We start from the raw sequence: 56,955 nt of genomic DNA on the forward strand, positions 1-56,955 counted from the left end.
CCGCGGCCGGATCCCCCGGCACGGCATGGATCATGAAGAACAGAAGCATGACGGCGACCACGATAATCGAAGCCGCCAGCACGATGCGCCTGAGGAGATAAAGCCACATGCTTCGGGGACAGCCCTATGGATCAGGCGGATGTCGGCTTGAAATCGAGGTAGAGCGGGCGCCCGTCGGGACGAACTGCCGCGCCGAGCTTCGTGGTTCGGTACATTACCGGCGAGCCTTCGTGGGTAAGAAAGCGGTAGCCGCCTGACTCCTCCAGCAGATCCTGCATCTCGGTATAAAGCTTGGTGCGCTCGGCGGGATCGTCGATGGTGACCGCCTTGGCATTGAGTTCGTCGAAGCGCTCGCTGCGGAAGCGCTCCCAGTTCCAGACTCCGACCTGGTCGCGCACGAAGAAGCACGTCGCATAATAGGGGTCCGGCACCATCGAGAAGCGCTGGACGATGAGCTGCATGTCCTTCCAGCGATTGCCCTCCGATTCCATGCCGATCGTCCAGAACGAACCGGAGTCCTGCACATTGACCTGCACAGTGATGCCGATCTGCGCCAGTTGCGCCTGGACGACTTCCGCGATGGTCGAGAAGGTATTTTCGTTGAGGCAATCGATCGTCAATGTGAGGTCGCTGACACCGGCCTTCGCGAGGAACTCCTGGGCTTTTTGGAGATCGCCTTCGGGCGGTATGAGCGCCTTTTCGCGGTGCCCGACCAGGCCCGGCGCGACCATGCCGGTGGCCACCTCAGCCTGTCCGGAATAGGCAGCATCCAGGATCTGCGGCACATTGATCGCCCACTGGATGGCCTTGCGGACATTGATGTCCTTCAAGTTGGGATGATCCATGTTCATGCCGACATAAACGTAGTAGAGCGAGGGCTTCTCCTCGATCTTCGTGTCTGCGGGCGGGCTCTTCTTGAAAGTCGAGAGCGAGTCCAGGCTGAAGTCCGTGAAATCGATATCGCCCGATTGATAGGCCCGCTCGGCCGTCTTGATGTCGCCGATCGGCAGGATGCGGATCTCGTCGAAACCGGGCTGCGGTCCAGACCATTCGGGATTGCGGGTCAGATGAATATGCTGGTTCGGTTTCCACTCGGCCAGCACATAGGGGCCGGAGAAGGCGGGCGGCTTCATTCCGAAATCGCCGCCGTCCTTGGTGGCTTTCATGACGGCGTCCTCGGAAACGATATGGCCGCAACCATAAGGCAGGGTGATGTTCCAGAGCGGCACGAAAGGCGTCTTCAGCACGATCACGCCCGTGTAGTCGTCCTCGAGTTCCACATGATCGAGCGGACCCCAGTCACCTTTAACGGGGGAATTATGCTTGATGACGCGCTCGAAGGAGAATTTGACGTCCTTCGCGGTCAACTCGCCGTGGCCGCCGGTGAACTTGATGCCCTTCTTGACGCGGAAACGGATATGCGTCGGGTCGACCCGTTCGATCGTCTCGGCCGCCTCGAGTTCCCAGCCCCATTCCGAGCCCGGCTTGTAACGGGTGAGCTTCGAATAGATGCAGTTCATGACGTCGACATTGTAGGCATTCTGGTAGAAGCCCGGATCGAGCTTGTCGATGTCGGAATAGGAGCGCGCCTTGAGCACCTTGCCCTCCGCGGCCCAGATGGCCTGCGAAAGCGGCATGCCTGCGGCAACGATGCCTCCGCCCAATGCGGCGCCGGCCTTCAGGAAGCTGCGGCGGCTCAGATTGCCTGCGATGTCGTTCATTCTATCTATTCCCCTGGAGTGAGCGAATTCCCAGTCGCTTTTGATGTTGGTTGCCTGGTCCGAAGTCGGACGATGCGGGATAACGCCCGCATTCTTTGACAGGCAAAACAGCGGGTCAATTTTCGCTTTCGACGCCCATGGAAGCCACCCGAGCGTCACATAGCGAAGTCAGACGAGCTGACGCGGGATTGCCTCGGTCCACTTCTGCTCATGGACGAGCACGTCGCCTTCCCAGGCCCTGAGGCGCGCTTCAATGAGGAAATGCGACGGCGTGGCTGTAAGGGCGGTTTCGCTGACGCTCCCCACTCGCCACGCCCCGCGAGACATCTCAAGGGTCCACTTTGTCTCACCCTTGACGCTGCCGAGATCGTCCCCGCTGAAGGAATAGCATTCCTTGCCGATCGAGGTGATCGTGAGGTCGTTCTCCACCATCCGGTAGATGCCTGCGCCTTCTCCAACCTCCACGGCCACGCTGCCGTCCGCCAGGTTTTCGATGATCTTCCAGTCCTTTTCCGGTTCCTGGATCATTTCGATCTCGAGCGGTGAGGCGCCCACCGGCTCTTCGAATGGAGCAGGCTGGGGCTCGTCTGCGCTCTGGATGCGCACTGGCAGCTGCAGGCGGCACTCGTCGCGGTAGATGGTAAGCGTAACAGCTTCAGGCGCTGGCCAGGCAACCGGGAAATAGCCGGTCGAAATGGCCAGGCGAATGCGATGCCCCGCGGCGAAGCGCTGCGCAACGTGTTTGAAGGGGATCGAGACATGGTAGCGGCGGCCGGGTTCGAGCGGCTCCGGCTGCTCATGGCTGTTGCGGTGGGTCAGATTCAGAAGTCCGTAGCTGACGCGCGTCGCAGCGCCGTTGGGCGCCACATCGGAGAGCCGAACGGCCACCTGGGCAACCGCCTTGTCGCTCTCGAAGGAAAGGTCGAGCATGGCTTCGCCGGCAATCTCGAGATCGCTTTCCAGGACTTCGGTCTCGTGAATCAGGCTGCCGGCATCGTCTGCGCGCTGGTCGGCCGGCTGGTCGCCTGGCACGGCGTAAGAGCACCACTTTCCGCCGCGAAGCCCGACGGAGAGAGGGGAGCGGATCGTCTGAGGGTCGATCCGGTTGCCTGCCTGGGTCGCCACGAGAAGGCCATTCTCACCGAGGAACAAGGACTGCATTTCCACAGTAGGGGAGGGCCAGGAGGGTTCGGTCACCCAGCGGCCCGAACGGCTTTCGTAGCTGGTCCGGGGTTCTGCCCCGTCCTGCATGAACAGTCGCAACATGGGCTCGTCCATGATGCCGGTGTCGCGGCCCTTCAGCCAATGATCCCACCAGCGCAGGCATTCCTGCAGGAACCCGATTGCCGGTCCCGGTTTGCCTATGTTGGGATAGGTGTGCGCCCAGGGCCCTACCAGGCCCTTGCGAGGAACTGTGAGCTTCTCCATCAGGCGGAAAACCGAGCGGCAGTAACCGTCCGCCCAGCCGCTCACCGCGTAGACCGGACAGGTGATCGCCCCGAAATCCTCACAGACCGAACCACGCTTCCAGAATTCGTCGCGATGCGGATGTTCGAGCCAGGTTTTCAGCCAAAGCCCGCTTTCCTTCAGCCGGCGATGCCAGAGCTCGCGCCAGTCATCTGGCCTGTTTCGCGGGTCGGGCGGGAGTGTGTTGCGCCCGAACATGATGGAAGCCCATGAAAGATTGTCGATGAGCAGCGTGCCGCCCATGTAGTGGACGTCGTCTGCGTAGCGGTCGTCAGTCGAGGCACAGGTAATGATTGCCTTCAACGCCGGCGGCCGCAGAGCTGCAATCTGAAGCCCGTTGAAGCCACCCCAGGAAATGCCGACCATGCCGACATTGCCGTCGCACCAGGATTGCTTGGCAAGCCATTCGATCACCGAACACCCGTCATCGAGTTCCTGCTGCAGATATTCGTCGAGCATCAACCCATCGGAATCGCCGGTTCCCCGCAAATCGACTCGAACCACGGCATAGCCATGCCCCGCCACGTAAGGGTGCATGACCGCGTCACGCTGGGCCGTCAGGTCGTTCTTGCGGTAGGGAATGTATTCGAGGATGGCCGGGACGGGCGTCTCTTCCGCATCGACCGGGAGCCACATGCGCGCGGCGAGCCGGCAGCCGTCAGGCATTGGGATCTCGAAATGGTCGACCCTGCGGATGGGGTGCGGACAGCTCGTTTCGATGCGCATCACATGGCCCTCTTCTATAGGCGCAGCTTGCAGCAAGTCCGGATCGCGAGACAATTTCGCGCTGTTTCGCGACTTGACACTAGCTGAGCTTCAGGATGCATAGGGGCATGCATTCGGAGCCGCTTTCTCAGAACCTGGCCTTTCTCTGCAGCTACTATCCCTCCATTGCCGCCGTTTGCCGGCGGCTGCAGATCAACCGTCAGCAGTTCAACAAATATCTGAGTGGGCAGACCTGGCCCTCGCGTCGCAATATGCGGAAGATCTGCGACTTCTTCGGCGTGAGCGAGGCGGAACTCCTCATGGATCAGCAGCGCTTCGCCGCAATTGTCGGGCTGAGGCGGCGCCCCCTGACCAACCACGCACCGTCCGACGTCCTGGCGCATATCGAGCAGCTCTATCGGAGCTCGGGCGATCTGAGCCGCTATGTCGGCTACTACTTTCGCTATTTCTATTCCTTCGGCTATTCCGGCAAGATCATCAAATGCCTTGTCATGATTTACGAAAAGGATGGCCGCTATTTCTGGCGCTGCATCGAGCGGCTATCGCTGCCCGGAAGATACGGCGTGCGCACATCGAAATATACGGGTTCACTTCTGCTGCTCGGCGACCGCATCATCGCGCTGGAATACGAAACCCTTCTCAAGACCGGTATCACCCAGGCGATCCTCTACCCAAGCTATCAGACCAGCGTCTCCTATCTGATCGGCATACAAACGGGGATGCCACTGATCCGGGGGCGGCGGCCGGGCGCATCGATCGTGCTCATGGAGCACCTCGGCAAATCGGTGGACCCGAGGCAGGTGCTGCGGGCCTGCGGCATCTTCGACCAGAACGACCCCGCAATCGACCCGGGCATCCGGTCGCTCATTACCAACCGGATTCCCGAGGGGAGTTTCGTGCTCGAGACAGAGGACGTCTAGCTATCCCTCGATCCCGCACCAGTTCGCCGCAAAGAGCGCGATTGTTTGCGTGACGCGCTTCAGGGACGAGAGGCTGACTCGCTCGTCGATGCCGTGGATGTTCTCCGAAATCGGTCCGTAGACCAATGCCGGCATGCCGGCATGGAGCGCGAAGAGGGCAGCGTCCAGGTAGCAGGTCATGACATAGGAGGAGTTCGCCTCGCGGCCATGTACGAGCCGGTGCGCCTCTTGGAGTACCGCGCCGGCCGGGCAGTCCGGCTGCATGCGGTAGCCACCCTGCATCACGCCGATCCAGTCAATCATCGGTCTTGCCAGGGCAAGCTGGCCATCGTCCTTTACGGCTGCCGCCACAAACGCCTCCAATTCGGCGGCACGCCGGTGCGGGTCGTCGCCCGGGTAGAAGCCTATCCGCCCCTCGAAGTGGCACTCGAAAGGAACGGACGCCAGCCATTCGCCGCCCGAGATCGTGCCGATGTTCAGCGATGCCGGATTGGCGATTGTCTCGAAGCCGGGATGGCGCTCGCGTTCCTCGTTCCATTTCGCAGCCAGCCGCTTCAGAACGCCGATCAGCTTCAGCGCCGCATCGATAGCGCTCAACCCAGATTCTGCCTCCCGCGGATGTGCCGGCACGCCATGGACGGTGACGCGGAACTTGATCACGCCCGAATTGGCCGAGACCAGCTGCTCGTCGGTGGGTTCGGGAATGATCACCGCGTCGGCCCGATGGCCACGCGCGATTGCGGCCGCGGCGCCATTGCCGGTCACTTCCTCGTCTAGCACCGACTGAAGCTGCACCGGGGCCGTCAGACTCAGGCCCGCGGCTTCGATCGCGTCAAGCGCGAAGATGTTGGCCGCAAGTCCCGCCTTCATGTCGCCGGCCCCGCGGCCGTAGAGCCAATCGCCGTCGCGGCTTGCGGAAAAGGGCGCATGACGCCAACGCGAAGGGTCGGCTGTTGGCACGACGTCGATATGGGCATTCAGGATGAGGGAACGGCCGCCGCCCAATTTCGGGACCTTCGTGCCGAGCACATTGACCGCATCGGCGTAGTCAATGGTGGCCGGCGAAAAGGCGGGATGCCCCTGCATAGCCTCGACGTCGATACCGAGGCGCTCCACCGCGTAATTGCGTTCGACGAGCGCGTCGGCAACGATCTGCTGCGCGGCCTTTTCTTCGCCGCGCAGCGAAGGTGCGCGCACAAGTTGCTGCAAGAATTCGACCTGCCGTTCGAAACTGTCTTCGACGGCGCGCAGGATGCGCTCGGCATTCGATGGCGAGACGGAGGAGGTCATGAACGGTTTCCTGAGTTTCACGCGGGACGCGCAACTGGACGAAATCGCCGCCCGGGCTCGTCACCGGCTTACTGTAATTTTGCTGCTGGACGTCTGGTCGAATCAGGTCGTCCCCGGAGGCGACCGTAGTGCATGAATGACGAGCGGAGAGTCTCCGCAACTTCGGCAAATGACGCAGGTCGCCTGATGCAAAATTCTGCGCCTGTAGCCGCTCGTCAAGCTCGCTTGGCGGCCAGCCGTTCGAGCGTCTTTCCATCGGACAGTTCCTTTACCGCATCCTTGCCGATCCAACGGGCGGTCTTGTCGGAAGACTCCGCCAGCTTCTCGGCCAGTGCCAATGCCGGCTCGTGAAGTGCAGTCGAGCGTTTGCCGATCTGCCGCAGCGCCCAGTTGACGGCTTTTCTGACGAAGTTGCGTGGGTCGACGGCATGCGCTTCGATCAGCGGCAGATATCCGATGAAAGTCGCGTCGGGCTCCTTCTTCAGATGCACTGCGCCCCAGGCGAGCATGGCAAAGGCAGTGCGGCGCACGAATTCGCGCTCGTCGGCCGCGAACTCCCGGACAAGCTCATGCCAGAATGGCGTGTCGACAAAGAGATCGGAGACGCTGTCGACGATCTCCCAGGAGTCGAACTCGACCGCCCAGCTTCGGCATTGATCGAGCGTTATCTTATTGGGTTCGCCTGTGAAGGCTGCGAGCAGCCGCGCCTCACGAATGCCGCTCGCCCAGAGCTGCAATGCGCGGTCGTGGTTACGCCTCACCCTGCGTGCCAGCGGCCGCAACGCCGAGTTGCTGACGCCGAGTGCGTTTTGCGTGTTGATGCCGAAGCGCGCCATGCCGGCGCGACTCTCTTCTGTTCCGAGCAATTTCAGATGCGCGATGATTTCGGCCGCCGTCCAGGACGGAGAGGGGAGCGACGACACGGGATGCCCTTGCTGCAGCATGGCCTCAATTGCGCATGAAGCTCCAGGGATTCGAGATCGGCTGCGGCTCGGCACCGATCACCTTGTCGGCCGGCTCTATCTGCGCGCCGGCAATGCGATAGCCGGATTCGATCACCGACACGCCGTCCAGGATGAAAAGCTGCGTCTTCTCCAATTCAGGCATGAGCGTGCCCGTTACCGACACGGTCTCGTAGGCTTCGCTCAGCTTGTATGGTGTCTTCAGGTTGATCAGCACCGCCTGGTTGGGCGGAGGCGGTGGCATATGGCTGCACAGGCCTGCCCATGGCAGCAACAGGAATTGGTAGACGAGATCGCCCTCGCGATCCGACGGCAATGCATAGCCGGCTATCTGAATCGTCTTTCCCTTGAGATCTGATGACAGTTTTTCGCCGTCCGCCCAGGTGGATTTCGTGCCGTCCGTCTGTCCGGAAGCGTTGGCCACATCACCTGCCGGCCGCAGGTCATTCCAGCCGATCTGCAGCGGCGCAGCAGGAGCGGTGATGACGCCGCCCGTTGGTAGAATTGCGAGCACAGCAGCGATGGTCGGCAGCCCCCGCCGCATACTAACGCTCCAGCCGCGCGAGCAGCGAGGAGGTATCCCAGCGCTTGCCGCCCATTGCCTGGACCTCTTTATAGAACTGGTCGACGAGAGCGGTGATGGGCAGCTTCGCGCCGTTGCGGTCGGCCTCTTCCAGGCAGATGCCGAGATCCTTGCGCATCCAGTCCACCGCGAAGCCGAAATCGTATTTGCCGGCGATCATGGTCTTATGACGGTTCTCCATCTGCCAGGAGCCGGCCGCGCCCTTGGAAATCACCTCGACCACCTTCTCGACGTCGAGCCCTGCGTTCTTGGCGAAGTGGATGCCTTCGGCAAGACCCTGCACCAGGCCGGCGATGCAGATCTGGTTGACCATCTTGGTGAGCTGGCCTGCGCCGGCGGGGCCCATGAGCCCGACCATGCGCGCATAGGATTCGATGACCGGCTTTGCCCTGGCGAAATCTTCGTCCGCGCCGCCAACCATGACCGTCAGCACGCCGTTCTCCGCGCCTGCCTGCCCGCCGGAGACGGGCGCGTCGAGGAAGCCGAAGCCGCCTGCTGCCGCCGCGTCTGCGAGCTCGCGGGCGACGCTCGCCGAAGCCGTGGTATTGTCGATGAAGATTGAGCCCTTCGTCATCCCCTTGAAGGCGCCGCTCTCGCCGGTCGTCACTTCGCGCAGGTCGTCGTCATTGCCGACGCAGGAGAAAACGAAATCCTTGCCGGCCGCTGCGTCTCGCGGGGTTTCGGCGAGGGCGCCGCCGTACTCGGCCACCCATTTCTCGCCACGCGCCTTCGTGCGGTTGTAGACGGTCACCTCATGGCCGCCCTTCTTCTTGAGGTGCCCGGCCATTGGATAGCCCATCACCCCAAGCCCGATGAATGCGACGCTCGCCATGCTTTGATCCTTCAACGTGAAATTCGATCTGTGACCGGACGGCCCATCAGTCGGGAGAATCTAGCGAATGAGATGCCGCGTCAACCGGCGCTCGATCAGTCCGATGAGGTAGTCCAGCGTCTGCACGATCGCGAGGTAGATCAGCGCTGCCCAGAGATAAGACTGGAAATCGAAGGTGCGGGAGTAGACGAACCGCGTCACGCCCATCAGGTCGTAGACCGTGATGATTGCGACGATCGCCGAGCCCTTGACCATCAGGATCACCTCGTTGCCGTAGGGGCGCAACGCCACGATGAGCGCCTGAGGCAGGATGATTTTCCAAAGCGTCGCCAGTCTGTGGAGACCGAGCGAGGAGGCGGCTTCCCACTGACCGCGCGGCACGCTTTGAATCGCGCCCCGCAGAATTTCGGCCTGATAGGCCGCCGTGTTCAGTGAGAAGGCGAGGATGGCGCAGTACCAGGCTTCGCGGAAGAATCCCCACAGACCGACGGCCTCGAGTTCGGGCCGGAATGAGCCGACGCCGTAATAGATCAGGAAGGTCTGCGCCAGAAGCGGCGTGCCGCGGAAGAAATATACATAAGCATAGGCGAGGCTGGAGAGGATCGCGCTCTTGGACGTGCGCGCATAGGCGATCGGGATCGACAGGAGGGCGCCGATAACGGTGGAGATCGCGACCAGCAGCAGCGTTACCCCGAGACCGTCGAGGTAACGCGGCCCGTATTTCTGGACGAGATCGGGCCTCCAGGAGATTGCGAGATAGGCCACGAGCCCTGCGCCGGCCAGGGCCCAAAGGCCGACCAGCGCATAGCCGATGATGCGCGCACGAGGCCAGCCGCGCACGGTCTTTGGCGGCGTCTCCAGGATCGATGCGTCTGCGGCCGCGCTCACCGCTGAGCCTCCTGTTTGCCCACCGCGCGCTCGATGGCATTGATGCCGATCGAGGAGATGATGGCGAGCACGAGGTAGACCAGCCCGGCGACGCCGTAAAACAGGAAAGCGTGCTTGGTCACGCGTGCCGCAATACCGGCTTGTCGCAATGTTTCGGCAAGGCCGATCACTGAGACAAGGGATGTGTCCTTGAGCAGGATCAGCCAGAGATTGGAGAGACCGGCGAGCGCGATACGGATCAACTGCGGCAGGATGACGAGCCGCATCGTCTGCCCTTTGGTGAGGCCAATGGCGTAGCCGCCCTCATACTGCCCCCTGGGGATGGCACGGAAGGCCGAGAGGAAGACCTCGCTGGCATAGGAGGAGAAGACCAGGCCGAGCGCTACCATGCCCGAGACGAAACTGTTGACCTCGACCTGCGCTTGGGGATCGAAGAGATGCAAGACGTTCTGGATCGTGATCTGCGCGCCGTAATAGATGAGCAACAGCGTCAACAGCTCCGGCAGGCCCCGGAAGATTGTCGTGTAGATCGTGCCCGCTAGTCTCAGCGAAGGCTCAGGCGACTGTTTGGCGACGGCGACGAAAAACCCGATCAGCAGGCCAAAGGGCAGAATTGCCAACGCGAGCGAGAGGGTTACGAACACGCCATAGGCGATATCGTCGAGCCAGCCCTCAGGCCCCCAGCTGAGAAGCGTCCAGACGCTTTGCATCGGCTTGCCGCGTGAACCTCAGCCTATCCGACTGAGATGCAGGTGGCGGCTTTCCGCCACCTGCATGGTTGCCTGATCAAGATTCGGCGCCGTAGACGTCGAACTTGAAGTACTTGTCATTGATCTGCTTGTATTTGCCGTTGGCGCGAATGGCCTGGATCGCCGCGTTGAGCTTGTCGGTCAGCTCCTTGTCGCCTTTGCGCACCGCGATTCCTGCGCCAGGGCCGAAAATCTCAACCGGTTGCGGCTTCGGCACGCCGAGAATCTTGCAGCAAGCGCCATCAGGCGTATCCAGCCATTGCTGCAGAACGACGATATCGTCCTGGATGGCATCGAGGCGGCCATTGGCGAGATCGAGCTGCTCTTCAGGGCTGCTCGGATAGCCTTTGACTGTCGAGTCCGTATAAGTCTTCTCGGCATAGTTGAAATGGGTGGTCGAAGTGGCGGCGCCGATCGTCTTGCCGGCCAGATCTTCCTTCGTCACGCCCTTGAGGTCGGTGTCCTTGGATGCGGCCAGAGCCGACGGCGTGTTATAGTATTTGTTGGTGAAATCGACCTTCTGCTTGCGCTCGTCGGTGATCGACATCGATGCAATGATTGCGTCGAACTTGCCGGCTTGCAGCGCCGGGATGATCCCATCCCAGTCCTGCGTAACCCACTCGCACTTGATCTTCATCTCTTCGCAGAGCGCGTTTCCGATGTCGATATCGAAGCCTACGAGCTTTCCGTCGGCGGTCAGATTGTTGAAGGGCGGGTAGGCGCCTTCGGTGCCGAGCTTCAGCACCTTCTCCTGAGCGTTTGCGGCGCCAAATGACATTGCGAACGCAGCGACCGAAGCCGCCAAAGCGATACGCGTTAGAATGCGCATGATGTTCCTCTCTGTTCAGGTTTCCGCGGAAACCAGCTTTTGTCGTTCCGCGGTGCTCGGCTGGCATATTGGGCCAGTCGCGATTTTCGATACTCCCACTCTTTTTTTGGAAAAATCAACCGCAAAACAGGTGCCGCAAGGATACAGCCTTACTTGTCGGGGAGGGGCAAACCTGTCTCCGCCACGATGAAATCGGCTATCGAAGCAATGTCGTCGAGCGCGAAGACCGGCACTCTCTCCCCCTCGACGGCATGATCGGCGGCGACCGCACGGATGCTCGGATCGGCTGCGGTGAGCGGTGCCGTATCCTTGGCGCCGAGACGGCGCGTCTCGATCTTGGGGTGGCCCTCGCGCTTGTAACCCTCCACGAGGATGAGGTCGCAAGGGGAGAGCCGCGCCAGGATCGCGTCCAATTTGGGCTCGTCCTCGCTGCGCAACTCGTGCATCAGCGCCCATCGCCGGTCGGACACGATTGCCACCTCAGCAGCCCCGGCTGCGCGGTGGCGGTAGCTGTCGGCGCCTTCCCGGTCGATATCGAAATCGTGATGTGCGTGCTTGACGGTCGAGATGCGATAGCCACGTCGCGTGAGCTCGGCGACCAACCTTTCCGTCAGCGTTGTCTTGCCGGAATTCTTCCAGCCTGTGATGCCGAAGACGCGAAGCGTCATCGCTGCGTTTCCTCCAGTACCTTCTCGGCCAATGACAGGTCTTCTGGCGTATTGACGTTGAAGAAAGGGTCGACGTTGTCGCCGGTCAGGGCGATCACAGGAAAATCGACGAGCACCGCGCCGCATTCCTGGGCAAAGGCGGACACCTTGTAGGTCGCGCCTGACTCGAGGAAATCGCGGAGCCGGCCGGCGAGCGCCACAGGCCATAGCCCCACAACCGGATGGTGCTTGCCGCCCGATGCTGCGAGGGCAGGGCGGTCCGGAGAGGCGGAGGACATCAGGCGAGCCGTGAGGTCTGCGGGAATAAAGGGCGAATCTGTCGGCACGCTTGCGATCTGAGCGGCGCCAGTCGCTTGTGCCCAATCCATGCCGGCGAGCAGGCCCGCGAGCGGCCCGAGATAGCCCTCCATCGTGTCTGGGAGGACCGGCAAGCCGAATTGGGCAAAGCGCGACGGGTCGCCATTGGCGCTGATCGCGATCTTGTCCGCCTGAGGGATCAACCGGTCGAGCACATGCGACAGAAGCGGCCGGCCACCGAGCGTCAGCAGGCTTTTGTCGCCGCCTCCCATTCGCGCAGAACGTCCGCCTGCGAGCACGATTGCCGCCGGCGCCGTGGAATGTTCGGCTTCTCTGATCTTAGCCACGGTCCGAAAGTCCGATCTATAACCCGTCTGGCGCCATGGCCGGGCTGGCGCTTGCGGCAGCCGGGCGGCCTCGACCTGCAATGCGCTCGCGGTAGAGCGTATAGAGGCCGGAGCCGACGATGATGGCCGCGCCGAGCATCATCGGTCCGTCGGGTACATCGCGGAAGACAAGGAAGCCGAGCACGATCGCCCACAGCAGCGCCGTATAACGGAAGGGCGCGACATAGGAGATTTCTGCCGTGCGCATCGACTGGATGATGAACTGATACCCCACGAGAAGCAGCACTGCCGCCATAGCCAGCAGCCCGAGCGAACTGCCCGATACCGGGCTCCAGCCGCCCATCGGGCCGACGAGAAAGGCTCCGCATATCATGACCATGGCCGCAGTGACTGTCGAGACCAACAATGTAGGAATGGACTGGGGCAGTCGTTTCGTTGCGAGGTCGCGCACGGCGCAGAAGCCGACAGAGGCTAGCGCCCAGAGGGTATAGGCTTCGAAAGCGTCCGTGCCGGGCCTGACGACGATCAGGACGCCGGCGAAGCCGAGCGCGATTGCCAGCCAGCGGCGCCAGCGCACCTCCTCGCCGAAAACGAGCGCGGCGCCCACGGTGACCGCGAGCGGAAGTGCCTGCAGCACCGCGGAAGTGGTTGCCAGCGGGATATGGGAGAGCGCCACCAGGAAGGCGACAGTCCCGAGCAGCTCGCTCGCGGAGCGCAGCAGGACGAACGGATGAAGCGCCTGCCGCGGATTGCGTAGCGCTCCTTGTGACGAGGCAAGCAGCGCGATCAGCATCGTCGCGAAGAGCCCGCGGATCAGCATGACCTGCCCCATATTCATCGATTCGGACACGAATTTGGTCAGCGTGTCGTTGGCCGTGAAGCCTGCCATCGCGATCGACATGTAGATCGCGCCACGAAGATTGTTCGAAAGTGGCAAGGAGCGTTTCCCCGGCAGGTATCACTCGCGGATGTAACACCCTGCCGTCAAACCGCAACGGAAATGGACTGTGCCACAACCGCAGTGCGGCCACAGCGTGATTCCGACCGGAAGGTCAGCGCAGCAAAAAGCTGCGGAGTTTTCGGACAAGAATCATGCTGCAAAAAAGAGCCAGGAACGGATTGATTCGGTTGGATTTCGCTTTACTGGGTCGGGGTCAGCTTCTCGGTGCCGTTGCCTTCCTTGCCGGAGATCGTCCACACGCCATCCATGCTGCCGTCGTCATTGATCTTGTAGGCGACGAGGCCGATCGCATCGCCGATCGCATAGGCCGCGGCGAAAGCCCTGTCATTGCGTGAGCAGATCCCTTCGGTGGGCGTGGTGCCTGTCTGCCAGCGAATCGTGCAGGTCGTCGGACCCGTCAACACGATCTCGGCGGTACCGCTATAGTGAGAGCCGTCGAGGTTCGTCCCCTCGACCTTGTATTTGCCCCCGATCGCTTGCGCCGACGCGGGTCCGGCCACCAGAAGGCCCAAAACCGCAGCTGCGAGAAGCTTCTTCATCTACAATCCCCCTTCGATTGATGGGGGACCGTAATTCAATGGAAACTCATAGTAAATTGCACGGCGTTCAGAGAGTGGATACGTATCCGGCACTGTGGCGCGATTGCGACTAGAACCTTCCGTTCGGGAGCCGCCGCGCTCAGCCCCCCGTAACACTCATATGGCGCCCAACCGCTGGCCGCTTGGTGCGCCGGTCAATGACGAAGTCGTGCCCCTTCGGCTTGCGTCCGATTGCCTCATCTATCGCGCTCGAGACCAGCTCATTGCCCTCCGACGCCCGCAGCGGCGTGCGTAGGTCGGCTGCGTCGTCCTGCCCGAGGCACATGTAGAGTGTGCCGGTACAGGTGAGGCGCACACGATTGCAGCTTTCGCAGAAATTGTGGGTGAGCGGCGTGATGAAACCGAGCCGACCGCCTGTCTCCTTGACTTCGACGTAACGCGCTGGTCCGCCGGTCCGGTAAGGAATGTCGGTCAACGTGAATTGGCGTTCGAGCTGCGCTCGTAGTAGCGACAGTGGCAGGTACTGGTCCGTGCGGTCGGCGTCGATCTCGCCCATCGGCATGGTCTCGATGACAGTGAAATCCATGCCGCGGCCATGCGCCCAGACGAGCATCTCAGGCAACTCGGCCTCGTTGAAGCCCTTCAGCGCGACCGCGTTGAGCTTGACCTTCAGCCCCGCGGCCTGGCCGGCATCGATGCCGGCCATCACCTTGCTGAGGTCGCCCCAGCGCGTGACGTGGCGGAACTTGTCCTTGTCGAGCGTGTCGAGCGAGACGTTGATGCGCTCTACGCCGCAATCGGCGAGTTCCGCCGCGTAGCGGGAGAGCTGAGATCCATTGGTGGTCAGCGTCAGCTCGTCGAGGGCGCCCGTCGCAAGATGGCGCGACACTTGCCGCACCAGATGCATGATGTTTTTGCGCACCAGGGGCTCGCCACCGGTGAGCCTCAGCTTCCTGACGCCTTTCTCGATGAAGACCGCGCAGAGCCGGTCAAGCTCCTCGAGCGACAGGAGATCCTTTTTCGGCAGGAACGTCATGTCTTCCGCCATGCAATAAGTGCAGCGGAAGTCGCAGCGATCCGTCACGGACACGCGCAGATAGCTGATGCTGCGGCCGAAAGGATCGATCATCGTAGTGACAGGATCCATTAAGTCTCGCTCGTGCTAGCCTGTTCAGTACTGGTGCACCCGAATGTCGTGCAATCGAGGCCGTGCTTCAAGGCGGGTCCCTCTCAGTCTTTGGTAACATCACCGCTGTAGCCGGCGCAACATAGCGATTTTGCTGCGAGCCCGAGCGGCCGAATTTTCTGGTGGTGGCCGCATGACCTCAACGAATTAACGCTAGCGCCGTCAGGCGACTTGCCGCTTGCCGCTCGCGAATGGGCTGAGCCCGATCCACTGCTTCATTGCGCTGGCGATCGCGGGCTCGCCCTCGAGCTCGACGTTTCCGGCTTCGACCTCGTGGCGCAACGAGGCAACGCCCATCCAGATCGCCGTCATGGTCCGCAATGGGGTCCGCACCAGAAGATTGACTTCATAGCCGGGGTCGAATCCACAAAGGTCGACCTGGCCTCCGTCGGCGACGAGCCACCAGTTGCGTTTTGCGCTCGGCAATTCGGGGTACTGAAACTGAATCGTGCAGCGGCCCGTAGGGAGCGGGTCCGGCTTGAGGTGGCGGCGCATGTCCCACATCAACAGCGACGGATCCAGGTTCTTCAGCGAGATTTGTGATTCAATCCAACGCTGGCCCCAGAATCCCATGGACATGATGACTTCTCGCAGATCCTCGCCTGCCGGCGACAGCCGGTACTCGACGACGCCTTGCGGATTGGGCGCTGCGACGATGATGCCGGCCGCCTGCAACTCCTTGAGCCGCCTTGAGAGCAAGGCGGGCGACATGCGCGGCACCCCGCGCCTCAGATCGTTGAAACGTGTCGATCCGCACAGCATTTCGCGGATGACCAACGTCGTCCACCGCGTGCAGAGGATTTCCGAGGCCATCGAAACGGGGCAGAACTGGCCGTAACCTCCACGGTCCATGCGCATCTCCGAGCATATAAGCCTCTGCCGATATTACCCCGCAGACCGGCCAGTGCAAAAGGGATTTGCCTCGCCTGCGCCGCCATCCAGGCAGGCAGCAAACCGCAACCCGCTCGTGGTACAGTTCCAGAACTGGAAACGCCGGCAACTCTGCGAGATGCTCCAGGCACTATCTGCAATGCCGGAGGAGAAGATGACCAGCCATGCAAATCCCTCGAGCTTCCCGTCGAGCGACGACCGACTTGATGCCGTGGCGATCGCGCGGGGGCTCGGACCTGTGTTCGCCGGGCGTGCCGCCGCGGCGGATGAGAACGACCGGTTCGTCGCCGAAAATTATCAGGCTTTGAAGGAATCCGGTCTGGTCGAGGCCGGCGTGCCGCGCGAACTCGGTGGCGGAGGGGCGGAAGTGGCCGAGCTGGCCGACATGCTGCGCACTCTCGCCCATTCCTGCGGTTCGACGGCGCTGGCTTTCTCCATGCACACGCATCAGGTCGCAATTCCAGCCTGGCGCTGGCGCCACCAGAAGGTGACGGCCGTCGAGCCGCTCCTCAAACGTGTTGCCAAGGAGCGTATTATCCTTCTCTCCAGCGGCGGGTCGGATTGGATCGCCGGCTCCGGCAGGGCCGAGAAGGTCGAGGGCGGCTACAGGATCAACGCCCGCAAGGTATTCACCTCGGGCGCCACGGCAGGTGACCTGCTGATGACCGGAGCGGTACTGAGCTCCGAGGGCGACACGGACACGGTCATCCATTTCGCCGTGCCGATGAAGGCGCCCGAAGTGAAGATACTCGACACCTGGCACACGCTCGGCATGCGCGGAACGCAGTCGGACGACGTTTTGATTGAAGGGCTGTTTATCCCTGATGCCGCGGTCAGCTTCTCACGCAAAAGCGGCGAGTGGCATCCGGTCTTCCAGATTATCGCCACGATCGCTTTCCCACTGATCTATTCGGTCTATCTCGGCGTCGCCGAGAGCGCGCGCGACATTGCCCTCAAGCTGGCCGGGCGCAAACCGGCCACCGAGGACATGATGCACCTTGCCGGGCGGATGGAGACCTCCCTGCGCGCCGCCCAGCTCGCGCATCGTCACATGGTGGAAATGGTCGAACGCAACGCTCCGTCTGCCGAGTCCATCAACGAGGTGATGATCGGCCGCTCGCTGGTCGCTCGTCACGCGATCGAGGCGGTCGAGCTCGCCATGGAGCTTGCCGGCGGCGCCGGCTTCTATCGCAACAATGGCCTGGAGAGACGCTTCAGGGATATTCAGGGGGCGCGCTATCATCCGCTGCAGGCCGGACCGCAGGCGCGCCATGCCGGCGCGATGGCGCTCGGCCTGCCTGTAGCGAGCATCTACTGAATGCTTCGAGACCGGCGAAAAAGGCCGGCCCCCTTGCGGTTGGCCGAAAGCAGCTTTCCAAGGTTTGGAAAGTCGCGTAGTCGGAGCGCGGCAAAGGACTGAAACAATGGCCGCGCCCACTGAACTCAGGGTCTCGAAAGACCGGCGGACACTCACTGTGACTTTTGCCGATGGCGGCTCCTTCGAGCTTTCCGCCGAGCTGCTGCGCGTACTCTCGCCTTCGGCCGAGGTGCAGGGGCATTCCCCGGAGCAGCGCGTGACGGTGCCCGGCAAAAGGAACGTCGGGATCAGCAAGATCGACCCGGTCGGCAACTACGCCGTGCGCATCACCTTCGACGATTTTCACGATACCGGCATCTACACCTGGGATTATCTCCATACGCTCGGTCGCGAAAAGGCCGAGCGCTGGCAGGCTTATCTCGATGAGCTGACCGCGAAGGGGTTGAGCCGCGAGCCGGGTTCGGCGCAGCCATAGGTTGGTACGAGGACCTGACCGTTCACCTCGGCGACGAGAAACTCCGCTCCGCAATCCGCGGCATGTCGGAACTGGCCGAGACAGCCGAAAGCTCTGCCTTGGCCATGGCGCCGGTCGGCACCCGCCAGTCACGCTTGTGAGGTTCCTGCGCCGGACCCGAAATTCGCTGAGGCGCGACTTGGAAAACTGTCATATGTGCGTGCTAAGCGGCCGAGAACACAGCCGGAGGGCACATGACCATCGTGACAACAGTGGACGAACTTGAGGCTCTTTACGGCACGCCGGGCGACACTTCGCTCGTCAAGGAGCTCGACCGCATCATCCCCGAATATGCGGCCTTCATCGAGGCATCTCCTTTTGTCGCATTGGCGACCTCCGGCCCTGAAGGGCTTGATTGCTCGCCACGCGGCGATCTCGCCGGCTTCGTGCGCATCAAGGACGAGGTGACCCTGCTGATGCCCGACCGGCACGGCAACAACCGTGCCGACAGCCTGAAGAACATTGTGCGCGACGGCCGTGTCGGGCTCCTGTTCCTTGTTCCGGGTTCGGGCACGACGCTGCGCGTCAATGGGCGCGCCGAGCTTTCGATCGATCCCGAACTGCGCGCCTCATTCACCGTCGAAGGCAAGGTGCCGCGCTCGGTGATCGTGATTGCAGTCGAGGCGGTCTATTTCCAGTGCGCACGCGCCATCGTCCGTTCGGATATCTGGAACCCTGCAAAACACGTCGACCCGAAGTCGCTTCCCACGCCCGGTGCAATATTGGCTGCAGTGAGTGCGAACCGCATCGGCGGTGAGAGCTACGACCGGGACTGGCCGGAGCGCGCCAGGAAGTCGATGTGGTGATCAATCGATCCTGAGCGCCTCGGCGATGCGGCGCATGTGCTCGCCCACAAAGTCGCACTCGGCCGGTGTCGAGGCTGCCATCACCTTCTCGATCAGCGCCATGTGGACCTTGAGCGCCTCCATCAGCAGCGCCTCGCCGGAAAGGGTGAGGTAGAGCCGCAGCACCCGCCGGTCCTTGCCGTCGGTCTCGCGCCTCACCAGCGCCCGCCGCTCGAGCTGCGGCAGCAGCATGGTGATGTTCGATCTTCCGACCAGCAGCTTTCGCGCGAGGTCGTGCTGCGACATGCCGGGGTGCCGGTAGAGGTTCATCAGCACATCGAGCTGCGCCGGCTTGAGATCGAGTGGATGAAGCGCTGCCGCGAGCGCGCGCTCGACCGAGTGGCACGCGCGCGCCACCGCGACCCAGTTGCGGAAGCGAGGATTATCCCAGGGAAGTGATTGCATTTTGTTCATGCTTGAACGATAATGTTCATGTTTGAACCATTTCGAGTGGCCCTCAATATGGCACCAGTCGCGCGAAAGGTCATCTGGGCACTGTTCGGCGCTGCTGAACATGTCATGCCGGCGGCTGCCGGCAGAATCGCTTTTGAGCTGTTTGCTCGCACGCCCCATCCAAAATCCCTCGGCGAGGGCGGCAGGAAGGCCGTTGAACGGGCCGCCGGCCTGCTTGCGGAAGCGCGCCGGCATTGCCTCACCACCCGCTCCGGCCGCATCACTGTATTCGAGTTCCGCCCTCGATCGGACAGGGGGCGGCGCGCCCCCATTCTGGTGCTGCACGGCTGGGGTTCACGCACCGAATTCATGAAGGGGCTGATCGAAGGATTTCGCGATGCCGGGCACCGCGTCATCTCGCTCGATTTTCCCGGCCATGGTCATTCGCCCGGTCGCCGGCTGACCCTCGTCAGCGCGGTCGAATCAGTTCGCGTCGCAGGCGAGTGGTTCGGGCCGTTCGAGGCGATCGTCGGTCATTCCTTCGGCGGCGCAGTCGCGGTCAACGCCGTGGCGGGCTCAGTGAAGGGCGTTCCGCCGCTCGCGGCGGATCGACTCGTGCTGATTGCTGCGCCAAGTTCAATGCCGGCGCTCTTCGAAGGCTTCGGTCGGCAGATCAATCTCGGAAAAAAATCTTACAGAAGCTTCGCAGCCAGGGTCGAACGTCTCGCCGGGCATCCGCTCGAGCATTACGTCGGCTCCGCTCGACTTGCCGAGGCCGCGGTGCCGACGCTGGTGCTGCATGCTCACGACGACCGGGAAGTCTCCATCGACCATCCGCAGGACTATGCCGCAGCAGGCGATCACGTCCGCCTCGATTGGGTCGACGGTCTTGGCCACCGTCGTGTCCTGGGTGATCCGCGGGTTGTCAATAGAGCCGTGGCGTTTCTGTCGGAAGGCGAGCAGACCGCGCTCGTCTATTAGTCGCTGCTCAACCATCGCGCGAGCGGGCTCCAGCTTCTGCAACGATCCCTCGATTCACACGTTTCGTTTCTGCTCAACCGCAAGCGAGGAAACGTGCGATGGCCAGAACGCCAAAGCCGGGACAAGTTGACGCGGCAACATACCAAAATGGGCGAGGGGTCTCGATGGGGATCAAGACGAGAGCCACAGCCAGTAGGCCTCCAAGGGCAGGGGCGGTCAGCAGCAGGGGAGCCGGTGCAGGATCGTGCACTGCGTTGACCTGGGGTGATGTGAAGCAGGCGGGCAACATCGCTGAGCTAATTAAGACGAGTTTAACGAAACCGGTATGAATCAAATAAGCACCGCCTTAGATCTGCCATGCGTGGACGTGCAATTTATGCGTGCGGAGTGGCGGCTTGAGTCGCAAGAGGGGAGCCGACCGGCCACGGCGGCTTGGGTATGATCGATGAAGATTCTCGGCAGAGTGCTTTTTGCTTTGATGGCAACTTCGCTGGTCGTTTCCCAGCCGGCTGCTGCTGCAGAGCGCATCGACGGTCTCAGGCGGGCGCCCGCGCAGGTCGAAGGCCGGCGTAGCCTGTTCGATTTGCTGTTTGGCGGACCGGTGCGCTCCAGGCCTGCCAACGAACTGCCTCCGGCGCCGGCTGCTCCCGTAGAGGCGCCTGCCGTCAAGCCGGTAAAGATCACCGCCCCGAGCTATTATGATTACAAGCCCGATCGGTTGGTCAAAGTCGATTTCGCGCCGTTCAAGGCGATCCCGGAGAAGGCTGCGTTCGGCCCTTCTCTCACAGACCTGACCGTCGGCGAAGCCGCAGCCGGCCTGGAGGGGTTCGACCTCTATGCCGAGAAGGACGTGGCGCAGGCGCTCGTCGATTACTACTCGGCCAACCCTCAATTCATCTGGGTCAGCGGCTTCACCGCCAACGGCAAGGCGGAAGAGGCGATCCGTATGCTCGGCGAAGCCGAGAGCTACGGCTTGTCGCCGGCTGATTATGCGGTGGCTGTGCCCTCCGCCTCGTTCGACACAAACGACTTGGCCGCGCGCAAAGCGGAACTGGTGCGCTTCGAGATGACGCTTTCGGCGCGCGTGCTGCGCTATGTCCGCGATGCGCAGAACGGACGCGTCGATCCAAACCGCATTTCGGGCTACCATGATTTTCCGCCGAAGCCACTGGACCTGCCGGGTATTCTGAGAACCCTGGCACACACTGCGGAGGTGCGCACCTATCTCGAGTCGCGCCATCCGCAGAACCCCGAGTATCAGGCGCTGCGCGTGGAACTCGAGGCGTTGCGCGCCAGTGAGGAGAACCGGATCGTCGTCGACCCGAAATTGCTGCTGAAGCCTGGCGAGACGAGCCCCGAGTTGCCGAAGCTGCTCCAGCTCGTCGCACGCGATCTCGATGATGAGAGCGGCGGCGAATATGGCGAAACACTTTATACGCTCGGCAACAGCGAGACTTACGTTCCCGAACTGGTGCCAGTGATCGAAGCAGCGCAGAAACGCGCCGGACTTAAGCCCGACGGCGTCATCGGTCCGCGCACCGTCGCCAAGCTCGCGGGTATCTCCAGGGCCGATCGTGTCCAGAAGGTGACCTATGCGCTCGAGCAACTGCGCTGGCTGCCCTCCGACCTCGGCAGCCCCCGAGTCTTCATCAATGAGCCGGCCTTCACCGCGAGCTTCATCGATGGCGGCGAGGAAAAGCTGACCATGCGTGCCGTGATCGGCAAGCCCACCAACCAGACCGCGTTCTTCTTCCGCGATGCCGAGCAGGTGGACTACAACCCCTATTGGGGCGTCCCGCAGTCGATCCTCGTCAACGAGATGCTGCCGCGCCTTCGCCGTGACCCCGGTTATCTTGACCGCGCCGGCTATGAGGTGACCGACTCCAAGGGCCGCCACATCCCGTCGTCCGAAGTGGATTGGAGCGCCTATGGAGCCAAAATTCCGTTCAACGTCCGCCAGATACCCAGCGAGGCCAATGCGCTCGGGGAGCTGAAGATCCTGTTCCCCAACAAGCACGCGATCTATATGCACGACACGCCCGAGAAGTCGCTGTTCAAAAGGGATGCGCGCGCCTTCAGCCATGGCTGCGTGCGCCTCGCCGACCCGCGTGGCATGGCGGCCGCCGTGCTCGGCACCACGGTGGACCACATCGCCGACAAGCTGAAGCAGGGCCACTCCTCGGAGAAGGTGACGCGCAAGATCCCCGTCTATGTCGCCTATTTCACGGCTTGGCCGAACTCATCGGGCAAGGTTGAATATTTCAACGACGTTTACGACCGCGACGCTCACTTGGCGACCGCGATCGAGAAGACCGCGGCAGTGCGAACCCCTGCGAGCTGATCAAATGGGAGGGTTTGCAGGCGCCGCGGCTAGAGTATTTTGCAGCCTAGTGGAATCACTTGGCGTTGCAAAAATGCGGCAAAAACAATTAGAGGGGGCGGCAGCCCGGATTTATCCAGGCTGCCAGATCTAGACTAAGAATAGGTGTGGCGTACTGCAGTTTGGCTTGGCCCAGGCGCTGCCCTTCACCCTTGCCAGTCTTACGCACGGTGAGAGGAGGCGCGCTGCATCCGCGTCTCCCCCACTCTTCGGCGCTTGAGATTTGTGCGAACAACTACCCGACAGGGAGAGGACGAGCGGCGGCGTCAATCTAAAACCTCACCGAGAGGGTGGCGTTCGCAGCGTGATCCTGGACGCCGTCGCCGATCTGGCCGGAATAGCCGATTTCGAGACGCGACCCGGCGGTCAGATCGAGGCCGAACGTGGCGCCGAGAACAAGCGCGTCTTCGGCGATCGCCGTGCCCGCGACGGTAAAGAAGTCGCTGCCGGTGAAGGCCTGGGTTGCAAACGGCGTGGTATCGCCGAAGGCGTGGCGCCAGCCAACCGTGCCGCCGGCCGTCGCCCTGATACCGCCGAGGTCGAAGCTGGTGCTGGCGTTCAGACCGAGCGTCGTGAAGGTGACGTCGCTGTTGCTGCTCTGGCCGGTGAGGCCGGCCGTGCCGCTCTCGGTATAGCCGTCCGTATGAAGATTGACGTAGGCGAGATTGGCGAAGGGCTCGAAAGCGGCATCGCCATAGGCAAAAGTATAGCCGGCCTCGCCGAAAGCCTGCGCCGTGCGGGCATCGTAACTGGCCTCCGCCTCCTCCGACAGCGCGCCGACGGCGATCCTGCGGGACGTGTCGATTTCGTGCCATGTGTTGGCCGCACCGAAGCGGAGGCCGAGCGCTCCCATCTGGGTGCCGGTATAGGCCGCCAGCGTATAGCTGGAGACGTCGGCCGAGGAGGCACGTGCATCGCTGTCGAGCGAAGAGTGGCTGTAGCCGGTGGCGAGGCCAAGCCGCCAATCGTCGGTGACGAGGGCATCGCCGCCAATGAAGAAGCCGCCGATGGAGCTCGTGAGCTCGGCCGCGTTGCCGTCGCCGTCGAAATCATCCCGGGCGCCGAAGCCTTGCGCCCACACGGCGAAGCGGTCCGTCGTCGCCGGCGCGGCTTCCGGCCCGCCCGGCCCGTAGGCCATTACCGGGGTAGCGGATGTCGTGGCTGGGTCGCCGAAGGCTGTGCGGATGCGGTTGTTCGCAGCGTCGCGAATGAAGCGGCTCTCCTCGATCAGCGCCGTCTTGGCGCTGGCGTGGATCTCGCCGGAAAGATTGTCGAAGGCGCTTTGCGCCTCAGCAGTCGAAAGCCCGGTAATGGCATCATAGATCGCGTTGCCCGACCCGAGGCTTTCGGCGCCTTGAGCCGTGGCGATCTGGTTGAACGTTGTGCCGGCGCTCGCAAAGCCGACACTATTGCGGCTGAGCGTCAGGTAGACGCTGCTCGCGTCATAGCTGAGGTTCGGGTCGAGGAAGGCGAGGTCGGAGGTGACATCGGCGAACGTGCCGGTGACTCCGCCGCCGGCGGTCAGGATCGTGTAGGTCGTGGCGGCGGAGTAGCTGCCCGTTTCGGCCAGCACCTTGATTGTGCCGCCATTGATGGTCGCCTTGCCGCTGGCGGCGATCTTGTCGGCCTGCCCCGCGGCGTTGGCCTCGACCTGGTAGATGGAGGTCGGGCTGAACAGCACATTGCCGGCCACTTTCAGGGTGCCGATCGAATTGCCGGGCGCGACGATGCCGCCCGACTGCGCATCGATGGCTCCCACCGTACCGTTGCCACCGAGAACGCCGCCGCTTGCCACGCTGACCGTCGAGCCGGCCAGCGAGCCGTTCACGGCGAGGCGCCCGCCGCTGACATTGGTTGGCCCGGTAAAGCCGCTGTCGTCGGCATCGAGGATGGTCTCGCCTGCGATCTGGTTGATCGTGCCGGAGCCGGTGATCGCCGGGGTGAAGTGGTACTTCGCGCCGGTGTGATTGAAGTTGATCGTGCCCGTGCCGTCACCGAATTGCACGGTCGGCGTGTCGAGTGCGCCTGGCGCCGCCGCTGCGCTCGCCGGGTCGGCGCCGATGTTGAGCGTGCCGGTGGAACCGGAGCCATCTGCGATCGTGACCGTCCCAGTCTTGACCGCGAGTGTGCCGCCGTCGGTCAACGTCGTCACGCCGATCCCGTTCACACCGACATAAAAGTCGCCGCCCAGCTGCCACGACGAGCCGCTGCCCGTGATTGTCGCGGCGCCCCGGCCACCCGCGTTCTCGCCGACAAATGCCGCAAAGCTGGTGACTTTGCCGCCGTTTCGAACCATGAGCGAGCCGGTGCCGGCGATGCCGAGATCAATTCCGTTGTTGGCTGCCAGCTTCGAGTTTGCGCCATCCACGGTGACCTGACCGACGGCTCCAGAGAAATTGCCGATCTGAATCGCGTTGGCGCCGGCTTGGCCGCCATTCGCGATCGCCAGCTTGCCGTCTCCCATGTGGCCGATCTCGAGGGTGGCGCTGGTGTCAAAGGCAGAACCGGCGCCATCGACGACCACCTGGCCCGTTCCTCCAGCCGCAACGCCTATGGTGCCGAAAGCAGCATCGACCTTTCCGCCATTCGAAATGATCAGCGCGCCGTCGCCAAGGTTGCCGACGTTGAGATCAGCTGAATTGGTCCAGCTCGAGCCAGTACCGTTCACCGTCGCTGTGCCTGCCGCCCCGGCCGGGCTGCCCAGGTAGCCGTATTTGGTGATCACCTGGCCGCCATTCGAGACCGTCAGCTCGCCTTCGCCCGCGCCTCCGACGAAAAATGCCTGGGTGTTGGTCCAGGTCGAACCGGTCCCGGTCACAATCGCTGTGCCCTTGCCGTCTGCGAACTCGCTCAGAATGCCCAGCAAATCGCTGACGGCGGCGCCGTTCGAAATCGTGAGCTGGCCCGTCCCGTGATAACCGACACAGAGGGTGCCCGTGTCCCAGTGTGATCCGCTTCCGCTCACGCTGGCCGTGCCCTGCGAGCCGGCTGCATAGCCGATGGAGGTCAGGATGCTGGTGACCGCGCCACCATTCGAGATGTCCAACTCACCCGTGCCGGCAGCGCCGACCTGGAGGCTGCCATTGTTGGTCCAGGTGGCACCTGCCCCCGAAACGTCGACCACCCCGCTTGAACCCGCAGTCCCGCCTATAACGCCGTACGTGTTCGTGACGGTGCTACCGGCTCCGATGCTCAATCCCGCGATTCCACTATCACCGACAGTCAGAGAGCCGGTACTAGTCAGCGTACCCCCGTTCTGAATCCGGAGGTTTGCGGTCCCGGTGGTGCCGACTTTGACGGATCCGGAGTTCGCGTTCTGTCCGTCAATTGTCGCTGCGTTCGGCGAATTCGTATCGATCGAGACACTATCCGCCGAGGTCGGAGCCGTGTTCGTGCTCCAGTTTGTTGGATCGGTCCAGTCGGTGCTGGTCCCGCCATTCCAACTGAGGGAGCCCGCGAGGGCTGGCGCGGAAACAATGACGCCGACAAGCGCTGTCGAGCCCAGGAGCGCCCCCGTCAGGCGGGAGATCCCGAATCGAGCGGGCGAAAAATCATGCTGTCCGGCGAAAATCATCAACTCCCCCAATCCGAATCCATCCGCCATCACGGCGCAGTTGGGGGACGTTTAGCTATTCGACCGGCCGCACCGCTTGGGCTGCGCGGCACATGGCTTGGGCAGAACGGCAGCTTTTGCGGAGGAGGGCAGAGTTGTTGCAACTCTGCAACGTGCGGCACGGACCCGGAGAATGCATGGCCGGGGATGCGAATGAGCGCGGATTCCGTCAAGCCTCGCGCCGCGCGGCAGCGCGAACATCGGATGGGGTGACTTGATAGCGGCGCCGAAATGCGTGATTGAAATAGGATAAATCGCCGAAACCTGATTCGAATGCGATGCCGCTGATAGCACGATCGGCAAAACGCGGATCCGTGAGATGCCGGTAAACCCGTGCAAGCCTCTGGTTCAGCACAAAGTCGGCGAAGGTCGTTTCCTCGCCGGCGAACAGCGCGCGGATCGATCGTGCTGAAATCCCGTGGCGCCCGGCAAGCGCGCCGATCGTAAGACCGCGGTCTGTAATGTTTTCGATGATGTCGGCCTTGATGGCGCGCAGCCGGGCAGCGCGTGCCCCCCGTCCCTTGACGATCTCCGCGGCGTCGCGCGTCGCTCCCACGATCAGCGATGCGAGGTCGTGCATGTGCAAGGCGATGGATCGGCGCAGATCAGGCGTGGCCAGCGCTTCGCTGTCTTTGATGATCCCGACATAGCTGGCCAGCAGCCGTAACGCGGGATGGTTCCGCGGGATCTTGCGGATCATCGTATCCTCGATGTTGGCGACCAGCGGCGACAACATGGCCCGGCTGAAGCGGAGGTTTCGAATAAAAGACGGAGCATGGCCAAGGAACTCTCCGACCGAACCGTTCGAAACCAGCACGGCGTCTCCATCCTGGATGGAGACCTCCCGGCCGAACTGACGCAAAGTACCGGAGCCCTGCGGCGCATAGACGAGGATCACATCGTCATTGTCGATCATCGTCGCCGTGTGCCTGTTGCGGGTCGGGGAAATCCGTCCGGAGGCCATGCCGAATTCGGCAAGTCCGCACAGGTCGAAATCAAATTCGAAAGGGAAGCCGGGAATCGGATCGATTTCCAGCCTCATCACTGCACGGCCGAAATTCTCGCGGGAGGCTTCGATGCCGTCAGGCCCGGCAAACTGCGCGCTCGAAATGCGCAGTGTCCCCATACCTCCGTCGACCTGCTGGCTGGCCACGGATCATCCCCACGATCAAGAGTAGATTGGCATTCTGCGACGACAAATCTCGCGTCGATGCCAAGTTATCGAACCCCAATGGATAACTTGTTGCAGGAAAGCTGCCGCCGGGTCAAGCAGGGGGCAACTTGTACTTCACGCACGCAGGGATATGCGAGCGTCACGTAGGCTGGCATCGCTCGCACGTCCCGATGCTTCGAAGCCGAAAAGCACCGCCTCCAAATGCCCCGTTTGTAAGGGCCCTGAGCTTTTCTTCGTAAGAGCTTAAGCCCTTCGTCTTCGCTATCCGCGCTTGCTGTGAAGGGCAGGGGTGCCCTTTCCTTTCGCGAATAATGAGGGAGCACATGATTATGCGAAGCAGTGAAAATTCGTTCGTCTTGGCGGTGATTGGGTTCTCTTCCTGTTGATCGGAGTGGGCCTGAAGGTTGCCTCCCGGCCCGAACCGGTTTTCTGTTCCAGCGCATTATTGGCCAGCCCCGCATCGAACCAGTCGACGCGGACCATAGGTCGTCACTGCTACGTGAACGGCAGCGCTGGCTTCGACTGCCGTGCCGCGAAACGCAGTCGCGTTATTGCTCCCTGATCCTCACGCGGCTCTCGACCAGATCGCTCGTATGATGAACACCCTGGATCAGGCTAGATGCCCAGGCGGAGCGTTGGGCGCCAGCACCATCTCTCGGGTAGCCGCATGGCAGTGTTTCGGCTCCGCCGGTCGTTACCTTGGCGCGGTGCGCAAGCCCCACCGCGCTCACAATGCAGTCGCGACAATTCGCTAGTTCCGCGGCAAGGCTGGGATACGCTAATGCTCTCCGTGGACGCGCCGGCGACCAGCCTTTGCCAACGCAGAGGCGGCTATGGAGCAACCCGCCACCGCGTCCAACCAACTGGCTCTCGCACCCCTTTGACCAATCAATCCGGTCGAGCCGATTAACTCCGACACCCGTGCCTTCATCGTGCCACCGCCAGACGCTTCCTGGAGGTGGCTGGATAGAGGCCCTACTTAGACCCTTGCCGACGGTGGATGCGGGGGAACTGCTGTTTACTTAGCTTTCGAAACCGCCTCCATCGCGCTCGCCAGCGTGACAGTGGGGTTCTTTTTGCAATAGGCAGCAATCATTTGCGCATTGGCCTCTGCCTTCTCACCGTCCAACTTGGTGTCGCCGGCTTTGCCGTGGGCGAAACCGCTCATCCACATTGCGATGCCGGCGACTTTGGCCCTCGACATGCCACGGACCTGCTTGCAGGTGAGCGTAGACATGTCCACTTCCGCGGTCATGGCTTGGCCGGCTAAGCCGATGACTGCGATCGAGAGTACAATCGCGCGTTTCATGATCAGGAGTCCTCCCAAAGCTCCCGCCTTTAGCTTCAATACAATCGCCTCTCATCGAAATTATGACCATGACCCAAGCTCGCTGTGTTGTTCGCGAGGTGCAGACTTGTTGAGAAGAAGTGGCGAGTATTGATTCTGTCCCGGTAATGGGCCTGGACGGCTGCACCTTCCGCATCGACCGTCGGATATCCCCTTGGGCCGATATCGCGATAGCCTTGGGGTAAAGTTGCGTCGGTCTGAAGGTCACGAACACAGGCTGCGACATCTTCCTTCTTCGCCGATTTGGTCGACGGGCAGCAATGACCCTCTTCCTGCGATTCTGACGTCAACAGCCGAGCTTCGAGAATCGCCGCTCGCAACCCATTGGGTGAATTCGGATCCGCCTGCAAATCCGGGGCTTTACAGTAACATACGTTTCGGCGGGCAATCCCCAGCAGTACAATTGCTCTGGCGTGGGGCTCCGGTTTTCGCACAAGCCCGCCAACTTGGCGCAATCATGGGAGGTTGCCATGTCCAGATTTCCGCGCACTGCGGTTGTTGCCCTGCTGCTGACTGGATCATCCGTCCTGGCTCATGCTCAGGCACAAGGCACTCCTGACGCAAGTGCGCGACAGCAATTGAGCGCTACCGAGATGGAGAGCCTGACCGATGCCCGGATTGCGATCGTCAAGTTCGCCCTTCAAATGACGCCCGAACAAGAAAAGCTCTGGCCGGCAGTTGAAGAAGCTATCCGCTCCAGGGCAGCGGGGCGACAGGCCCGCCTGGCTGCGCACAAAGCGCGCATCGATGAACTGCGTGACCGCAACGCAATCGAGAACTGGCAAAACCGAGATCCGGTCGACTTTTTGCGTCGACGTGCCGATGCATTGGCCCAAAGAGCGGCGGAGGTGAAGCGGCTCGCCGACGCATGGCAGCCGCTGTTTGAAACACTTAGTCCCGACCAGAGGCGACGACTGGCGGTCGTAGCGGTGTTCGTATTTCGGGACATGAGGGATCAGTTCGAAGATCAACTTCTGGAAAACTTCGACACAGAAGATTGAAGTTGGCAGAAAGGAGCCTGGACACCGACCGGTCGAGACGACGACCTGGGCACGAACGAGTAGCAAACACAGGGTACGGCAAACCGCCCGCCAGCGTAATGTCGCGAAAGGTGAAAACACCCTGCCGGCATCAACGCTCCGCTCGCCGTACCCCGTCGCGACGCCGCGACAGGTGGCATGTATGGAGCAATCCAAGAGAAATGCTCCAAGGAGGCCGGATGTGATCGTAGAATCGCCGTTGGACTTGATCTTTCGAGACTTGTTCTATCGTGTTCCTTCATTTGCCGGGACGAACGACCTCTTTCTAAAATTGGAGGGGTTTAACGTAACCGGCTCCATCAAGATCAAGACTGCGATCGCTCTTGTCGAGGATCTCGAGAAAACAGGCGTCGCCAGGTCAGACGACACCGTCATTGTGGAGTCATCCTCGGGTAATCTCGGCCTCGCCCTAAGTCTCGTCTGCGCCGTAAAACACTATCAATTCGTTTGCGTCACCGATCCGAATGCCAGTCGCCCCGCCATACGGGGGATGGAGGCCTATGGGGCTAAGGTCGTCGTCGTGAGAGAGCGGGACTCAGCGGGAGGCTACCTGGGAAGCAGGTTGAAGAAGATCGACCAGATCCTGTGCTCGAATCCAAACGCCGTCTGGCTCAATCAATACGCCAATGTGGCCAATATGAATGTGCATGCGGAGCAAACGGCGAACGAGATCGCGCGTGAGTTCGACCATGTCGATTGGGTTTTCGTCGGGACCGGAACGACAGGTACGCTTGCCGGAATCTCGGAGCGGCTTCATCAGAAATTCTCGAGCATCAGGGTTGTCGCGGTCGAACCGGTAGGCTCCGTCACGTTCGGCGGTGCGCCAGCGAAGAGAAACATCCCCGGCATCGGGACGAGCGTACGCCCCCCCCTTGCAGCTCTGGCCAAGCCGGACAGGATAGTGGCAGTGCCGGAACAGAAGACGATCGAAGCCTGTCTTTCGTTCGTTCGAGACTATCATCTGCTCGTCGGGGGCAGCACTGGATCGGTTCTAGCTGCAGTGCGACAACTGGCTCCGGAGTTTCGGGGTGGCGAGACCATCATCGCGGTGTCGGCAGATCTCGGCGAGAAATACCTGGACACTATCTACGATCCAACGTGGGTAGCGAAGGTCATCGCGGCGGATGGCGACAAGCGTGCGCGGGCTGAGGATCTGGTGGCTGCCGATGCAGACGGCTGAAGCTCGGCGGACGTGGCTGGGGTGCCGCATGTGCCCAATTCGCCGATGCAGCTTGTGCACCCCGCGAGGCCCTCTTCCAAAGAGGCAATCGTGATCTAGGCGGAGAACAATCGTGCTGTCTGCTCCGATATTTCACGTAGTTTCCGGTTCGGCTGTTAGACGTGTCATTGGCGAACATCGGGAGCAGATGTTCCCGGTTGTCGAGACGGCTTATCGACTTCACGCAGCAGGCAACACTGTCAACCCGGACAGCTATTTCCTGCGATATCCGGACAAACCGAATGCTCGCATCATCGCATTGCCCGCCCACATTGGCGGCGCGATCCAAAAGAGCGGCATCAAGTGGATTTCGAGTTTTCCGGAAAACCGGGCCAGCAACTTGGCCCGGGCTTCGGCGGTTCTGATCTTGAACGATGCGACCACGGGTTACCCGCTGGCGTGCATTGAGGCATCGCTGATCAGCGCGACGCGCACGGCAGTGTCTGCCGCGCTGGCTGCTGAGCATATTTCTCACGACCCGTTCGAGGGAACCCTCGCAGTAGTTGGAACAGGAGTCATCGCACGAACGACGGTCGACTGGCTCCTGTTTCGAAATTGGAAATTCAGAAAGATCAGTCTGCACGATCTGGACCGCGCGGAAGCCGAGCGCTTCAGCAAATGGCTTCGGGAGGAGCACAATCTCGAAGCCGATATTCAAGATCACTTGGAGGACGCCGTCCGCCAGGCGTCGCTCATAATTTTCGCCACAACCGCATCGGAACCCTATGTTGACGACGAAAAGCTGTTCGCGCACTCGCCCACTGTCATCCACCTGTCGCTGCGGGACGTTGGCGCAAACACGATTCTAAAATCGCAAAACATCGTCGACGACATCGATCATTGCCTGAAGGCGAGAACGTCGCCTCATCTGGCGGAAATCGCGACGGGAAGCAGGTCCTTTGTCGCGGGTACTCTGGTGGATGTGCTTGAGAACAGGCTCGAACCGGACTACGGCAAGCCCCGCATATTCTCGCCGTTCGGGCTTGGTGTTCTTGATCTCGCAGTTGGCAGCTTCGTGCTCAAGGCCGCAATAGCATCGGGCGCAACGACTGCTTTGCCCGACTTCTTCAGCAATTCCGCACGTTGGTGAGATGTCGAAGGAGAATTTAGAAATGTCGAGGGTGTGGAGTTGCAACGAGTGGGACCAGCTGGAGGAGGTCATCCTTGGCAATTCGCTCAATGCACGGTTCCCTACGGCCGACTTGAGCACTCAGCTTGCAGAATTTCCCGACCGGCCTATATCCGAAATACCTCGCGGACCCTTCCCGCAACAGATCATTGAAGAAACCCAGGAGGATTTGGAGTGTTTTGCCAAGCTCCTCGAAGATCTTGGCGTCGTGGTCAAGCGGCCGCAGACATGGCCCCATGACGCCAGATTTTCCACCATCAATTGGGAGGCGCAAGGATACTATAATTACTGTCCTCGCGACATCCTGCTGGTGATCGCCGATCAGATCATAGAAACGCCCAATGTCATCCGCAGCCGGGCTCAGGAGACCTTCAGCTATCGCGCTCTGTTGATGGACTACATGAAATCGGGCGCGAAGTGGTACAGCGCCCCCAGGCCCATGCTGCTGGACTCGCTTTTCGAGGGTGCTGATCTCGACAGACCTACACCGCGGAACGATGAGCTGGCATTCGATGCAGCAAACGTGCTTCGTTTCGGCCGGGATTTGATCTACCTGGTCAGCGGCACGGGCAACGAGGTGGGCGGACACTGGCTTCAATCGATGCTTGGCGAGCAATTCCGGGTCCATTTTCTCAAGGACGTCTACTACGGCAGCCACATCGATTCGACCCTTGTGGCCTTGCGCCCCGGCTTGGTCCTCGCCAATCCTGGACGCCTCAATGACGAGACGCTGCCCAAAATCTTGAAACAGTGGAAAGTCATCTACAGCCCGCCGATGGAGAACACGGACCGGCACGACGCAGATTATCTGGCGAAATCGATCGGTAGTGACTGGATCGACATGAACGCGTTCAGCATCAATGCCAACCTGGTGGTCGTGGATCAAAGTCAGCCGTCTCTGATGAGGCTCCTGGAGAAGGAGGGCCTCGATGTCATTCCCCTTAGGTTACGGCATTCAAAGATGCTGGGTGGCGGCCCGCATTGCATAACTTTGGACGTCCGGCGAGCGGGAACTCTCGAGCGGTACTTCGATTAGAGCATCGGACCGAAAAGTGCGTAGCGGTTTTCTGACGAATCCGATGGTTAAACAAAGAGATAGAGCGGCGTGGCGGTTCAATTTGAACGCACGCCGATCAGCCGCCTCGCAGAGTGAATCACTTCCACTTTACTTCAATTGAGCGTGCTTCAGGCTGCCGGCTGGTCCGCATGCGCAATAAGTAAAGTCACCTCTCGCTGTTGTTCGCCGCCAAAACGTCAATCGCGCGATTAATCAACGGATCGAGACCATTTTCGATATCAGATTTGTGGTTCAACAGCTCGATATCCGCCGGCACTCCTGTTCCTTCGTAGCACACCATGTCGGCTGAGAGATATACTTGGTAGGACAAACGGTACTCCCAGCCATTGGGAAGTTTCTTCTCGAGTTGGTATGAGAAGATTCCGTTTGTGTGGTCGCCTAGAATTGTAACATGGGGGAGCTGCTTTACCGCGAGCGCAAAGACCTCCCCGCCGCTGAAAACAGAATCACAGGTCAGGAGCACGATTGGCCCGGTGAATTGTACGTCACCTTGTGGTTCCAAATACCAGGTTTTCAAGGGCGTAAAGTCGCTGTTGCCCGGACCAATCTTCGTCTTTCTATGAAAAGCAACGCGTCTACGATCGCAAAACCGATTGACGATCGCGATCGCAATACCGTCCTCGCCGCCGGGATTGTCCCGGATATCGATAATAATACCTTTCAAGGATTTGAAGTCACGAGAGATCGCGTCAAGAGCGACAGCCAGACGCCGCTTCTTTATTCCCTCCAGTTCGAAAATTCGCATGTAACCGAAAGTGTCGGATCTGCAGTATTGAAGGATCCAGGCTTCTGTCTCCCTGGGCTTGCCAAATCCGTGATCAATAAGTGTCTTCCCAGTTGTCTTGAATAGATCCTTTATATCTCGTTTGGTAAATTCTCTGTAGAATCTGGACGTTTTCTCCGGATTGAAATATCTCGGCTTCTGGTGTCTGCCTCTGCTCGCTATCAGTTCGATGTGCCCATCATTCAACGGAGCAAGTAGCTGGCAAAAGATATTGAAAAGCTCATCAGCGCTTGTCGTCTTTGTGACTGCGGGTCTGTACGTATCGTACTGCTTTTCCCAATCGACTTTCCTCAGTTCGAAAAACGGGTATCTGTTGTGGAAGGTGTTCCACAAACATTCGAAATTCCTTTCAGGGTCGCTGGTCATGGCGGGCGATCTGAACTCCGGCCGGCTGCCCGAGGGAGCCTCGTTCACGAATAAGGGAGTACCATGGTGGCGAGTGATGCCGCCAAGCAAAGGCTGTCCGAGCGATGCGAAAGTCATTCGGGCGACAGATCGGGCACCAGTCCGACCAAGAGTTCAGAGCCAGCAAGCTGTATAGCGTAGATTTCCAGTGTGTGACGACCGATGAAGCGGAGTATGCCAGCTATCTTTTCCGGCGGTTGGAAGCGGCTCTTGCCGCGCACGAACAGGCACATGCTGATGGACAAAACACCAAGGCCCACAATTACGACGGCCAAGGGGACGGCCGGAAACGAATATTCCTTTTGTTCTTGCCAAATGTAGACGACCACGGCCACCAGACAAGCCACAAGGCGCATCCGACCAGCGGTATCGGTCGCGATCAGGGTTGGGGTTGCCGAGCCTCGAGTTTCGCCCGACGTCCCGCCAGAGGAGATATCGTCGATATACCGGCGCTGGCATAGACCGAACAGCGCCCACAGCCATCCCTCGGCGCCGTAGTCGGCAATCTTTCCTGCCACAGGAACCAATGCAAGAAGGAGGGAAACGATGACGGCGAAAGCGATCCAGCCACGAGTTTTCACAAATGCTTGTGCATGAGGCCGCGCGATGCGGATGAGCACATAGCTCAAAAGAATGTTGGGTGCCACCCACCTCCAATCCGCATTCCAGCTTTCGAGCAGCGTCAGAGTGATGCCGATGGCAATCCAGCGGAGCGGGACAGTTCGGCTGTGTGCGTAGCCCTGGAGGAAGAAGAACGATGGCGCTGCAAACCGTCCGAATACGCTCCACCAGAGGTCGTCTTCCATGAAGAAATAGCCGAAATGGCCAACCACGACGAAGATGATTGCAGCTGTTTTTAGCCAATCCGTGTTGTCGACCGCCCGTGCGTTTACTGAGTGAGTGCGGTCGTAGGCTACTGCGCTAGCTTGTGACATTTGAAGGCTCCGCAGGACTCCCACCGTAGGTAGATGTCGGCAGATGCATCTCCTTGAGAACCAGGGACAGCGGCAAGAGGGTTGTGTCACGCTCAATAACCGCGCCCCCCATCACCGTGGCTCCAAAGGAGACGGTGCAACCGCCCTGTATCCAAGTCCGCTTTACTTTCAGGATCATGTTCTCGAAGGTGTGAAACTGAAGCACACCGTCCACGACACAATCATCACCAAAGCGCACTGCGTCCCAGTCAGAGCACTGCATTGGCTGCGTGATGATTGTTCGACGTCCTATCTGGCATCCCATGCACCGCAGTATGGGATTAGACAGGACAGTACCGGCGCTCAACGCCAGAGACCCTCTGCACCAGACGAAAAAGCAGTCCTGCGCGAAGAAGTAGGCGAAGTGCCGCCAAGACCAGAAGGGGGCGGAGCCGTCGGCTCCCCATTTGCTCGCGACGAGCGATCTTTTGATCGCGACTGAGAGTAGAACCAGACTTACTTCGGTGAGGGGCAAGGCAATCACCGAGCTGGCGACAATGTGTCCGCCAAACCGCAACAAGCAAACGTACAGAATCGTGAATAGCATTCCCTCTGAGTAAGGAAGAATACTGATGCTCAAGAGGTCAAACAGAAAGACACGTGTCAGGAAGATAGGCAATCCGGGCCGACTGCGGGCTTCAGTTCCTGTCTCAAATAACGCGCTCGCAAATCTGACCGGCGGGTTTCCCGCCACCGTTACGGGATCGCCGGGTAATGTCCGCAGCTGTCGCCGGAACCGTATGTCACTGCCTGGAGTGGAGACGCCCAAGATGAAGTTGGACGGAAATTGCCCGTACTCCGCCACGCAGTTGTTTCCGGTGAAGAAGTTGTAGGGCATGTCGAGCTGCCGCAGCGTGATATATCGGGGCCCATAGTCGAGCATGTTCGTGAAGCAGCCATTGGACCAGAACACGTGGGAGTCAGCAGTGGCAACCTCCGGGACGAGGTTGAACATGAGGTCGCATTCTGAGGCACCCACACGTGGGAAGCGCATGCCGGCGAGCGCCCGCAGGTACTGCCCGGTGACGGTCCAGGTCCACTGTCTCTGAATGCGATTCATCAGGTGCATTCTGTACATGAGAAGGGCTCCGCTGAGCCCCCGCGACGGATAAAGCCCAGGAGAGCCGGCCGTGCAGCGGATGAACAGACAGCTCAGCACCGAGGTCGCGACAACAGTCAGCCAAGTGGTAATCAAAGCATAGTCGGTCAGATGCCAAACGATGTCGAGCAGCGGCGTCGCGCGGAAATATTTATCGGATAGGCTAGAGTCTCCAGCGCCAATGAGGCCGCTGGCGCACCAGAATATGGTGGCGGTGGGGACAACGACGAGCCAAAAAGCTATGAAGATTTGCATGAGGATATTGGCCGTCTCCAGTACCCAGATCGGAGACGCATACCGGCAAGTCTTGTCCGCCCGCATCAGCTCGGTGCAGCGACCGCTGAGGCGAGCGGGAGTTCCTTCCCACATCTCCTGGGGACCCACAGCTGTCAGAATGGCGGTGAACGGAGTGATCCAGCTCCCACGGCCCACCGTCACACCATTGGCAATGGCGGCCCTCATACCGATCTTGCACCCGCTCTCGAGGTGAATACGGCCGACGTGCAGGCGCTGCCCCGACCACCTCGCTGTTTGGATGTAGGCTCCAGTCTGTATCGCGACATCATCGTCGATGCAGATCAAATCGAGCGGACCCGACAGGACAGCATCATGCGCGCACTGAAGGTTACAGCCCACTTTAGCACCGAGCTGTCGCAGGGCGAATGCCAAAAGCGGCGCGCTGCGATACATGACACGCAAAGTGATCAGCACAGAGTTCTCCAGCTGACCGATGCGCCAGATTCGCAGATGCATTCTGCTCCATTTGGGGTAGACGCCAGGGCTCACATTGCTCGAGCGGATGCTGCCCTCCAGGAGGAGCTTGATCATCATGACCCAGAGCAGGAGCGCGAAGGGCGTGACGAGGCCGATCAAGTACAGGAGGAACCCGACAATCACGAACTCGCCGACGCTCGCAGTCGTGAAGAATGTTCCGACCTCGAGGTAATTCAATGCTATGAGGAAGGTCACCAAGGCCGGCGAATACAAGAGCATTGCAAAGAGAACTTGGAGTGTGGTGAAGCATTCCACCGAGAGCACCGCTGACGCGGCCTGGCCGTGTTCGGCAGGCGTCCCGTTTGACTTCACAGGGATGACGGCGCCTGTCGGGGCCTCCGGGAGTGCCCGCGGGCAGCTGGCCACTTTGCGCGCAGTGTTGCAATCACTGAGCAGCGCTCGAACTGACACCGCCCAGCCTGAGGCCTGAAGTCGCCGTGCCAAGCGCGCAACCTGGATCGAGTGGGCCCCGGCCTCAGCGAACCCGTCGTCCAAGTCCAGCGGCGTCTCGAACACAGCCCTGCAGATCGCCAGCACTTCCGCACACGCGGGGTCCATTTCCGCGCCAGTATCAGCTGGCTTGATTTCCTTTTCCCCTATAACCCGCATGCTGGCTGGTGCGTATGGCGCATCCGGCTGGGCGGTTCTCAACAGGTGAGACAATCTTGGCAAGCATGACCGGTCGATTTTGCCCGAAACCGGTTTCAAGACGAATTTTTCGACAAGGAAGATCTTTGTCGGCACCGACGCCTCCGGAAGTCGCTTGGCGAGTGCTGCCGTCACCCTTGCACTCCACTCCGCAGGCGCTGGAGCGGCGGCCGAGATCGGGGCTTTGCAAATCGATGGTGCGCAGACGAAGGCGACGAGCGCCTCATCCTGGTAGTCCAGAATGGCGGCTTCGATCTCTCCGAATTGGGTCTGGAGCATGTCCTCAACGGCCTGCACCTCGACGCGATGCCCGCGCACTTTGAGCTGCCTGTCAATCCGGCCAAGGAAGTGCACGCGCTGTGTTTGGGCATCGATTCTGCATCTGTCGCCGGTGCGATAGAGGCGGCCGAACTGGGGGTGCATGATGAATTTTTTGGCGGTTTGCTCCGGCAGGTTCCGATAGCCGCGCGCAACGTGGACACCGCCGACGCAGAGCTCCCCGATCTCACCGTGGGGTAGGGGGCGGAGTTGATCGACCTCGAGGATGACATAGGTGACGTTAGGAAACGGCGAGCCGATGGTGATGGGCTCCCCCGGCCGCAAGCTCTGTCGGCTCGTGTCGGTGCTTGCCTCTGTCGGGCCATAGGTGTTGATGATCTGTCGTCTTCCCCGGGTCCAGGGCTCGACGAGCGCGTTGGGGAAGGCTTCCCCGGCCGGCACGATGTAGCGGCATATCGGATATGGGAGATCCACTTCGGGGGATGCTGTAAGCGTGGCGAGCAGCGCCGGCGGACAAAAGAGCATCGTGACCTCGGCCTCGCGTAGGATTGGGACGAGGTCCGGACCGGACCGAATTTGCTCTTTGGTCAGCATGACTACCGCGCAACCCGATACCCAGGCGCTGTACATCTCGGAGATGCTGCCGTCATAGCCCAGCGAAGACGTGAGCGAGGTCGCATCCAGGCCGGGAATGAGATCGAAGTAGTCGGCGTAGCTCAGGGCCAGGTTCACGTAGCCTGCGTGCGGGCATTCGACGCCCTTGGGCAGCCCGGTAGTGCCGCTCGTGTAAAAGATGACGGCAAGACGCTGCCTGGGGTCGTCCAGCCAGGTCGGCGGTTCCGCTAGGGGCATTCCGTCTGGCAATTCCATGACGTTGAGCGTCGGCAGGTTGCCGAATTGGTTTCGTCCTCGCGTGAGGACGACCACCGGCTGCGCGTCGTTGAGCATGTGGGTGACCAGCGAGTCTGGCAGCGTTGTGTCGAGAAACATCACGGTACCGCCAGCCTTTAGGATGCCCAGATGAGCGGCCACGATTTGCCAATTGTCTTGCGGCATGGCAACGGCAACCACCTGGTCAGGACCGCTGAGGAAGGGAACAAGGGCAGCAGCCACATTTTCCGCTCGCGCGTTGAGCTCAGCGAAGGTCAGGGACTCTCCTGTGTGAGGGATCTGTAAGGCCGTGAAATCCGGAAACTTCTCGGCGGAGCGACTGAAGACCTCCGTGAGCCACCGAACGCCTTTCTGATGCGGCGCGTTGGCGGGGTGGCCGTTAAAGACGTCTGTCAGGCTGTATTGGGAAGTGTCTGCCCGGTCGTTCGCCACCTCCGCAGCCCAGATGTACCGCCTCCAAGCAACGATTGCGAGGAAGAAGAAAAGTGCCAAGACCGTTGCAGCAACAATCGATGTCACGACTTGTCCTCGTGCTCGCAATCCAGGTGAACAAGTCGCCAGACCCGGAATGTCTTGACTTCAAAAAGCGAAGTGGTCCGCTCGCGATCACACAGAATGCAGCGCATCGTTACGTGCTCTCCTGACCGGCCGGGATGAAAGCCAACGCAGCCAAATGCGGGGAAGCACAAAAGCGCAAATGGACGACTCGCCCATTGCAGATCGTTGCTTCCCGATTGGCGAAGTCGATCTCGATATCGTGATGGTCGAGAAAGATTCGATCGAGAGGATACACCGCCTTGTAGACTGCCTCCTTGGCGACGAAGAGCATCCGTCCCCGAAACCCGTCGGCATCCAAGTGCTCGCGCTCTCTGGGTGTCGCGACTAGCTCCGCCAGTTCACGAGGCAGAAGCTCGGCAGGTTCGACATCTATTCCCAGCGCCCTGAAATGCTGCTCGCGACAGATCGCGGCGACGGCATAGTCGGAATCGTGAGCTAGCGAACCTCTGATACCCTCGGGCCAAATCGGGGCTCCAGCGCTAGTGCGCTTGATGGGCCACTCAGGATAGCCGAGACACCTCAACAGGTTTCGTGCAACCAGACGTGCCGCTCCGCTGGCCCGCCGAACTGCTACGATGCTTCTGTCGAATGCAGGAGCCTCCTCCGGCAGGAGAGCGTCCTCATCTCCTGGCAGAATAAGACGTTGTCCGACCAATACGCCGGAAAAGGCCAGCTCTTCGATCGCCGTCGAAAATGACCGAAATCCCATGACTCCTCATGCGCCTGAAATCAGCGCCCCTTCGAAGGTGAGCAGTCGCTTTTACCCTAGCGGCACCCTAGGCCCTGTTAAAGAGGGCTCTTGCCGAAGCGGCGGTGATCATCGTTAGCATGTAGCCGAGCTCGTCACTGCCTTGAGCACCGGCCGGCTCTCACGCCGATGGTCCGATGGACATCACAGATGCTTTGCCGGGGCTCTTGTCTCGCAATCCAGACACGGGCAGGGCGGTTGACGCAACGTGGTTGCGAAGTCGCTGTAGTAGCCGCAAGCTGGGACCAACCCTGGGGATCCGGTGATGGAGCTCGACAGTTTCGACAGGCAGATCCTGGCCTTGCTGCAGAAGGATAGCCGCAGGCCCCAGCGCGACATCAGTGAGCATGTCAATCTCTCCGCTTCCGCCGTCAGTCGGCGCATCGCGGCGATGGAAGATGCGGGCGTGATCCAGCGAAACGTTGCGGTGGTCGATCCGGCCAAGGTCGGCAAGCCCATCACGATCATCGTCGCCGTATCTCTGGGGAACGAGCGGCTCGACCTCCTGGATGCGGCCAGACGCCGCTTCGTCGCCTGTCCGGCCGTGCAGCAGGTCTATTACGTCACGTCGGAGGTCGACTTCGTTCTGGTGCTCAACGTCGCCGATATGACCGAATACGAGGCCCTGACGCGCGAGCTGTTCTTCACCGAGGCGAAAATCAAGAGCTTCCGTACCATGGTCGCGATGGACCGCAGCAAGGTATCGCTGGCGGTCGATGTGGGGTGAGCCTCGGAAGCAGAGCTTGACGCAGTGAGGGGCTGTCCCCGCCAGGCATGGTTATCGACGATCTTGAATGGCCTAATCTTCCGCCTCGGGCCTACCCCGCGAAAAGGTGTCTCGGAAAACCGCTGGCCCACTTGCCTGCGCGACACCGCTACTTGCCCTGTGGGCGCAGCCAGCGCGTGTCCAACACCTTTTTTGCCCGGCGACGATCGACATACGGGCTGATCAGCTTTTGATACGCGTAGGCAACCTGCTCGTATTCGAATTCGCATTCCTCGGCCCGCTTCTTCGGCAGATATCCGTCGTCGACAATATAGCCGAAAAATTCGTGGTCGGCCCCATAAGCAATGCACAGAACGTTGTAGGCGCGTTGCGCGGGAGTACCGTGCACACCAGCAAATTCCGTCATTGTGGGAGGCGCTTTTGCAGCCGCCTCGGTCTTAAACGCGTAGGCTACGCCCCCGATCACCCTGCGCGCCTCCTCCTTGCCGAGTTGCAGTATGATGAAGGACGATAACTGATCGGCGGCGTCTTCCTCGCGTCCCAACACCGGCACCTCCAGCATGTCGAACAGGGCGTGGGCAGCTTCATGCAAACAGGTGTCGAACAATGGCCCCTCCAGGGCGTCGATCGGCGTGACTCCGGCCGGCGTTGTTTCTGCAGGCATGGTGTTCCGGAGGTGATCGATATACTCGTAGCAAATCGTTATCACGTCGCTGTCGTAGAAAGCATCAGCCTCGCCGTTGCATCCATCCAGCTTCACAAGCAACGCGCGGGGGAGTCGGATCGGACTGAGGAATTTTTGTAACTTCTCCAGGAAGTTGCGGTCTTTCAATTGCTCGTAGATCGGCCGATGGGCTGGGTTCTTGGGCGGCACATAGTCTATGGTAACCCGGTTGACTCGCGCGGCCCGTGCTGTCGCTAGGGTTTCGGATCCAACCAGAGTTACCAAGGTCAGGACCATACCCACTAGCACTTTCGTGTACATGGGTTCCTCCTTTGCCGTGCTTAGCCGCGACCCACATTCGCATTTGTGTGTGCCAAGGCATAGTCCGCCGGCGTCAACAGGCCGGCGTTCAACCGCTTCGCTGGTGAATTCCGGGGGTAGGTCTCGGTGACCATCTGCTAAATTGCTGATGCTATTGGAATTCCCAACGGGAATCGAACCCGTTTTCGCCGTGAAAGGGCGTGGTGGAGGGCAGGGTGCTCTCCGAGGAACGCAAGAAAGGTTGGCGGACGCGTTGGTGGAGCCGACGGGGCCTACTCCGACGGAGCTTCCTATGGTGTTGAAGCGAGGATCGCAGGCCGATGCCCTTGACCTGGCTTGCTTCTAATAAGCTATTGATTTTCCGAAATTTTAATGGTGGGCGATGCAGGGATTGAACCTGCGACCCCACCCGTGTGAAGGGTGTGCTCTCCCGCTGAGCTAATCGCCCGCCAGGGACCGTGGCCCCGAAACGTGCGCGCGATATAGAGTGCAGCACCGCGTCAAGTCAAGCACGAGGAAATCCGTCAGGCGCAACCTGGCTGCAGCTCACCAAAGTCTTGGCAGCGGTATACGCGGGCAGGCGAGGGGGACTCAGGCTTGCGCCGCCTCGATCAGCTCCAGCGTCAGTTCGGCATGGTGCGAGGTCCTCACGCTCGGGACATCGCCGCCTCCCTCGGTCGAGCTCATTTGATCTGAGTGACTTCCGCAGCTTGGTCAGGAACCAGCCGCACCCTGTAGGTCGCGTTCCCGCATTGCATTATGTAGACTGGCGCGTCAGGTCGTGATTGTGTCGGGTCGGGCTTAGCCGAAATCGGTTTAGTGCATTCAAAACCTTGCCTGCGGACCTGAACAGCAATGACTGTCGCGTCGATTCCTTCTTGTGACAGAGCTGGATCCGCGACAGTCGCGCAGACGGCTACGCAGAACGCGACTGTCAAGTATCGACATACACACGCGGTGCTAGAGGTCATGCTTCCTCTCAAGTTTGGCCATACCAAGAATACGCTGGCACGAATTCGTCCGCAGAACATCCCGCACCAATGGCGACAGGCTGCTTCTCAAAGGTACCGTGAGCTCTTCAGTCGATTGCCACGGAGAGCGTCGGCCATTCCGGCCGACAGCCCGGGCCCAATCGAGGATCGGCAGCGTTGTATGAACCGCAGGCCTGGCGTCCGACTGTGCCATACCATCACCGCGGGCTAGTGCCCGCCACCTTCGAAGTGCTCCTCGGAAAAGAGGTAGTTCTGCCAACTTTTTATACGAAGAAGTATCTTTCGGAGCAATGATAGATCATGAATGTACTTAGTATATATTGCAACTTGTGCAGTGGATCCCAGTGGTATTTGGTAACTGGAGACTGAATCCGTCAAGTCCATAGTGACAAGGGCGCGGCCGCCTCCACCCGGAAGATTGCCTGGATCGATCAGCGCGCCAGTAGGTTGAAGTTGCCCTGCAGGGATTGCGTTCAGCACCGACTGAACCTTGGCCTTGAATACCCGGCCCGGCACCGCATCAAATGCCACCTCGGCATCGTCGCCCGGTGTTACGCGCTGCAGGTAATTCTGCTGAAAAGCCGCCGTCAGCTGGGTATCCCCGGCTCCGGTGTTCACAAAGACCATGGCCGGCCGCAGCGGTACAGGCATGACATACATCCCCGGCCGAAGGATGAGCTGTGTAACAAATCCGGGGCCTGACGCCCGAGTGGTTGTCTGTTCGAGATCGTATTTGGCGCTGCCGAGTTCAGCAGTGAGCCTCGCCACCGTCGTGTTGGTGCCATTCACATTGGCGGAATAGGCCAGGTTGGCCTGGGCCTCCACTGCCTGGGCCGCAACAAGCGCCTCGCTGGCGCTCTCCAGATTGCGCTTAAAGGTGTCCAAAGCTGCTGCAGCGACCACGCCCTGTTTAAACAGCTCATCCTGCCGATCGTAGTTGGACTGCGCCAACTGCTGTTGCGACTTGGCGCGTTCCGTCTGGGCATTGGCTTGATCGAGCGCAGCTTTCAATTGTTTTACATTCTGTTCCGCGTCCGCGAGCTGCGCACTCTTCTCGTCGACCAGGTATTGATATGGCGTCGGATCGATCTTGAAGAGAACATCTCCTTGTTTGAGAGGCGCATTAGCTTCGACCGGGACGTCGATTACCCGACCGGGAACTGCCGGCAGGATCGGGGTGATGGCATAGTAGATGCGGGCGTTCATGCTGAATGGATGGTTGTAGTTCATTATTACCAACAAGGCCGCCAACCCGACGATGCCGCCCAGCGCAGCTGTCGAAAGGGTCCAATCATTTGCCGGGATCCGGAAAATCTTGAAGATCGCGATGCAAAACGCGACATAAAGAAGAATCAGTAGGAGCTCCATCAGGCAGTCTCCTGCTCCGCGTTGATTGGGGTCTTTCGCTCGGGCTTTACAGGTTCGACGGGGCTCGCGGGTTCAACGGCGGTCAACTTGCTTTGCAGAGCGAGTTGATTTTCCAGCTGATTCACGCGGGACCGAAGCGCCTCCAGTGAATTCTGTAGTTCATGCTTCCCGGCGTCTAATTTCGCTTGCGAGAATCCCCAACCGCGCTCCGGCCGATAGGCCATTGCCCAGATCCAAAGAAATGGCCAAAGCACGTGGAGCGTGAACAGGCTGACCCAACCGGCCGCGTGAATCGCATCCTGATGAGGATGCTCCCGCTTCTCTGCGATCCTGTAGGGAATGTCGTGGATGGCGATGATGCCGTAGAACAGCATGAGGCCCATGAACACAAGGAGGCCCAGGGCGAAATAGTTCAGAAACGGATCGCCGATCTTATCGATCAACGGAACGTCGACTTTATCGACCATCGCGCTCTCCCGAGGCCCAGCAATCCGGCGCCAAGGGGGGCAGGGCGCCGTTGGAAATGTTGGTTTTCAGACGATTGCTCCGCCGGGTTCTACGGCCGATGGTCGACTTTTGATCTGCGGGCGGAGACAGGATGTGCTCAAGCCGGCCAGCTCCGAGTGGGGCGGCGATATAGAGTGCTGTCGGTACAAGCAGATCGTCGATTACATCAGGCACGTGGCGCTGTGGCGTAACGCCCCAGCGGAGCGGACCCAAGCTCTGGACTGCCAACCCGTTCACAGTCACAACCAGCGTTAACGCTAGTGACGCGCCGCACCTTCCACGTTTAGGATCGGCCTCATAGATGGCAGGATTAAGACGTGGCCGCGCCCTAGAGTTCTTCCGGCCATCGATGCCGGCAACATCAACACCAGCCCCAGAATGACAGTTTCATCGACGCGGTCGGGAAGCGCCGCGCGAAGGTGACGCTGGAATCGCTCGGCAGGACACATGCCCCATGTCAGAGCAGCATTTGCGTGCCCAGTGAAAGCGCTGGCTGCGAGAAGAGGCAATCAGGCGAGGGGCGTCAGCCCTGCGCCGCCGCGATCAGCTTGTCGATCAGCCCCAGCGTCAGTTCGTCATAATGCGAGATCACCGCGCTCGGCTCGAATTCGCTGACGTGCCGGTCGGTGTAGCCGAAGTCGACGGCAACCACCGGTATGCCGGCTGCCTTGGCAGTGTCGATGTCGGTCCTGGAATCACCGACCATCAACGCGCGATCCGGGTCGCCGCCTGCGCGGCCGATCGTTTCGATGAGGTGCCTTGGGTCGGGCTTGCGGAAGGAAAACGTGTCGCCGCCCGTGATCGCGTCGAACAGGTCCGAGAGGCTCAGTCGCTCGATCAGGCTCTTTGCCATCCCCTCCGGCTTATTCGTGCAAATGGCGAAGATGAAGCCAGCCTCTCCTGCCCGGGCGATCGCCTCCAGCACGCCTGGGTAGGGGAGCGAAATGCCTGGGATGCCCGCAGCATAGTGCTCGAGAAACACCCGGTGATGCCGCTCGACAAGTTCGGCGTCGACCCGTCTTTCGGCCATCACGTAAGCGCGCTCGATCATTGCTCGACCGCCCATGCCTACAAGGCTGCCGATCGCCAAGTGATCGATCACGTCGAACCCATCGCTCTTCAGCGTATGGTTGAGGCTGGCGATCAGGTCGGGCGCGGTGTCGATCAGCGTCCCATCGAGGTCAAAGATGATGATCGGGCGCAGTTTTGTGTCGGTCGCTCGTTTGGTCATAGGGGAGGCTTAGCCGCCCGTTCCGCCGGCGGCAAGGACGGCGGCCCGGCCAGCCACGGCAAAAGACTTCGCCGGACCCGCGCTCTCGAGCATTTGCCAAGATGATCATCCCCAGGGACTTGCCGCAAAAGCTTTGCCGTTGGCGCCAAAGATGATAGGAGCGGCGCCTGAAAAACCCGACAGCTCAATTCTTCATGGACATCACCGTTTTCAAGATCGAAGCCGCCCGAGCCGCGCTCTCCTATGTCGAGGACGGGATGCGGCTCGGCATCGGCTCCGGCTCCACGGCTGAAGAGTTCGTCAAGCTGCTCGCCGAACGTGTCGAGGGCGGGCTAAATGTTATCGGCGTGCCTACGTCCGAGCGCACGGCTGCGCTTTGCGTCAAGCTTGGCGTGCCTCTGTCATCGCTCGATGAGCTGCCAGAGCTCGACCTGACGATCGACGGCGCCGATGAGGTCGACGCCGATCTCTCCCTGATCAAGGGCGGCGGCGGCGCGCTGCTGCGCGAAAAGATCGTTGCGGCCGCTTCCGCGCGCATGATCGTGATAGCCGACCGCTCCAAGCGGGTCGCCACTCTCGGCGCCTTCCCACTGCCGATCGAGGTCAACCGCTTCGGCGTCAAGGCGAGCGAACTCGCGATCCACCGTGCGGCTGCCGCGCTCGGACTTTCCGGTCCGCTTGTGCTCAGAATGCGCGACGGCGCGCCCTTCCTCACCGATGGTGGCCATTTCATAATTGATGCATCTTTTGGCCGCATTCCCGATCCAAGAGCCCTTTCGGGCGCGCTCCACGAGATTCCGGGGGTGGTGGAGCATGGCCTTTTTCTCGGCATGGCCTCCGCTGCTGTCCTCGCAGGTCCGGATGGCATCGAAACGCTGAGCCGCGCCCCACAAAACAAGGAGTTCCCACAATCATGATTCTGAAGAGCCGCGCCCGCCGCACCGTTTCCGCAGCAATGGCATTCGCTTTTCTTGCGATCGCCGCGCCGGCCCTGGCGCAGGATAACATTCCCGAGTCGCACCTGAAGGCTGCGCGAGCAGCGGTGGCGGCAATCCATGCCACGGAGGACTTCGACAAAATCCTCCCGCAGGCGGCGGCCGCGCTGAAGCAGGAAATGATCCAGAAGAATCCGGACCTCCAGGCAATCATCGTCAAGACAGTGGACGAACAGACGCTCGCGCTCGCAGCGCGGCGCGCCGACCTCGAGAAGGAAGCTGCGCTCGCCTATGCACGCGTTTTCTCCGAGCAGGACCTCGGCGCAATCGCGGCCTTCTATAACAGCGAGACCGGCAAGAAGCTGCTTTCCGACGGGCCGATCGTCTCCCGCGAGCTCTTCAAGGCAGCCGACATCTGGCAGCGCGGCATCGCGCGCGACCTTGCACAGAATGTCGGCTCCAAGATGGAGGCGATTGTCAAGACTCAGGCTCCGAACCCGGCAGCGGCGCAGCCCGGCACGGATCCGGCTGCCCCTGCCGCTGAGACGCCTGCGCAGTGACGGCGACCGGATCGCTGTCGTCAAGCTGGGGCTTGGCCGGCTTTTTGGTTTTCGGCCGCTCGACTGGACCGGGGTGTGCTTAAGGATCCATCATGCCTCAGCACGACTACGATCTTTTCGTGATCGGTGGCGGGTCGGGCGGCGTGCGCGCGGCGCGCGTTTCCGCCCAGCTCGGAAAACGTGTCGCGATCGCCGAAGAATCCCGGTTTGGAGGTACTTGTGTCATCCGCGGATGCGTGCCGAAGAAGCTGTTCGTCTATGCATCGCAGTTTGCCGAACATTTCGACGATGCCGCCGGCTATGGCTGGACCGTGCCTGACCCCAGCTTCGACTGGCCGACGCTGATTTCCAACAAGGACAAGGAGATCGCGCGGCTGGAGACGGTTTATGAGACAGGGGTGCAAAAGGCAGGCGGCACAACGATCCACTCGCGCGTTTCCCTGGTCGACCGCCACACGCTGCTCATCGAAAACGAGAACCGCACCGTAACCGCCGACCAGATCCTGATCGCCACCGGTGGTCGGCCCAATCCGCACCTGGCGCTCCCCGGGCACCAGCATTGCATCTTCTCCGACGAAGCTTTCGATCTGCCGGTATTGCCGAAAGCCATTGTCATCGCTGGCGGCGGCTACATCGCCGTCGAATTCGCGAACATCTTCCATGGCCTGGGAGTCGAGACGACGCTGCTCTATCGCGGCAGGGAAATCCTTTCGCGTTTCGATATGGATCTGCGCAGGCACCTGCATCAGGCGATGGAAAGGAAAGGAATCAGAATTCTCTGCCACCAGGTGTTCGAGCGGATCGAGAAGCGCGGTGACGGACGCCTGGAAGCCCATATGTCCGGTGGAATGGCGCTGACCGTCGACCAGGTGATGCTCGCGCTGGGGCGCCTGCCCAACACCGAAAATCTCGGCCTCGATGCCGTTGGCGTCGAGACGGGCAAGATGGGCGAAATTGTCGTCGACGACTATTCGCGTACCAGTGTCGACAATATCTGGGCGATCGGCGATGTCACCAACCGGGTCCAGCTGACGCCCGTCGCCATCCATGAGGCCATGTGCTTCGTCGATACAGTGTTCAAGGGATCCCCGACAAGGCCGGACCACGCCACCGTTCCGACTGCCGTTTTCTCGCAGCCCGAGATCGGCACGGTAGGTCTCTCGGAGGACGAAGCCGGCAAGAAATTCAGCGACCTGGAGATTTATCGCGCCGTGTTCCGTCCGATGCGGAACATCCTTGCCGGCCGTGACGAGAGGATGCTGATGAAGCTGGTCGTCGACGCCAAGACACGCATCGTAGTCGGTGCCCATATCCTTGGCCCCGATGCCGGTGAGATGGCGCAACTCCTCGGCATTGCCGTGAAAGCCCGGCTCACCAAGGACGATTTCGATCGCACCATGGCGCTCCACCCCACCGCGGCCGAGGAACTGGTGACGATGTATGAGCCTAGCTATCGGGTCGTGAACGGAGAGCGGCCCGCCGAGTACCCCGGCCCGCTTTGAGAAGCCAGCAACTCGCGGTTCTTTCTGCCGTCGAAGCCGTTCGCCTGCACCATGCTTCGGCACTGGCATAGCTGCGCGGGTTTTTGTATAGAGCCGCCATCCCCTAGGAAGGGGCTGCCGTGAATGTGCCGGCAGAACGACGGGTTGGGTGCAGCAATGACGAAATGGTCGCCGAATTCCTGGAGGTCCAAGCCGATCCAGCAGGTCCCGGCCTATCCGGACCAGGCCGCGTTGGCGGCGACCGAGAAGCAGCTCGCAACCTATCCGCCGCTCGTTTTTGCAGGTGAGGCACGCAAGCTGAAGAAGCAGCTTGCATCCGTCGCTGCCGGAGACGGTTTCCTGCTTCAGGGTGGCGATTGCGCCGAGAGCTTCTTCGAGCACGGTGCCGACAACATCCGGGATTTCTTCCGCGTCTTCCTTCAGATGGCGGTCGTGCTCACCTTTGCTGGCTCAAAGCCGGTGGTGAAGGTTGGACGGATTGCCGGTCAGTTCGCCAAGCCGCGCTCGTCGGACACCGAGACCCTGAACGGTGTGACGCTGCCTTCCTATCGAGGCGACATCATCAACGGCATCGAGTTCGATCAGAAGTCGCGCGTGCCGGATCCTGCGCGGCAGGAGATGGCCTACCGGCAGTCGGCTGCCACGCTCAACCTTCTGCGCGCCTTCGCCCAGGGCGGCTACGCCAGCCTGGAGAATGTACATCGCTGGATGCTCGGCTTCGTTGCGGACAGCCCGCAGGGTGAACGCTATCAGGCGCTCGCCAACCGGATCACCGAGACGATGGAGTTCATGCGCGCGATCGGCATCACGTCCGAAACCAATTTCGCGCTGCGCGAGACCGACTTCTACACCAGTCACGAGGCGCTGCTGCTCGGTTATGAAGAGGCGCTCACCCGCGTCGATTCGACGTCGGGCGACTGGTATGCGACCTCGGGCCACATGATCTGGGTCGGCGACCGCACGCGCCAGCCCGATCATGCGCACATCGAATACTGCCGAGGCATCAAGAACCCGCTCGGCCTGAAATGCGGTCCCTCGCTTTCGTCGGACGGCCTCTTGCAGCTCATCGATCTGCTCAACCCGGAGAACGAGCCCGGCCGACTCACTCTGATCGCGCGTTTCGGTTCGGAAAAAGTGGCCGAACACCTGCCGAGACTCATTCGCGCCGTCCAGGCGGAGGGCCGCAACGTGGTCTGGTCTTGCGATCCGATGCACGGCAATACGATCACCTTGAACAGCTACAAGACGCGGCCGTTCGAGCGCATCCTGAAGGAGGTGCAGACCTTCTTCGAAGTGCATCAGGCCGAGGGCAGCCATCCAGGCGGCATCCACATCGAGATGACCGGCAAGAACGTGACCGAATGCACGGGCGGTGCTCGCGCCATCACTGCGGAGGATCTGCACGACCGCTACCACACGCATTGCGACCCGCGCCTCAACGCCGATCAGGCGATCGAGCTGGCTTTCCTCGTATCCGAGCTTCTGAAGAAGGCCGTGCACCCTGCAGAGAGCCTGACTTCGCGGCCGGCAGCGGAGTGAGTGAGGAGCTCAGTCGCGGCTGTAGAGCATCCAGTCCTTGCTGCGCCGCTCCGGGGTAGGGCGGTGCAACGTCACTTGATTGCGGCCGTTGATCTTGGAGCGGTAGAGTGCGCGGTCGGCCTTGGCATAAAGGTCTTCCGGGCCGTCAGCGTCGCTCGCCATGCAGACGCCCATTGAGATGGTGATCGGCTCGTAGCTGACCCGCGTCTGGCTGTTGGTGAAGGGAGTCTCCGCGATCTCTGCCCGCAACTGATCCGCGAAGGCCATAGTCCTTTCGACGCTGGCGCCCTCGATGATAAGGGCGAACTCCTCGCCGCCGGTGCGCGCCACAAACATCTCGGGGCCGCAGCTCGATTGCAGGATGCCGCCAATGAGCTGGATGATCTTGTCGCCGACCGGGTGGCCGTAACGATCGTTGATATCCTTGAAGCAGTCGATGTCGGCGAGAACCAGCGCGTTGAACATGACGCCCTGACGGGTGTCGAAGATCCGGGAAATCTGGCGATCGAAGGCCCGCCGGTTCCAGATCTGGGTGAGGGGATCGGTTTCGGCGAGGCGCTTGTACTCTTCCAGCTTCGACTTGACGCTTTCCAATTCGGCCGAGGTGTCGTCGAGCGACGAGACGGCTTGGCGGCCATGGTCGATGGTCGAGCGGGTCGCCACCGCCATCACGTCGACGATCTTCTGCACGATTTCCTGAGTGATCATATGCCGGCTGTTGAGGCCATCGGCAGCCTGGCCCAGTATGCGGCCATATTTTTCGAGATAGATCCGTTCCGAGACCAGGATACTGGTGATCGCATCGAGCTGCCGCGTGATCGTGTCGCGCGCGCCGTCCACCACGCCGTGATCGTGGTGGTGGGCGAAGTGCTTCTCTCCGATCCGGTCAAGCTCTTGCTGCTTCGGCCGTAGCCCGAGAGACGCCAGCTCCAGGCTGAGCTCAGGGTTCGAGCCGTTCAAGGCCTCGTAGTAGATCTCATAGTTCCGGGGTGTCCCCAGCACCCCCATTTGGCGCATCGTCAGCACGACGGTCATGGCGATGTCAGCAGGGCGTTCAGGCGTGGTTTCGGCAGCTTGCACGTTCATTCGAGACGACCTTCGTCGCGCCATGCGCCGAAGGACCATACCTCGGCATTAGGCTTGCGGAGGGCATCCGGGAAAGGGCATCACGGCATTGCGCCGGCACCCTACATCCAACTCCCCCGACCCGAGCTTTAATCCTCATTCCGCTAATGTTTTATTAAACGACAGGTTGTGGACATGAGATCGTATCCGCCCGTGCTGCTCAATCATTAGGCGAAAATGCACCGATTTGGCACAGGTAAATGTCGCATTCGCCCACGAACGGTTGCGGCGATTTCTCGGGTGCCGATCAGTTTGTCGTCCACTCCCTGAACGACAAAGTTCGCGTCGCAAAAGGCTGATCCCTAGCTTGAAAATTTCGCGATTCTCGCGCGCAGGCGCCTCGGCCAGAATCACCAATGAAACGGCTCAGGAGAGTGACTTGAATCTAACCAAGACCGGATCGTGCCTTTGCGGCGCGGTCACCTTTCGAACGCATGGCCCGTTGCGAGAGGTGGTCTACTGCCACTGTTCGCAATGCCGCAAGCAGAGCGGGCACTTCTATGCGGCCACCAATGTCCAGGACGGCTGTATCGAGGTGAACGGAGCGGACATGCTGCACTGGTATGCGGCTTCGGCCAAGGCGCGGCGCGGGTTCTGCAAGAATTGCGGTTCGGCTCTTTTCTGGAAGCACAAGGAACTCGACTATGTCTCGGTGCTCGCCGGCGCGTTCAATCAGCCGACGGGTCTGAAAGGCGCATGCCACATCTTCGTCGAGGACAAGGCTGATTACTACGAGATCCATGACGGGCTGCCGCAGTTCGCGGGTTCCGCGCCGTCCGTCAAAGTCGCCGAAGATTGACCCTCCGGTCGAGTGCTTCCGTCGACATCTGTTCATGACTGAGAGCTGCCTGTTCCAGTCGCTGGCGCTTGCCGCTATTGATCGCCTTCGGGGAAGACCGGAAGGCGGCTATGCAAAGACTGGTCAAGGCGTTCTTCAATTCGGTTCGGGCTTTCAATGTGCTTATCCGCACCGAAAAGGCTTTCCAGCAGGAAATCGCCCTGCTCGTCCTGGCGCTGCCGCTCGGCTGGTTCCTTTCTTCGAGCTGGAGCGGGTATGCGCTGCTCATCGGTGCAGTGCTCGTGCTTGTCATGGTGGAAGTGCTCAACACCGGGATCGAAGCCGCTTGCGATGCTATCTCGCGCGAGTTCCACGTGGATATTCAGCTCGCTAAAGACTGCGGATCGCTGGCTGTTCTGATCTCGGTGATCCTGGTCGCTGGCGTCTGGGGGATAGCGCTGATCGAGCGCATCATCGGCACGCCGATTTAGAGCAATTGCCGGACAATTGAGGGCCGGTTTAGGGTCCGCAATTGCGCAAAAACCAAGACATGGGTTCAGCTCAGGAAATCTCCCTCCGCGCTGCGCGCCGGCTGGAGAAGTGCGCCACGCCCCATCCAAGCGCTGCAACCGCGAGGCCGATGCCGAGCGCGATCAGGAGCCGCTCGTGCTTGTGGAGGGCCGCTCCCATCATTTGCTCGGCGCCGAGGCCGAAGACATAGCCGATCGTACAGAACAATGTGGCCCAGATCGCTGAAGAGACGACGTTGAGAAAGACGAATTTCGGCAGCGCAATTCCGGACAGGCCAGCCGCGACGCCGCCGACCAGGCGGAAGCCGTAAGCATAGCGGTTGAGGAGCACGTAGGCGGCTGGATGTTCCTGCACCAGCCTGAAGGCGCGATCGAAGCCTGGCCAGTTGCGCAATCCAGTCACGAAGCGCGTCTCGGAGAAGTGCCGGCCCGCCAGGAAAAAGAGTGTGTCTCCGCCGAAGGCGCCGAGGAATGTGGCCGCAATTGCCTGCCATGTCACGAAGATGCGCTGATGCGCGAAGAAACCGGCGAGGATCGCGGCGCTTTCACCCTCTGCAAGCGAGCCGAGAAAGACGGCGATGAGGCCATATTTCTCGACGAGAAGATGGATGGTTTCGGTCATCCGGCCATTTCGCCGCTGCTGGGTTCACGGCCAGCTATTCGCGCGATCTCATCGACGATCCGGCGGATGTCTTCATGGATAGCCACGATCTCCTGATGGCGCAGTTCGTCGAGCTTTTCATGCAGGGCCATGATCTCGATCTCGGCTTTCAGGTTCACCTCGTAGTCGTGCGTGGCATCGATCCGGTCGCGTTCGGCCTGCCGGTTCTGCGACATCATGATGATGGGCGCCTGCAGGGCGGCGATCATCGACAGCACGAGATTGAGGAAGATGAAGGGATACGGGTCGAAGCTCCCTACGCCGAGCAGCCATGCGTTGAGCAGCGTCCAGGCCAGTAGGAAGACTATGAAGCCGATGATGAAGTTCCATGAGCCGCCGATCCGGGCGATCGCATCGGCGAGCCGGTCGCCGGTCGACAGCTCAGTTTTCAGGGCACGGTTAGTGTCACGCGATAGGGTAAATCGTTCCGCCGCACTCTTGAGGACATTCTGTTCGATCTTGCTCAGATGCGAAATGTCGCGCTTCAGCCAGTGCGCCGCCAGTTCGGCCGCGTTCCTTCTCATCGGTCCACCCACGCTCTTTCGTACGGTTGCTTCTGCGTTCAATATACGAGCAATGCCGCGGCCGTCACGGCAGAGAAAAGATGTGAGGAGGAGGAACATGCCCCGGTTTGCAGAGATCAGGGCGCGCGCAGCCAAGCGGAAGGGCGGTGAGGCGATCCTGGAGTCGCTGCTCGGAGCGGTGCCCGACAATCAGGCGCTCGCCAAGGTTACGGACGACCGCATCCTGTCGACCATGGCGGAGCGCATCTTTGCCGCCGGCTTCGTCTGGCGTGTCATCGAACAGAAATGGCCGGGCTTCGAAGCGGCGTTCCAAGGCTTCGAGCCGAAAACCCTACTCTTCCAGCCGGACGAGTTCTGGGAGGGGCTGACGCGGGACGATCGGATCGTCAGGAACCCGCAAAAGATCAGATCGGTGCGCGACAACGCTGCCTTCGTCGATCGCGTGTCGGAGGAGCACGGGAGCTTCGGCAAATTCCTTGCCGCCTGGCCCGCCGATGATCAGGTCGGCCTAACGGCCTGGCTTGCCAAGCATGGCAGTCGGCTCGGCGGCAACACTGGGCAGTATCTGCTGCGCTGGCTGGGCTGGGACACTTTCATCCTGTCCAGCGACATGGTGCTCGCCCTGCGCGACGCTGGCCTCGAGATCGGGGAAAATCCATCGTCAAAGAAGGATCTTGCCGCAATCCAGGCGCAGATCAACAACTGGGCTCAGGAATCCGGTCTGCCGCGGGCGCATATCTCGCGAATCCTGGCCTTTTCGATCGGCGCGAACCGCTCGCCCGACGAGTTGAAGGCCTATATAGGAGAATAGCGACATTGCGCGGCTACCGGCGCCACGCTACATCCGCGGCATGACCACGCTTCCCGACATTCTCCGCATTGCCGTCGCCCAACTCAACCCGATTGTCGGCGACGTGACCGGCAATCTCGCCAAGGCGCGCGAGGCGCGTGCCGACGCAGCGCGGCAGGGGGCCGACCTCGTTCTCTTCACCGAGCTGTTCATCGCCGGCTACCCGCCTGAGGATCTGGTCCTGAAGCCCGCCTTCCTGCGTGCCTGCGAGCGGGCGGCTGAGACGCTGATCGCCGACACCGCCGACGGCGGGCCTGGCATCGTGGTCGGCACGCCGCTCAAGCGTCCGAGCGGCGTTCATAACTCGATCGTCTTCGCCGATGCCGGCAAGAAGCTCGCCGAGCGCTACAAGCTCGACCTGCCCAATTACGGCGAATTCGACGAGAAGCGAGTCTTCCAGGCCGGGCCGGAAATGCCCGGCCCCGTCAATTTTCGCGGGGTGAGGATCGGCGTCCCGATCTGCGAGGATATCTGGGGCGATCTCGCCGTGTGCGAAACGCTGGCCGAGAGCGGCGCCGAGATATTGCTCGTTCCGAATGGCTCGCCCTATTACCGCGGCAAGGTGGACGTTCGACACCAGGTCGTCATCAGGCAGGTGATCGAGAGCGGCCTGCCCGTCCTCTACGCCAACCAGCTCGGCGGACAGGACGAACTCGTCTTCGACGGAGCCTCCTTTGCCATCAATGCCGACAAGTCGCTCGCCTTCCAGATGAGCCAGTTCGAGGAGACGGTGTCCGTCTCGACCTGGAGAAGAGAAGGCGATGCATGGCGATGCGCCGCCGGTCCGATGTCGAAGATTCCTGAGAAGGAAGAGGCCGACTACCGGGCCTGCATGCTGGGGCTGCGCGACTACGTCAACAAGAACGGCTTCAAGAACGTCGTGCTCGGCATGTCCGGCGGCATCGATTCCGCCCTTTGCGCCGCACTGGCGGTCGATGCGCTCGGCGAGGAGCGCGTGCGCACGATCATGATGCCCTATCGCTACACCTCGGCGGATTCGCTCAAGGATGCCGAAGACTGTGCGCGCGCGCTCGGCTGCCGCTATGACATCGTGCCGATTTTCGAGCCGGTGGAAGGCTTTTCACATGCGCTGACGCAGATCTTCGACGGCACGCCGCCCGGCATCACGGAGGAGAACCTGCAGAGCCGTGCGCGCGGCACCATTCTGATGGCGATCTCCAACAAGTTCGGCTCGATGGTCGTGACGACAGGCAACAAGTCGGAGATGTCGGTCGGCTACGCCACGCTCTACGGCGATATGAATGGCGGCTTCAATCCGATCAAGGACCTCTACAAGATGCAGGTCTATGCCCTGTCGCGGTGGAGGAACGAGCATGTGCCGCCAGGCGCGTTCGGGGCGTCGGGGATCGTGATCCCGCCGAACATCATCGACAAGGCGCCGTCGGCCGAATTGCGCGAGAACCAGACCGACCAGGATTCGCTGCCGCCCTATCCGGTGCTCGACGACATATTGGAAGGCCTCGTGGAGAACGAGATGGATGTCGGCGCGATCGTTGCCAAGGGCCATGACCGGGCGACGGTCGAGCGCGTCGAGCAGCTGCTCTACATTGCCGAATACAAGCGGCGGCAGGCGGCGCCGGGCGTGAAGATCACCAAGAAGAATTTCGGCCGCGACAGGCGCTACCCGATTACAAACCGGTTCCGGGATCGTAGCTGAGCAGACGTCATGGCCGACATAGAAATCAGCTACGATCTGGCGCGGCTCGATTTCGAGCGGACGTCACAGCTCATCAAGTCGAGCTACTGGGGCGGTGCACGCACCGACGAACTGAACCGCCGTGCCTTCGCCAATTCGATCTGTGCGATCGCGCTCATCGACGGAACGCAGGTCGGTTTCGGGCGTGCTTCCGGCGACCGCTCCGTGTTTGCCCGCATCTCGGATCTCATCGTGTGGCCGGACCATCGCGGCAAGGGTATCGGCAAGCGGCTGGTAAGCGCGCTCCTGGACCATCCGGAACTCGCGACAGTCGGCACGTGGAGTCTGAATACAGCAGACGCACACGGTCTCTACGAGCGCTTCGGCTTTGTCCGCGAGGACACTGTGAACGCGATGGTGTTGAGGCGCTAAACCG

General features: G+C 60.9%; 51 protein-coding genes, 1 tRNA gene and 1 pseudogene (1 of these 53 cut by a window edge). 21 read left to right on the top strand and 32 right to left on the bottom strand.

The features are described from left to right. The 3 genes from SAZ10_RS18200 to SAZ10_RS18210 all read right to left on the bottom strand — a co-directional run. Positions 1-109 carry the 5' portion of an ABC transporter permease gene (locus SAZ10_RS18200; RefSeq protein ID WP_318610767.1) on the bottom strand. Its footprint begins 830 nt before the window's first position, so only the first 109 of its 939 coding nucleotides appear in the window; the start codon lies at positions 107-109; the stop codon falls past the left edge of the window. A gap of 22 nt (positions 110-131) precedes the next feature. Beyond that, positions 132-1,721, bottom strand: a complete 1,590-nt coding sequence (locus SAZ10_RS18205; protein WP_318610768.1) for an ABC transporter substrate-binding protein — start codon at positions 1,719-1,721, stop codon at positions 132-134. Positions 1,722-1,889: 168 nt separating this feature from the next. Beyond that, positions 1,890-3,914 (bottom strand): CocE/NonD family hydrolase, encoded by a 2,025-nt coding sequence (locus SAZ10_RS18210; RefSeq protein WP_318610769.1) that lies wholly within the window; start codon positions 3,912-3,914, stop codon positions 1,890-1,892. A gap of 107 nt (positions 3,915-4,021) precedes the next feature. On the opposite strand from SAZ10_RS18210, the gene SAZ10_RS18215 reads away from it, so the two are divergent. After that, a complete protein-coding gene (locus SAZ10_RS18215; protein ID WP_318610770.1) occupies positions 4,022-4,834 on the top strand; it encodes a helix-turn-helix transcriptional regulator in 813 nt (270 codons plus the stop codon). Here SAZ10_RS18215 and SAZ10_RS18220 read toward each other — a convergent pair whose 3' ends face one another. After that, the gene (locus SAZ10_RS18220) at positions 4,835-6,124 is read right to left on the bottom strand and encodes an ArgE/DapE family deacylase (protein ID WP_318610771.1); all 1,290 of its coding nucleotides are present in this window, start codon (positions 6,122-6,124) and stop codon (positions 4,835-4,837) included. Here SAZ10_RS18220 and SAZ10_RS18225 point away from each other — a divergent pair. After that, entirely contained in the window at positions 6,123-6,260 is a 138-nt protein-coding gene (locus SAZ10_RS18225) for a hypothetical protein (protein WP_318610772.1), read from the top strand. The genes SAZ10_RS18220 and SAZ10_RS18225 overlap by 2 nt on opposite strands. A 79-nt stretch (positions 6,261-6,339) precedes the next feature. On the opposite strand, the gene SAZ10_RS18230 is transcribed toward SAZ10_RS18225, so the two are convergent. The 12 genes from SAZ10_RS18230 to SAZ10_RS18285 all read right to left on the bottom strand — a co-directional run bounded on the left by SAZ10_RS18230 (position 6,340) and on the right by SAZ10_RS18285 (position 15,817). Then, positions 6,340-7,047, bottom strand: coding sequence for a DNA alkylation repair protein (locus tag SAZ10_RS18230; protein WP_318610773.1), 708 nt, complete (start codon positions 7,045-7,047; stop codon positions 6,340-6,342). 25 nt (positions 7,048-7,072) lie between these two features. Beyond that, entirely contained in the window at positions 7,073-7,630 is a 558-nt protein-coding gene (locus SAZ10_RS18235) for a DUF3299 domain-containing protein (protein WP_318610774.1), read from the bottom strand. Position 7,631: 1 nt separating this feature from the next. Next, positions 7,632-8,501, bottom strand: coding sequence for an NAD(P)-dependent oxidoreductase (locus SAZ10_RS18240; RefSeq protein WP_318610775.1), 870 nt, complete (start codon positions 8,499-8,501; stop codon positions 7,632-7,634). Between the two features lie 60 nt (positions 8,502-8,561). After that, a complete protein-coding gene (locus tag SAZ10_RS18245; RefSeq protein WP_318610776.1) occupies positions 8,562-9,389 on the bottom strand; it encodes an ABC transporter permease in 828 nt (275 codons plus the stop codon). Then, positions 9,386-10,099: an ABC transporter permease gene (locus tag SAZ10_RS18250; protein WP_318610777.1), complete on the bottom strand. Its 714-nt coding sequence runs from the start codon at positions 10,097-10,099 to the stop codon at positions 9,386-9,388. Before SAZ10_RS18250 ends, SAZ10_RS18245 begins: the two co-directional genes overlap by 4 nt. Positions 10,100-10,175: 76 nt before the next feature. Continuing rightward, complete coding sequence (locus SAZ10_RS18255; protein WP_318610778.1) at positions 10,176-10,967, bottom strand: ABC transporter substrate-binding protein; 792 nt, start codon at positions 10,965-10,967, stop codon at positions 10,176-10,178. A 149-nt stretch (positions 10,968-11,116) separates the two neighbouring features. Beyond that, positions 11,117-11,635: a molybdopterin-guanine dinucleotide biosynthesis protein B gene (mobB, locus tag SAZ10_RS18260; protein ID WP_318610779.1), complete on the bottom strand. Its 519-nt coding sequence runs from the start codon at positions 11,633-11,635 to the stop codon at positions 11,117-11,119. Continuing rightward, positions 11,632-12,279 carry a molybdenum cofactor guanylyltransferase MobA gene (mobA, locus tag SAZ10_RS18265; protein WP_318610780.1) on the bottom strand — a complete coding sequence of 216 codons (648 nt, stop codon included), beginning with the start codon at positions 12,277-12,279 and terminating at the stop codon, positions 11,632-11,634. Before mobA ends, mobB begins: the two co-directional genes overlap by 4 nt. 16 nt (positions 12,280-12,295) lie before the next feature. Beyond that, positions 12,296-13,216 (bottom strand): DMT family transporter, encoded by a 921-nt coding sequence (locus SAZ10_RS18270; RefSeq protein WP_318610781.1) that lies wholly within the window; start codon positions 13,214-13,216, stop codon positions 12,296-12,298. A gap of 203 nt (positions 13,217-13,419) precedes the next feature. Next, positions 13,420-13,779, bottom strand: coding sequence for a hypothetical protein (locus SAZ10_RS18275; RefSeq protein ID WP_318610782.1), 360 nt, complete (start codon positions 13,777-13,779; stop codon positions 13,420-13,422). A 139-nt stretch (positions 13,780-13,918) separates the two neighbouring features. Beyond that, positions 13,919-14,926: a GTP 3',8-cyclase MoaA gene (moaA, locus tag SAZ10_RS18280; protein ID WP_318610783.1), complete on the bottom strand. Its 1,008-nt coding sequence runs from the start codon at positions 14,924-14,926 to the stop codon at positions 13,919-13,921. A 201-nt stretch (positions 14,927-15,127) separates the two neighbouring features. After that, complete coding sequence (locus SAZ10_RS18285) at positions 15,128-15,817, bottom strand: helix-turn-helix domain-containing protein (protein ID WP_318610784.1); 690 nt, start codon at positions 15,815-15,817, stop codon at positions 15,128-15,130. A 193-nt stretch (positions 15,818-16,010) separates the two neighbouring features. Here SAZ10_RS18285 and SAZ10_RS18290 point away from each other — a divergent pair, with 193 nt between their 5' ends. The 3 genes from SAZ10_RS18290 (at position 16,011) to SAZ10_RS18300 (ending at position 18,494) form a co-directional block, all read left to right on the top strand. Continuing rightward, complete coding sequence (locus SAZ10_RS18290; protein WP_318610785.1) at positions 16,011-17,174, top strand: acyl-CoA dehydrogenase family protein; 1,164 nt, start codon at positions 16,011-16,013, stop codon at positions 17,172-17,174. A gap of 106 nt (positions 17,175-17,280) precedes the next feature. Beyond that, positions 17,281-17,649, top strand: coding sequence for a DUF971 domain-containing protein (locus SAZ10_RS18295; RefSeq protein WP_318610786.1), 369 nt, complete (start codon positions 17,281-17,283; stop codon positions 17,647-17,649). A gap of 233 nt (positions 17,650-17,882) precedes the next feature. Beyond that, a complete protein-coding gene (locus SAZ10_RS18300) occupies positions 17,883-18,494 on the top strand; it encodes a pyridoxamine 5'-phosphate oxidase family protein (RefSeq protein ID WP_318610787.1) in 612 nt (203 codons plus the stop codon). On the opposite strand, the gene SAZ10_RS18305 is transcribed toward SAZ10_RS18300, so the two are convergent. Further along, a complete protein-coding gene (locus tag SAZ10_RS18305; RefSeq protein ID WP_318610788.1) occupies positions 18,495-18,947 on the bottom strand; it encodes a MarR family transcriptional regulator in 453 nt (150 codons plus the stop codon). An 18-nt stretch (positions 18,948-18,965) separates the two neighbouring features. Here SAZ10_RS18305 and SAZ10_RS18310 point away from each other — a divergent pair, with 18 nt between their 5' ends. Then, entirely contained in the window at positions 18,966-19,907 is a 942-nt protein-coding gene (locus tag SAZ10_RS18310; protein WP_318610789.1) for an alpha/beta fold hydrolase, read from the top strand. Between the two features lie 445 nt (positions 19,908-20,352). Beyond that, positions 20,353-22,248, top strand: coding sequence for a murein L,D-transpeptidase (locus SAZ10_RS18315; protein ID WP_318610790.1), 1,896 nt, complete (start codon positions 20,353-20,355; stop codon positions 22,246-22,248). Between the two features lie 310 nt (positions 22,249-22,558). On the opposite strand, the gene SAZ10_RS18320 is transcribed toward SAZ10_RS18315, so the two are convergent. From SAZ10_RS18320 to SAZ10_RS18330, 3 genes are all read right to left on the bottom strand, one after another. After that, positions 22,559-25,483: an autotransporter domain-containing protein gene (locus tag SAZ10_RS18320; RefSeq protein ID WP_318610791.1), complete on the bottom strand. Its 2,925-nt coding sequence runs from the start codon at positions 25,481-25,483 to the stop codon at positions 22,559-22,561. A 586-nt stretch (positions 25,484-26,069) separates the two neighbouring features. Further along, on the bottom strand, positions 26,070-27,053 hold the full coding sequence (locus SAZ10_RS18325) for a helix-turn-helix domain-containing protein (RefSeq protein WP_318610792.1): 984 nt from the start codon (positions 27,051-27,053) through the stop codon (positions 26,070-26,072). Between the two features lie 1,039 nt (positions 27,054-28,092). Further along, complete coding sequence (locus SAZ10_RS18330) at positions 28,093-28,383, bottom strand: HdeA/HdeB family chaperone (protein WP_318610793.1); 291 nt, start codon at positions 28,381-28,383, stop codon at positions 28,093-28,095. Positions 28,384-28,892: 509 nt separating this feature from the next. On the opposite strand from SAZ10_RS18330, the gene SAZ10_RS18335 reads away from it, so the two are divergent. From SAZ10_RS18335 to SAZ10_RS18350, 4 genes are all read left to right on the top strand, one after another. After that, positions 28,893-29,423, top strand: a complete 531-nt coding sequence (locus SAZ10_RS18335) for a Spy/CpxP family protein refolding chaperone (RefSeq protein ID WP_318610794.1) — start codon at positions 28,893-28,895, stop codon at positions 29,421-29,423. A 220-nt stretch (positions 29,424-29,643) separates the two neighbouring features. Next, the gene (sbnA, locus tag SAZ10_RS18340) at positions 29,644-30,642 is read left to right on the top strand and encodes a 2,3-diaminopropionate biosynthesis protein SbnA (protein ID WP_318610795.1); all 999 of its coding nucleotides are present in this window, start codon (positions 29,644-29,646) and stop codon (positions 30,640-30,642) included. Positions 30,643-30,754: 112 nt separating this feature from the next. Next, positions 30,755-31,771 (top strand): 2,3-diaminopropionate biosynthesis protein SbnB, encoded by a 1,017-nt coding sequence (sbnB, locus tag SAZ10_RS18345; protein WP_318610796.1) that lies wholly within the window; start codon positions 30,755-30,757, stop codon positions 31,769-31,771. Position 31,772: 1 nt separating this feature from the next. Then, on the top strand, positions 31,773-32,846 hold the full coding sequence (locus tag SAZ10_RS18350) for an amidinotransferase (RefSeq protein WP_318610797.1): 1,074 nt from the start codon (positions 31,773-31,775) through the stop codon (positions 32,844-32,846). Positions 32,847-33,033: 187 nt separating this feature from the next. Here the strand turns inward: SAZ10_RS18350 and SAZ10_RS18355 are convergent, their stop codons facing one another. From SAZ10_RS18355 to SAZ10_RS18370, 4 genes are all read right to left on the bottom strand, one after another. Further along, the gene (locus tag SAZ10_RS18355) at positions 33,034-34,038 is read right to left on the bottom strand and encodes a S41 family peptidase (RefSeq protein WP_318610798.1); all 1,005 of its coding nucleotides are present in this window, start codon (positions 34,036-34,038) and stop codon (positions 33,034-33,036) included. A gap of 113 nt (positions 34,039-34,151) precedes the next feature. Beyond that, on the bottom strand, positions 34,152-35,012 hold the full coding sequence (locus tag SAZ10_RS18360) for a TraX family protein (RefSeq protein WP_318610799.1): 861 nt from the start codon (positions 35,010-35,012) through the stop codon (positions 34,152-34,154). After that, positions 34,999-39,261 carry a non-ribosomal peptide synthetase gene (locus tag SAZ10_RS18365; protein WP_318610800.1) on the bottom strand — a complete coding sequence of 1,421 codons (4,263 nt, stop codon included), beginning with the start codon at positions 39,259-39,261 and terminating at the stop codon, positions 34,999-35,001. Before SAZ10_RS18365 ends, SAZ10_RS18360 begins: the two co-directional genes overlap by 14 nt. 109 nt (positions 39,262-39,370) lie before the next feature. Beyond that, on the bottom strand, positions 39,371-40,009 hold the full coding sequence (locus SAZ10_RS18370) for a 4'-phosphopantetheinyl transferase family protein (RefSeq protein WP_318610801.1): 639 nt from the start codon (positions 40,007-40,009) through the stop codon (positions 39,371-39,373). Between the two features lie 304 nt (positions 40,010-40,313). Here SAZ10_RS18370 and SAZ10_RS18375 point away from each other — a divergent pair, with 304 nt between their 5' ends. Beyond that, positions 40,314-40,775, top strand: coding sequence for an Lrp/AsnC family transcriptional regulator (locus tag SAZ10_RS18375; RefSeq protein ID WP_318610802.1), 462 nt, complete (start codon positions 40,314-40,316; stop codon positions 40,773-40,775). Positions 40,776-40,923: 148 nt separating this feature from the next. Here the strand turns inward: SAZ10_RS18375 and SAZ10_RS18380 are convergent, their stop codons facing one another. The 5 genes and pseudogenes from SAZ10_RS18380 to SAZ10_RS18400 all read right to left on the bottom strand — a co-directional run bounded on the left by SAZ10_RS18380 (position 40,924) and on the right by SAZ10_RS18400 (position 45,858). After that, positions 40,924-41,760 (bottom strand): DUF4344 domain-containing metallopeptidase, encoded by an 837-nt coding sequence (locus tag SAZ10_RS18380; RefSeq protein WP_318610803.1) that lies wholly within the window; start codon positions 41,758-41,760, stop codon positions 40,924-40,926. A gap of 373 nt (positions 41,761-42,133) precedes the next feature. Continuing rightward, positions 42,134-42,208: transfer RNA gene (locus tag SAZ10_RS18385), tRNA-Val, on the bottom strand. Between the two features lie 751 nt (positions 42,209-42,959). Next, positions 42,960-44,120 (bottom strand): HlyD family secretion protein, encoded by a 1,161-nt coding sequence (locus SAZ10_RS18390; protein WP_318610804.1) that lies wholly within the window; start codon positions 44,118-44,120, stop codon positions 42,960-42,962. Positions 44,121-44,224: 104 nt separating this feature from the next. Then, positions 44,225-44,587 (bottom strand): annotated as a pseudogene (locus SAZ10_RS18395) (DUF3302 domain-containing protein); the annotation flags it as partial. Between the two features lie 563 nt (positions 44,588-45,150). Next, positions 45,151-45,858, bottom strand: a complete 708-nt coding sequence (locus tag SAZ10_RS18400) for a phosphoglycolate phosphatase (RefSeq protein WP_318610805.1) — start codon at positions 45,856-45,858, stop codon at positions 45,151-45,153. A gap of 194 nt (positions 45,859-46,052) precedes the next feature. Here SAZ10_RS18400 and rpiA point away from each other — a divergent pair, with 194 nt between their 5' ends. From rpiA to SAZ10_RS18420, 4 genes are all read left to right on the top strand, one after another. Continuing rightward, entirely contained in the window at positions 46,053-46,775 is a 723-nt protein-coding gene (gene rpiA, locus SAZ10_RS18405) for a ribose-5-phosphate isomerase RpiA (protein ID WP_318610806.1), read from the top strand. Next, positions 46,772-47,353 carry a DUF2059 domain-containing protein gene (locus SAZ10_RS18410; protein WP_318610807.1) on the top strand — a complete coding sequence of 194 codons (582 nt, stop codon included), beginning with the start codon at positions 46,772-46,774 and terminating at the stop codon, positions 47,351-47,353. Before rpiA ends, SAZ10_RS18410 begins: the two co-directional genes overlap by 4 nt. Positions 47,354-47,445: 92 nt before the next feature. Continuing rightward, positions 47,446-48,855 carry a glutathione-disulfide reductase gene (gene gor, locus SAZ10_RS18415; RefSeq protein WP_318610808.1) on the top strand — a complete coding sequence of 470 codons (1,410 nt, stop codon included), beginning with the start codon at positions 47,446-47,448 and terminating at the stop codon, positions 48,853-48,855. Between the two features lie 156 nt (positions 48,856-49,011). Beyond that, positions 49,012-50,394 (top strand): class II 3-deoxy-7-phosphoheptulonate synthase, encoded by a 1,383-nt coding sequence (locus SAZ10_RS18420; protein ID WP_318610809.1) that lies wholly within the window; start codon positions 49,012-49,014, stop codon positions 50,392-50,394. A gap of 9 nt (positions 50,395-50,403) precedes the next feature. Here SAZ10_RS18420 and SAZ10_RS18425 read toward each other — a convergent pair whose 3' ends face one another. Further along, positions 50,404-51,480: a GGDEF domain-containing protein gene (locus tag SAZ10_RS18425; RefSeq protein ID WP_318610810.1), complete on the bottom strand. Its 1,077-nt coding sequence runs from the start codon at positions 51,478-51,480 to the stop codon at positions 50,404-50,406. 418 nt (positions 51,481-51,898) lie between these two features. Here SAZ10_RS18425 and SAZ10_RS18430 point away from each other — a divergent pair, with 418 nt between their 5' ends. Next, complete coding sequence (locus SAZ10_RS18430; RefSeq protein WP_318610811.1) at positions 51,899-52,318, top strand: GFA family protein; 420 nt, start codon at positions 51,899-51,901, stop codon at positions 52,316-52,318. Between the two features lie 110 nt (positions 52,319-52,428). Further along, positions 52,429-52,788, top strand: coding sequence for a diacylglycerol kinase (locus SAZ10_RS18435; protein ID WP_318610812.1), 360 nt, complete (start codon positions 52,429-52,431; stop codon positions 52,786-52,788). A 70-nt stretch (positions 52,789-52,858) separates the two neighbouring features. Here the strand turns inward: SAZ10_RS18435 and SAZ10_RS18440 are convergent, their stop codons facing one another. Together SAZ10_RS18440 and SAZ10_RS18445 are read right to left on the bottom strand one after the other, a co-directional pair. Next, complete coding sequence (locus SAZ10_RS18440; RefSeq protein WP_318610813.1) at positions 52,859-53,449, bottom strand: DedA family protein; 591 nt, start codon at positions 53,447-53,449, stop codon at positions 52,859-52,861. Further along, positions 53,446-54,012, bottom strand: a complete 567-nt coding sequence (locus tag SAZ10_RS18445; RefSeq protein ID WP_318610814.1) for a DUF1003 domain-containing protein — start codon at positions 54,010-54,012, stop codon at positions 53,446-53,448. Before SAZ10_RS18445 ends, SAZ10_RS18440 begins: the two co-directional genes overlap by 4 nt. Positions 54,013-54,109: 97 nt before the next feature. Here SAZ10_RS18445 and SAZ10_RS18450 point away from each other — a divergent pair, with 97 nt between their 5' ends. The 3 genes from SAZ10_RS18450 to SAZ10_RS18460 are packed head-to-tail and all read left to right on the top strand — an operon-like array spanning position 54,110 to position 56,951. After that, positions 54,110-54,823: a DNA-3-methyladenine glycosylase I gene (locus SAZ10_RS18450; RefSeq protein ID WP_318610815.1), complete on the top strand. Its 714-nt coding sequence runs from the start codon at positions 54,110-54,112 to the stop codon at positions 54,821-54,823. 40 nt (positions 54,824-54,863) lie between these two features. Continuing rightward, entirely contained in the window at positions 54,864-56,540 is a 1,677-nt protein-coding gene (locus SAZ10_RS18455; RefSeq protein ID WP_318610816.1) for an NAD+ synthase, read from the top strand. A gap of 9 nt (positions 56,541-56,549) precedes the next feature. Next, entirely contained in the window at positions 56,550-56,951 is a 402-nt protein-coding gene (locus SAZ10_RS18460) for a GNAT family N-acetyltransferase (protein WP_318610817.1), read from the top strand. The last annotated feature ends 4 nt before the right edge of the window (positions 56,952-56,955 follow it).

The organism is Mesorhizobium sp. BAC0120, from assembly GCF_033542235.1.
Taxonomy (GTDB): Bacteria; Pseudomonadota; Alphaproteobacteria; order Rhizobiales; family Rhizobiaceae; genus JAWRCU01.

Coding starts and splice junctions, on each gene's coding strand:
- gor (WP_318610808.1), top strand. CDS start 47,446: ATGCCTCAGCACGACTACGATCTTTTCGTGATCGGTGGCGGGTCGGGC.
- SAZ10_RS18305 (WP_318610788.1), bottom strand. CDS start 18,947: ATGAACAAAATGCAATCACTTCCCTGGGATAATCCTCGCTTCCGCAAC.
- SAZ10_RS18235 (WP_318610774.1), bottom strand. CDS start 7,630: ATGCGGCGGGGGCTGCCGACCATCGCTGCTGTGCTCGCAATTCTACCA.
- SAZ10_RS18295 (WP_318610786.1), top strand. CDS start 17,281: ATGGCCGCGCCCACTGAACTCAGGGTCTCGAAAGACCGGCGGACACTC.
- SAZ10_RS18225 (WP_318610772.1), top strand. CDS start 6,123: ATGAACGGTTTCCTGAGTTTCACGCGGGACGCGCAACTGGACGAAATC.
- SAZ10_RS18300 (WP_318610787.1), top strand. CDS start 17,883: ATGACCATCGTGACAACAGTGGACGAACTTGAGGCTCTTTACGGCACG.
- SAZ10_RS18380 (WP_318610803.1), bottom strand. CDS start 41,760: ATGTACACGAAAGTGCTAGTGGGTATGGTCCTGACCTTGGTAACTCTG.
- SAZ10_RS18435 (WP_318610812.1), top strand. CDS start 52,429: ATGCAAAGACTGGTCAAGGCGTTCTTCAATTCGGTTCGGGCTTTCAAT.
- SAZ10_RS18370 (WP_318610801.1), bottom strand. CDS start 40,009: ATGGGATTTCGGTCATTTTCGACGGCGATCGAAGAGCTGGCCTTTTCC.
- SAZ10_RS18400 (WP_318610805.1), bottom strand. CDS start 45,858: ATGACCAAACGAGCGACCGACACAAAACTGCGCCCGATCATCATCTTT.
- SAZ10_RS18275 (WP_318610782.1), bottom strand. CDS start 13,779: ATGAAGAAGCTTCTCGCAGCTGCGGTTTTGGGCCTTCTGGTGGCCGGA.
- SAZ10_RS18460 (WP_318610817.1), top strand. CDS start 56,550: ATGGCCGACATAGAAATCAGCTACGATCTGGCGCGGCTCGATTTCGAG.
- SAZ10_RS18240 (WP_318610775.1), bottom strand. CDS start 8,501: ATGGCGAGCGTCGCATTCATCGGGCTTGGGGTGATGGGCTATCCAATG.
- SAZ10_RS18455 (WP_318610816.1), top strand. CDS start 54,864: ATGACCACGCTTCCCGACATTCTCCGCATTGCCGTCGCCCAACTCAAC.
- moaA (WP_318610783.1), bottom strand. CDS start 14,926: ATGGATCCTGTCACTACGATGATCGATCCTTTCGGCCGCAGCATCAGC.
- SAZ10_RS18440 (WP_318610813.1), bottom strand. CDS start 53,449: ATGACCGAAACCATCCATCTTCTCGTCGAGAAATATGGCCTCATCGCC.
- SAZ10_RS18360 (WP_318610799.1), bottom strand. CDS start 35,012: ATGTCACAAGCTAGCGCAGTAGCCTACGACCGCACTCACTCAGTAAAC.
- SAZ10_RS18350 (WP_318610797.1), top strand. CDS start 31,773: ATGTCGAAGGAGAATTTAGAAATGTCGAGGGTGTGGAGTTGCAACGAG.
- SAZ10_RS18205 (WP_318610768.1), bottom strand. CDS start 1,721: ATGAACGACATCGCAGGCAATCTGAGCCGCCGCAGCTTCCTGAAGGCC.
- SAZ10_RS18410 (WP_318610807.1), top strand. CDS start 46,772: ATGATTCTGAAGAGCCGCGCCCGCCGCACCGTTTCCGCAGCAATGGCA.
- SAZ10_RS18330 (WP_318610793.1), bottom strand. CDS start 28,383: ATGAAACGCGCGATTGTACTCTCGATCGCAGTCATCGGCTTAGCCGGC.
- SAZ10_RS18425 (WP_318610810.1), bottom strand. CDS start 51,480: ATGAACGTGCAAGCTGCCGAAACCACGCCTGAACGCCCTGCTGACATC.
- rpiA (WP_318610806.1), top strand. CDS start 46,053: ATGGACATCACCGTTTTCAAGATCGAAGCCGCCCGAGCCGCGCTCTCC.
- SAZ10_RS18450 (WP_318610815.1), top strand. CDS start 54,110: ATGCCCCGGTTTGCAGAGATCAGGGCGCGCGCAGCCAAGCGGAAGGGC.
- SAZ10_RS18250 (WP_318610777.1), bottom strand. CDS start 10,099: ATGCAAAGCGTCTGGACGCTTCTCAGCTGGGGGCCTGAGGGCTGGCTC.
- SAZ10_RS18390 (WP_318610804.1), bottom strand. CDS start 44,120: ATGGAGCTCCTACTGATTCTTCTTTATGTCGCGTTTTGCATCGCGATC.
- SAZ10_RS18290 (WP_318610785.1), top strand. CDS start 16,011: ATGACCAGCCATGCAAATCCCTCGAGCTTCCCGTCGAGCGACGACCGA.
- SAZ10_RS18215 (WP_318610770.1), top strand. CDS start 4,022: ATGCATTCGGAGCCGCTTTCTCAGAACCTGGCCTTTCTCTGCAGCTAC.
- SAZ10_RS18335 (WP_318610794.1), top strand. CDS start 28,893: ATGTCCAGATTTCCGCGCACTGCGGTTGTTGCCCTGCTGCTGACTGGA.
- SAZ10_RS18445 (WP_318610814.1), bottom strand. CDS start 54,012: ATGAGAAGGAACGCGGCCGAACTGGCGGCGCACTGGCTGAAGCGCGAC.
- mobB (WP_318610779.1), bottom strand. CDS start 11,635: ATGACGCTTCGCGTCTTCGGCATCACAGGCTGGAAGAATTCCGGCAAG.
- SAZ10_RS18315 (WP_318610790.1), top strand. CDS start 20,353: ATGAAGATTCTCGGCAGAGTGCTTTTTGCTTTGATGGCAACTTCGCTG.
- SAZ10_RS18220 (WP_318610771.1), bottom strand. CDS start 6,124: ATGACCTCCTCCGTCTCGCCATCGAATGCCGAGCGCATCCTGCGCGCC.
- SAZ10_RS18355 (WP_318610798.1), bottom strand. CDS start 34,038: ATGACCAGCGACCCTGAAAGGAATTTCGAATGTTTGTGGAACACCTTC.
- SAZ10_RS18255 (WP_318610778.1), bottom strand. CDS start 10,967: ATGCGCATTCTAACGCGTATCGCTTTGGCGGCTTCGGTCGCTGCGTTC.
- SAZ10_RS18310 (WP_318610789.1), top strand. CDS start 18,966: ATGTTTGAACCATTTCGAGTGGCCCTCAATATGGCACCAGTCGCGCGA.
- SAZ10_RS18285 (WP_318610784.1), bottom strand. CDS start 15,817: ATGGACCGTGGAGGTTACGGCCAGTTCTGCCCCGTTTCGATGGCCTCG.
- SAZ10_RS18420 (WP_318610809.1), top strand. CDS start 49,012: ATGACGAAATGGTCGCCGAATTCCTGGAGGTCCAAGCCGATCCAGCAG.
- SAZ10_RS18375 (WP_318610802.1), top strand. CDS start 40,314: ATGGAGCTCGACAGTTTCGACAGGCAGATCCTGGCCTTGCTGCAGAAG.
- SAZ10_RS18210 (WP_318610769.1), bottom strand. CDS start 3,914: ATGCGCATCGAAACGAGCTGTCCGCACCCCATCCGCAGGGTCGACCAT.